The organism is Priestia sp. VA7 (genome assembly GCF_055710015.1).
Genome location: NZ_JBVQPN010000003.1, coordinates 675,591 through 733,261 on the forward strand (window position 1 = coordinate 675,591; position 57,671 = coordinate 733,261).

At 38.8% G+C, this 57,671-nt stretch carries 53 protein-coding genes, 2 pseudogenes and 2 other annotated features (2 of these 57 cut by a window edge); of the genes and pseudogenes, 46 read left to right on the forward strand and 9 right to left on the reverse strand.

Features of this window, described 5'->3' with window-relative positions:
* The 12 genes and pseudogenes from AC0C45_RS16275 to AC0C45_RS16330 all read left to right on the forward strand — a co-directional run.
* On the forward strand, nucleotides 1-724 hold the 3' portion of the coding sequence (locus AC0C45_RS16275; protein ID WP_472928259.1) for an HNH endonuclease. 251 nt of this gene lie to the left of the window's left edge; 724 of the gene's 975 nt are visible here — the last part of the coding sequence; the start codon falls outside the window, past its left edge; its stop codon occupies nucleotides 722-724.
* A gap of 132 nt (nucleotides 725-856) precedes the next feature.
* The gene (locus AC0C45_RS16280) at nucleotides 857-1,807 is read left to right on the forward strand and encodes a sugar-binding transcriptional regulator (protein WP_472928260.1); all 951 of its coding nucleotides are present in this window, start codon (nucleotides 857-859) and stop codon (nucleotides 1,805-1,807) included.
* Nucleotides 1,808-1,812: 5 nt separating this feature from the next.
* Nucleotides 1,813-2,136, forward strand: a complete 324-nt coding sequence (locus AC0C45_RS16285) for a hypothetical protein (RefSeq protein ID WP_049165133.1) — start codon at nucleotides 1,813-1,815, stop codon at nucleotides 2,134-2,136.
* Between the two features lie 182 nt (nucleotides 2,137-2,318).
* Complete coding sequence (locus AC0C45_RS16290; protein ID WP_016764541.1) at nucleotides 2,319-3,620, forward strand: pyrimidine-nucleoside phosphorylase; 1,302 nt, start codon at nucleotides 2,319-2,321, stop codon at nucleotides 3,618-3,620.
* Between the two features lie 21 nt (nucleotides 3,621-3,641).
* Nucleotides 3,642-4,316 carry a deoxyribose-phosphate aldolase gene (gene deoC, locus AC0C45_RS16295; protein ID WP_014459662.1) on the forward strand — a complete coding sequence of 225 codons (675 nt, stop codon included), beginning with the start codon at nucleotides 3,642-3,644 and terminating at the stop codon, nucleotides 4,314-4,316.
* Between the two features lie 59 nt (nucleotides 4,317-4,375).
* Nucleotides 4,376-4,774 (forward strand): cytidine deaminase, encoded by a 399-nt coding sequence (locus AC0C45_RS16300; protein ID WP_013057475.1) that lies wholly within the window; start codon nucleotides 4,376-4,378, stop codon nucleotides 4,772-4,774.
* Nucleotides 4,775-4,793: 19 nt separating this feature from the next.
* Entirely contained in the window at nucleotides 4,794-5,975 is a 1,182-nt protein-coding gene (locus tag AC0C45_RS16305) for a NupC/NupG family nucleoside CNT transporter (RefSeq protein ID WP_028412960.1), read from the forward strand.
* 148 nt (nucleotides 5,976-6,123) lie between these two features.
* Nucleotides 6,124-6,738: an AmiS/UreI family transporter gene (locus AC0C45_RS16310; protein WP_098434003.1), complete on the forward strand. Its 615-nt coding sequence runs from the start codon at nucleotides 6,124-6,126 to the stop codon at nucleotides 6,736-6,738.
* Between the two features lie 41 nt (nucleotides 6,739-6,779).
* Nucleotides 6,780-7,024: a binding site (T-box leader), on the forward strand.
* Between the two features lie 67 nt (nucleotides 7,025-7,091).
* Nucleotides 7,092-8,321, forward strand: a complete 1,230-nt coding sequence (locus AC0C45_RS16315; RefSeq protein ID WP_047931821.1) for an MFS transporter — start codon at nucleotides 7,092-7,094, stop codon at nucleotides 8,319-8,321.
* A gap of 110 nt (nucleotides 8,322-8,431) precedes the next feature.
* Nucleotides 8,432-8,820 (forward strand): annotated as a pseudogene (locus tag AC0C45_RS16320) (DUF4275 family protein).
* 274 nt (nucleotides 8,821-9,094) lie between these two features.
* Complete coding sequence (locus AC0C45_RS16325) at nucleotides 9,095-9,442, forward strand: DUF805 domain-containing protein (RefSeq protein ID WP_034651157.1); 348 nt, start codon at nucleotides 9,095-9,097, stop codon at nucleotides 9,440-9,442.
* A gap of 50 nt (nucleotides 9,443-9,492) precedes the next feature.
* On the forward strand, nucleotides 9,493-9,849 hold the full coding sequence (locus AC0C45_RS16330) for a DUF805 domain-containing protein (protein WP_016764535.1): 357 nt from the start codon (nucleotides 9,493-9,495) through the stop codon (nucleotides 9,847-9,849).
* Nucleotides 9,850-9,920: 71 nt separating this feature from the next.
* Here the strand turns inward: AC0C45_RS16330 and AC0C45_RS16335 are convergent, their stop codons facing one another.
* Nucleotides 9,921-10,979 (reverse strand): LLM class flavin-dependent oxidoreductase, encoded by a 1,059-nt coding sequence (locus tag AC0C45_RS16335; RefSeq protein ID WP_047931819.1) that lies wholly within the window; start codon nucleotides 10,977-10,979, stop codon nucleotides 9,921-9,923.
* Nucleotides 10,980-11,299: 320 nt separating this feature from the next.
* Between AC0C45_RS16335 and AC0C45_RS16340 the strand changes: the two genes are divergently transcribed.
* The 6 genes from AC0C45_RS16340 (at nucleotide 11,300) to AC0C45_RS16365 (ending at nucleotide 16,331) form a co-directional block, all read left to right on the forward strand.
* Nucleotides 11,300-12,112, forward strand: coding sequence for an amino acid ABC transporter substrate-binding protein (locus AC0C45_RS16340; protein ID WP_237892447.1), 813 nt, complete (start codon nucleotides 11,300-11,302; stop codon nucleotides 12,110-12,112).
* Between the two features lie 152 nt (nucleotides 12,113-12,264).
* Nucleotides 12,265-13,074, forward strand: coding sequence for an SRA domain-containing endonuclease (locus tag AC0C45_RS16345; RefSeq protein WP_280168536.1), 810 nt, complete (start codon nucleotides 12,265-12,267; stop codon nucleotides 13,072-13,074).
* Nucleotides 13,075-13,254: 180 nt separating this feature from the next.
* Nucleotides 13,255-14,166 carry an NAD(P)/FAD-dependent oxidoreductase gene (locus AC0C45_RS16350; RefSeq protein WP_047931817.1) on the forward strand — a complete coding sequence of 304 codons (912 nt, stop codon included), beginning with the start codon at nucleotides 13,255-13,257 and terminating at the stop codon, nucleotides 14,164-14,166.
* A 121-nt stretch (nucleotides 14,167-14,287) separates the two neighbouring features.
* Nucleotides 14,288-14,566, forward strand: coding sequence for a hypothetical protein (locus AC0C45_RS16355; RefSeq protein WP_013083544.1), 279 nt, complete (start codon nucleotides 14,288-14,290; stop codon nucleotides 14,564-14,566).
* A 255-nt stretch (nucleotides 14,567-14,821) separates the two neighbouring features.
* Complete coding sequence (locus tag AC0C45_RS16360; protein ID WP_257062263.1) at nucleotides 14,822-15,823, forward strand: DUF3231 family protein; 1,002 nt, start codon at nucleotides 14,822-14,824, stop codon at nucleotides 15,821-15,823.
* Nucleotides 15,824-15,983: 160 nt separating this feature from the next.
* On the forward strand, nucleotides 15,984-16,331 hold the full coding sequence (locus AC0C45_RS16365; RefSeq protein ID WP_016766135.1) for a DUF805 domain-containing protein: 348 nt from the start codon (nucleotides 15,984-15,986) through the stop codon (nucleotides 16,329-16,331).
* A 32-nt stretch (nucleotides 16,332-16,363) separates the two neighbouring features.
* On the opposite strand, the gene AC0C45_RS16370 is transcribed toward AC0C45_RS16365, so the two are convergent.
* Nucleotides 16,364-17,548, reverse strand: a complete 1,185-nt coding sequence (locus AC0C45_RS16370) for an iron-containing alcohol dehydrogenase (protein WP_257062267.1) — start codon at nucleotides 17,546-17,548, stop codon at nucleotides 16,364-16,366.
* A gap of 158 nt (nucleotides 17,549-17,706) precedes the next feature.
* Here AC0C45_RS16370 and AC0C45_RS16375 point away from each other — a divergent pair, with 158 nt between their 5' ends.
* From AC0C45_RS16375 to AC0C45_RS16400, 6 genes and pseudogenes are all read left to right on the forward strand, one after another.
* Complete coding sequence (locus tag AC0C45_RS16375) at nucleotides 17,707-18,807, forward strand: sugar diacid recognition domain-containing protein (protein ID WP_472928261.1); 1,101 nt, start codon at nucleotides 17,707-17,709, stop codon at nucleotides 18,805-18,807.
* A 126-nt stretch (nucleotides 18,808-18,933) separates the two neighbouring features.
* Entirely contained in the window at nucleotides 18,934-20,202 is a 1,269-nt protein-coding gene (locus AC0C45_RS16380) for a GntP family permease (protein WP_128820496.1), read from the forward strand.
* A 21-nt stretch (nucleotides 20,203-20,223) separates the two neighbouring features.
* Nucleotides 20,224-21,360, forward strand: a complete 1,137-nt coding sequence (locus AC0C45_RS16385; RefSeq protein ID WP_047931426.1) for a glycerate kinase — start codon at nucleotides 20,224-20,226, stop codon at nucleotides 21,358-21,360.
* A 172-nt stretch (nucleotides 21,361-21,532) separates the two neighbouring features.
* Nucleotides 21,533-22,203, forward strand: a pseudogene (locus tag AC0C45_RS16390) (HAD family hydrolase).
* 19 nt (nucleotides 22,204-22,222) lie between these two features.
* Nucleotides 22,223-22,684, forward strand: coding sequence for a GNAT family N-acetyltransferase (locus AC0C45_RS16395; RefSeq protein ID WP_237892424.1), 462 nt, complete (start codon nucleotides 22,223-22,225; stop codon nucleotides 22,682-22,684).
* Nucleotides 22,685-22,754: 70 nt separating this feature from the next.
* The gene (locus tag AC0C45_RS16400) at nucleotides 22,755-22,970 is read left to right on the forward strand and encodes a DUF3951 domain-containing protein (protein ID WP_237892423.1); all 216 of its coding nucleotides are present in this window, start codon (nucleotides 22,755-22,757) and stop codon (nucleotides 22,968-22,970) included.
* 9 nt (nucleotides 22,971-22,979) lie between these two features.
* Here AC0C45_RS16400 and AC0C45_RS16405 read toward each other — a convergent pair whose 3' ends face one another.
* On the reverse strand, nucleotides 22,980-23,735 hold the full coding sequence (locus AC0C45_RS16405) for a hypothetical protein (RefSeq protein WP_237892422.1): 756 nt from the start codon (nucleotides 23,733-23,735) through the stop codon (nucleotides 22,980-22,982).
* Between the two features lie 468 nt (nucleotides 23,736-24,203).
* Between AC0C45_RS16405 and abc-f the strand changes: the two genes are divergently transcribed.
* Entirely contained in the window at nucleotides 24,204-25,832 is a 1,629-nt protein-coding gene (gene abc-f / locus AC0C45_RS16410; protein ID WP_472928262.1) for a ribosomal protection-like ABC-F family protein, read from the forward strand.
* Nucleotides 25,833-26,052: 220 nt separating this feature from the next.
* On the opposite strand, the gene AC0C45_RS16415 is transcribed toward abc-f, so the two are convergent.
* Nucleotides 26,053-28,185 carry a GDYXXLXY domain-containing protein gene (locus AC0C45_RS16415; RefSeq protein ID WP_047931431.1) on the reverse strand — a complete coding sequence of 711 codons (2,133 nt, stop codon included), beginning with the start codon at nucleotides 28,183-28,185 and terminating at the stop codon, nucleotides 26,053-26,055.
* Nucleotides 28,186-28,521: 336 nt separating this feature from the next.
* Here AC0C45_RS16415 and AC0C45_RS16420 point away from each other — a divergent pair, with 336 nt between their 5' ends.
* The 10 genes from AC0C45_RS16420 to AC0C45_RS16465 all read left to right on the forward strand — a co-directional run bounded on the left by AC0C45_RS16420 (nucleotide 28,522) and on the right by AC0C45_RS16465 (nucleotide 37,421).
* Nucleotides 28,522-28,875 carry a YwqH-like family protein gene (locus tag AC0C45_RS16420; protein ID WP_016764505.1) on the forward strand — a complete coding sequence of 118 codons (354 nt, stop codon included), beginning with the start codon at nucleotides 28,522-28,524 and terminating at the stop codon, nucleotides 28,873-28,875.
* 6 nt (nucleotides 28,876-28,881) lie between these two features.
* Nucleotides 28,882-29,154, forward strand: a complete 273-nt coding sequence (locus AC0C45_RS16425) for a DUF5344 family protein (protein WP_016764504.1) — start codon at nucleotides 28,882-28,884, stop codon at nucleotides 29,152-29,154.
* A gap of 83 nt (nucleotides 29,155-29,237) precedes the next feature.
* Nucleotides 29,238-30,527: an HNH endonuclease gene (locus tag AC0C45_RS16430; protein ID WP_236691097.1), complete on the forward strand. Its 1,290-nt coding sequence runs from the start codon at nucleotides 29,238-29,240 to the stop codon at nucleotides 30,525-30,527.
* Nucleotides 30,528-30,542: 15 nt separating this feature from the next.
* Nucleotides 30,543-30,983 carry an SMI1/KNR4 family protein gene (locus AC0C45_RS16435; RefSeq protein ID WP_013057446.1) on the forward strand — a complete coding sequence of 147 codons (441 nt, stop codon included), beginning with the start codon at nucleotides 30,543-30,545 and terminating at the stop codon, nucleotides 30,981-30,983.
* Between the two features lie 1,016 nt (nucleotides 30,984-31,999).
* Nucleotides 32,000-32,518, forward strand: coding sequence for a CdiA family toxin C-terminal domain-containing protein (locus tag AC0C45_RS16440; protein ID WP_233335191.1), 519 nt, complete (start codon nucleotides 32,000-32,002; stop codon nucleotides 32,516-32,518).
* Nucleotides 32,519-32,593: 75 nt separating this feature from the next.
* Nucleotides 32,594-32,977, forward strand: a complete 384-nt coding sequence (gene cdiI, locus AC0C45_RS16445; RefSeq protein WP_047931433.1) for a ribonuclease toxin immunity protein CdiI — start codon at nucleotides 32,594-32,596, stop codon at nucleotides 32,975-32,977.
* 197 nt (nucleotides 32,978-33,174) lie between these two features.
* A complete protein-coding gene (locus tag AC0C45_RS16450) occupies nucleotides 33,175-33,915 on the forward strand; it encodes a DUF4261 domain-containing protein (protein ID WP_257062279.1) in 741 nt (246 codons plus the stop codon).
* A gap of 70 nt (nucleotides 33,916-33,985) precedes the next feature.
* Nucleotides 33,986-34,342 carry an Imm3 family immunity protein gene (locus tag AC0C45_RS16455; RefSeq protein ID WP_047931435.1) on the forward strand — a complete coding sequence of 119 codons (357 nt, stop codon included), beginning with the start codon at nucleotides 33,986-33,988 and terminating at the stop codon, nucleotides 34,340-34,342.
* Nucleotides 34,343-34,576: 234 nt separating this feature from the next.
* Entirely contained in the window at nucleotides 34,577-35,173 is a 597-nt protein-coding gene (locus AC0C45_RS16460) for a DUF4352 domain-containing protein (protein WP_047931436.1), read from the forward strand.
* Between the two features lie 745 nt (nucleotides 35,174-35,918).
* Entirely contained in the window at nucleotides 35,919-37,421 is a 1,503-nt protein-coding gene (locus AC0C45_RS16465) for a malate:quinone oxidoreductase (protein ID WP_472928264.1), read from the forward strand.
* Nucleotides 37,422-37,547: 126 nt separating this feature from the next.
* Here the strand turns inward: AC0C45_RS16465 and AC0C45_RS16470 are convergent, their stop codons facing one another.
* Both AC0C45_RS16470 and AC0C45_RS16475 read right to left on the reverse strand, forming a co-directional pair.
* A complete protein-coding gene (locus tag AC0C45_RS16470) occupies nucleotides 37,548-38,102 on the reverse strand; it encodes a DUF6434 domain-containing protein (RefSeq protein WP_257062282.1) in 555 nt (184 codons plus the stop codon).
* Nucleotides 38,103-38,148: 46 nt separating this feature from the next.
* Nucleotides 38,149-38,637 carry a DinB family protein gene (locus AC0C45_RS16475; RefSeq protein WP_014459715.1) on the reverse strand — a complete coding sequence of 163 codons (489 nt, stop codon included), beginning with the start codon at nucleotides 38,635-38,637 and terminating at the stop codon, nucleotides 38,149-38,151.
* Nucleotides 38,638-38,786: 149 nt separating this feature from the next.
* Here AC0C45_RS16475 and AC0C45_RS16480 point away from each other — a divergent pair, with 149 nt between their 5' ends.
* From AC0C45_RS16480 to AC0C45_RS16520, 9 genes are all read left to right on the forward strand, one after another.
* The gene (locus AC0C45_RS16480) at nucleotides 38,787-39,719 is read left to right on the forward strand and encodes an ADP-ribosylglycohydrolase family protein (protein WP_237892414.1); all 933 of its coding nucleotides are present in this window, start codon (nucleotides 38,787-38,789) and stop codon (nucleotides 39,717-39,719) included.
* A gap of 57 nt (nucleotides 39,720-39,776) precedes the next feature.
* The gene (locus tag AC0C45_RS16485; RefSeq protein WP_171777113.1) at nucleotides 39,777-40,259 is read left to right on the forward strand and encodes a hypothetical protein; all 483 of its coding nucleotides are present in this window, start codon (nucleotides 39,777-39,779) and stop codon (nucleotides 40,257-40,259) included.
* Between the two features lie 262 nt (nucleotides 40,260-40,521).
* A complete protein-coding gene (locus AC0C45_RS16490) occupies nucleotides 40,522-40,827 on the forward strand; it encodes a PTS sugar transporter subunit IIB (RefSeq protein WP_025751577.1) in 306 nt (101 codons plus the stop codon).
* Nucleotides 40,828-40,838: 11 nt separating this feature from the next.
* Nucleotides 40,839-42,191: a PTS cellobiose transporter subunit IIC gene (gene celB / locus AC0C45_RS16495; protein ID WP_074896728.1), complete on the forward strand. Its 1,353-nt coding sequence runs from the start codon at nucleotides 40,839-40,841 to the stop codon at nucleotides 42,189-42,191.
* 39 nt (nucleotides 42,192-42,230) lie between these two features.
* Nucleotides 42,231-43,559 (forward strand): 6-phospho-beta-glucosidase, encoded by a 1,329-nt coding sequence (locus AC0C45_RS16500; RefSeq protein WP_047931442.1) that lies wholly within the window; start codon nucleotides 42,231-42,233, stop codon nucleotides 43,557-43,559.
* 98 nt (nucleotides 43,560-43,657) lie between these two features.
* Nucleotides 43,658-44,566, forward strand: coding sequence for a phosphotransferase (locus tag AC0C45_RS16505; protein ID WP_237892413.1), 909 nt, complete (start codon nucleotides 43,658-43,660; stop codon nucleotides 44,564-44,566).
* A 79-nt stretch (nucleotides 44,567-44,645) separates the two neighbouring features.
* Entirely contained in the window at nucleotides 44,646-46,358 is a 1,713-nt protein-coding gene (locus AC0C45_RS16510; RefSeq protein WP_472928269.1) for a TcaA NTF2-like domain-containing protein, read from the forward strand.
* A gap of 607 nt (nucleotides 46,359-46,965) precedes the next feature.
* Nucleotides 46,966-49,023: a T7SS effector LXG polymorphic toxin gene (locus tag AC0C45_RS16515; protein ID WP_472928271.1), complete on the forward strand. Its 2,058-nt coding sequence runs from the start codon at nucleotides 46,966-46,968 to the stop codon at nucleotides 49,021-49,023.
* Nucleotides 49,024-49,041: 18 nt separating this feature from the next.
* Nucleotides 49,042-49,488 (forward strand): SMI1/KNR4 family protein, encoded by a 447-nt coding sequence (locus tag AC0C45_RS16520; protein ID WP_237892410.1) that lies wholly within the window; start codon nucleotides 49,042-49,044, stop codon nucleotides 49,486-49,488.
* A gap of 265 nt (nucleotides 49,489-49,753) precedes the next feature.
* Here AC0C45_RS16520 and AC0C45_RS16525 read toward each other — a convergent pair whose 3' ends face one another.
* The 3 genes from AC0C45_RS16525 to AC0C45_RS16535 all read right to left on the reverse strand — a co-directional run bounded on the left by AC0C45_RS16525 (nucleotide 49,754) and on the right by AC0C45_RS16535 (nucleotide 52,599).
* Nucleotides 49,754-50,527: a DUF6602 domain-containing protein gene (locus AC0C45_RS16525; RefSeq protein WP_237892409.1), complete on the reverse strand. Its 774-nt coding sequence runs from the start codon at nucleotides 50,525-50,527 to the stop codon at nucleotides 49,754-49,756.
* Between the two features lie 249 nt (nucleotides 50,528-50,776).
* Nucleotides 50,777-51,403, reverse strand: coding sequence for a hypothetical protein (locus AC0C45_RS16530; protein WP_237892408.1), 627 nt, complete (start codon nucleotides 51,401-51,403; stop codon nucleotides 50,777-50,779).
* A gap of 239 nt (nucleotides 51,404-51,642) precedes the next feature.
* Nucleotides 51,643-52,599 carry a patatin-like phospholipase family protein gene (locus tag AC0C45_RS16535; protein WP_472928274.1) on the reverse strand — a complete coding sequence of 319 codons (957 nt, stop codon included), beginning with the start codon at nucleotides 52,597-52,599 and terminating at the stop codon, nucleotides 51,643-51,645.
* 528 nt (nucleotides 52,600-53,127) lie between these two features.
* Between AC0C45_RS16535 and AC0C45_RS16540 the strand changes: the two genes are divergently transcribed.
* Both AC0C45_RS16540 and ileS read left to right on the forward strand, forming a co-directional pair.
* Nucleotides 53,128-54,477: an FAD-binding oxidoreductase gene (locus tag AC0C45_RS16540; protein ID WP_472928275.1), complete on the forward strand. Its 1,350-nt coding sequence runs from the start codon at nucleotides 53,128-53,130 to the stop codon at nucleotides 54,475-54,477.
* Nucleotides 54,478-54,700: 223 nt separating this feature from the next.
* Nucleotides 54,701-54,942: a binding site (T-box leader), on the forward strand.
* A 52-nt stretch (nucleotides 54,943-54,994) separates the two neighbouring features.
* Nucleotides 54,995-57,671, forward strand: partial view of an isoleucine--tRNA ligase gene (gene ileS, locus AC0C45_RS16545; protein WP_472928277.1) — the 5' portion only. The gene runs 422 nt beyond the window's last position; only the first 2,677 of its 3,099 coding nucleotides appear in the window; the start codon lies at nucleotides 54,995-54,997; its stop codon lies off the right edge, out of view.

A 57,671-nucleotide genomic window follows, 5' to 3' on the forward strand; every position in this document is an offset into this window, starting at 1 on the left:
TACACCCAATAGACAATCTGGAATTCAAAAAGAGTTAAAGGAATTTCAGTTAATGCATGGTGTCCCCAATAAAGTAGTATTTGATCGTTTACCAAGTAATTTTCAATTGCAGTTAGTAGAAAGAACTAAAAAAGTGGGGGCAAGGTATGTAGTAGGGGCGTTATACGGAGATATGGAAGCTTCTATTTATGAGTTTGACAAAAGAACAGAATACATAAAGTTTAATAGCAGTATCTATATTTTTTTACAAAAATATAGACAAATTGTTACTCATTTAATCAATTATCATTTGGCGAAATTTTTAGAAAAGCATAATGACAAAAATAAGTTAGAAGATGTCTTGTTGAAAGTAGAAAATATTTCAAAACGCGAATCGCTGCATGCATTCTATAACATACTTTGGAAATATGAAACAAAAGAATGTTTTTATTGTGGGAAAGTTCTTTCTGATAAACGCATCGCTACTCATGTAGATCATTTTATTCCATGGAGTTATATCCAATCAGATAATATGTGGAATTTGGTGTTAAGCTGTCAAAGTTGCAACACAAAAAAGAGCAATAAACTTGCTAAGAGCTTATACCTTGAGAAGATGTTTGTTCGTAATGAGAATCTTAAATTAACAGCAGTTCACAATGATTTTAACTATTATTCGGAGCGTAAGTTAGAAGCTCTTTATGAGTATGCTGGAATGAATGGATACGTAGAAAACTGGTCTCCATAGCCCCGAGTATTTCTCTTTTCATCTCAGTTACAAAATCCCCTCTTGAAATTTTGTTCACCAAACAAGTAAACTAAAGACATAAGTTTGGTAAAATTGGGATAAGAAATTCATGAGGTAAGGGAGAACAAGTCGATGGAGATGGATCAAGAGAAATTTAATAAAGTGATTGAAGCGGCAAGGATGTATTATATTCTTGATTATAATCAAAGTGAAATTGCAAAAAAGCTTGGTGTATCAAGGCCTACGGTTTCTCGATTGCTGCAAACAGCAAAAGAAGAAGGCATTGTTCAAATTAAAATTGTGGATTCATCTATCAATAGTGAAAAGTTGTCTTCTCAGCTTGAACAAAAATTCAATTTAAAAAAAGCAATCGTCACCCCGGTGCCTCAATATGAAAATCACATTATTAAAAGTCATCTAGGCGTGGCAGCAGCTGACTATCTCTATGACATCGTAAAAGATGGAGACATTATTGGGGTGACGTGGGGAACAACTCTTTATCAGGTGGCCATCGATTTAAAACAAAAGTATGTGAATGACGTGCAGGTTGTGCAGTTAAAAGGCGGAGTAAGCCATTCGGAAACGAGCACGTACGCTTCTGAAATTATGTACTTATTTGGAAAGGCATACAATACGCCTCCTATGAATCTTCCGTTGCCTGTAATTGTCGATCACGTGGTAGTCAAAAAAGCAATGGAAACGGATCGTCATATTAAGCGCATTTTAGATTTAGGCAAACAAGCCAATATTGCCGTCTTTACTACGGGGCCCATTAAAACCGATTCGCTGCTTTTTCAGCTTGGCTACTTTTCCGAACAAGATGTAGAGAGGATTTCCTCGCGAGCGGTAGGAGACATTTGTTCACGTTTTTTTGATAAAGATGGACACATTTGCAATGAAAGCCTGGATGAACGGACGCTTGGACTTGATTTGGACGAACTAAAGAAGAAAGAGTACGCCATTTTAGTAGCGGGCGGGGATCAGAAAATTGACAGCATTTACGGAGCGCTGCAAGGGAAATTTGCAAATGTGCTCGTTACTGATCAGTTCACGGCGCGCTTTTTGTTAGATAAACAAGAGTAAAGGAGATGAAGACGCTGTTTTTTCAAGAGCAAAAGCTTCATCGGATTGAAATAGTAGAAGATATTGTATCTTATTCGGCGTCATCTCTGCAGGCACAGCGAAACCGGTATCCTTTTCAAGGGGACGTTTCAAAAGACGGAGTGATTGCCAAAGGAACCACGGGCTATATCATTAAACGGTGGGGAAGAATGTATTTTTCTCCTGATGCTAATCAAAAAGGAATTGAACAATTTACACCCCCTGATCAGCCATATGTATTAATTCCTTATAAAAAGGTAAAGAATAAGTACAGAATCGTATTGTCATTTGTGATAAAAGCTGAAAAATAAGGGAAGACTTCCGAGTGCGGAAGTCTTTTTTTATTCACTAAAACAAACGCTATAAATATTTTTGAACAAATGTAAATATATCTGTTTACAATTGTTCAAAGCTATTATATAGTAAGGGTGTAAGTTGTTGAAAACGTTTTAGTGGATGCACAATATGCAGATACTTTTAGGGGGAAAACGTCATGAGAATGGTTGACTTAATTGAAAAAAAACGTAATGGACATGAATTAAATAAAGCTGAAATCGATTTTATTATCGAAGGTTATACAAAAGGGGATTTACCTGATTATCAGCTATCGGCATTTGCGATGGCGATTTACTTTCAAGGAATGACGCAGGAAGAACGCGTAAATTTAACGCAAGCAATGGTTGAATCAGGCGATCAAATTGACTTATCAAAAATTGAAGGTATTAAAGTAGACAAACACAGCACAGGCGGCGTAGGTGATACAACAACACTTGTATTAGGACCTTTAGTAGCTGCGGTTGATGTACCGGTTGCCAAAATGTCTGGCCGCGGCTTAGGACACACTGGCGGTACGATTGATAAACTAGAAGCAGTGCCTGGCTTCCACGTTGAAATTACAAACGAAGAATTCATTCGTTTAGTAAATACAAATAAAATTGCCGTTATCGGTCAAAGCGGAGACTTAACGCCAGCGGATAAAAAACTTTATGCGCTTCGTGATGTAACAGCAACGGTTGATTCGATACCGTTAATTGCAAGCTCAATTATGAGTAAGAAAATTGCAGCTGGAGCAGATGCCATTTGCTTGGACGTAAAAACGGGGAACGGCGCGTTTATGAAAAAGCTTGAAGATGCTGAAGAATTAGCAAAAGCAATGGTTGAAATCGGAAAAGGCGTAGGCCGAAACACAAAAGCAATCATCTCAGATATGAGCCAGCCTCTAGGTTTTGCGGTTGGTAATGCGCTTGAAGTGAAAGAAGCAATCGACACGTTAAAAGGCGAAGGCCCTGAAGATTTAACGGAGCTTTGCTTAACATTAGGAAGTCATATGGTTGTACTTGCTGAAAAAGCAAGCAGCTTAGACGAAGCGCGTGCAATGCTTCAAGAAGTAATTAAGAACGGAAAAGCATTAGAATCATTTAAAACATTCTTAAGCGCACAGGGCGGAGACGCTTCTGTGGCAGACGATCCGTCTAAATTACCGGATGCAGCGCACAAAATTGAAGTGCCAGCAAAAGAAGATGGCTACATTTCAGAAATCGTTGCAGAAAAAATTGGCGTAGCAGCAATGAAGCTAGGTGCAGGACGTGCAACAAAAGAATCTGAAATCGACTTAGCAGTTGGTATCATGCTTAATAAAAAAGTTGGAGACCAAGTGAAAAAAGGCGATTCTCTTGTTACAATCCACAGCAACAGCGAAGATGTACAAGAAGTGATGGATATCGTTTATGATTCTTACAGCACGGTCGCTGAAAAAGTAGAAGCTCCAACGTTAATTTATAAAGAAATTCATTAAGAGACAGAGAGGAAGAACAAAATGAGTCAAAACATTACGGGTATTATTGATCATACATTATTAAAAGCAGATGCAACAGAAGAGCAAGTTACGGTTTTAGCACAAGAAGCAAAAGAATATTCATTCGCTTCAGTTTGCGTAAATCCAACGTGGGTAAAAAAAGCAGCTGAGTTATTAAAAGATGCTCCAGAAGTAAAAGTGTGTACGGTAATCGGTTTCCCTCTTGGAGCTACGACTTCAGCAGTAAAAGCATTCGAAACAACAAATGCAATCGAAAACGGTGCAGATGAAGTAGATATGGTGATCAACATCGGCGCATTAAAAGATAAAAACTATGACTTAGTGCAAAGCGACATTCAAGCAGTAGTAGATGCTGCAAAAGGAAAAGCGCTAGTAAAAGTAATTATTGAAACAGCTCTTTTAACTGACGAAGAAAAAGCAAAAGTTTCTGAGCTAGCTGTAAAAGCTGGAGCTGATTTTGTTAAAACGTCAACGGGCTTCTCAACAGGAGGCGCAACGGTAGAAGACGTAGCGCTTATGAGAAAAACGGTTGGACCGGATGTAGGTGTAAAAGCTTCTGGCGGCGTTCGCGGCTTAGAAGATGCAAAAGCAATGATTGAAGCAGGTGCAACACGTATTGGTGCAAGCTCTGGCGTATCAATTGCAAAAGGTCAATTAAGCAACTCTGATTATTAATAAATGACAGCAGGTTAGTACTAGCTAACCTGCTGTAAACTAAGCAAAGGATGATGACGGTGGAGCCAAAACAATTAATAGATGAAGCAATCGCAGCAAGCAAACAAGCACATGTACCGTATTCTCACTTCCATGTTGGTGCAGCTCTTTTAACAACCGATGGGAAGATTTATCGTGGATGCAATATTGAAAACGCTTCCTATGGATTGACGAACTGTGCTGAGCGAACGGCTATTTTTAAAGCTGTTTCAGAAGGGGACAAGCAGTTTTCAGCTATTGCAGTTGTAGGAGATACGGACGGCCCAATTTCTCCTTGCGGCGCATGCAGACAAGTATTAGCTGAGTTCTGTGATGATCACACACAAATTATCTTAGCAAACCTAAAAGGAGATTTTGTGATTACAAACATTAACGAAATCTTACCAGGCTATTTTTCATCAAAAGACTTACAAAAATAAGTAAGCAGTGGAGGATACTATGAAATATTTAATTGGCATCTTAGGATTACTCGTTGTCTTTGGATTAGCGTATCTTGCAAGTAATAACCGTAAAGAAATCAAATATAGACCAATCGTTATTATGGTTGTGATTCAGCTTCTTTTATCAGCTTTACTTCTAAACACGAAGTTTGGCTTGATTATTATTAATGCGATTGCCAGCGTTTTTGGAAAGCTGCTTTCATACGCAAATGAAGGCGTAGAGTTCGTATTTGGCGGAATCGCGAATAAAGGATCAATGCCGTTTTTCTTAAACGTGCTGCTTCCTATCGTTTTTATCTCTGTCTTGATTGGGATTTTACAGCACTTTAAAATCCTTCCGTTCATTATGAAATGGATTGGCTTAGTTCTCAGCAAGATTAACGGAATGGGAAAATTAGAGTCTTATAACGCAGTAGCTTCTGCTATTGTAGGTCAGTCAGAAGTATTTATTACCGTTAAAAAGCAACTAGACAAACTGCCGCCAAATCGTTTATATACGCTTTGTGCATCAGCTATGTCGACGGTTTCAATGTCTATTGTCGGTGCTTATATGACAATGATTGAACCAAAATATGTAGTAACAGCGATCGTTATTAACTTATTTGGCGGATTTATTATTTCTTCTATTATTAACCCTTACACAGTAACGGATCAAGAAGATATTTTAGAAGTACAAACTGGTCATAAACAAACGTTCTTCGAAATGCTTGGCGAATACATTATGGATGGATTTAAAGTAGCGATTATCGTAGGTGCGATGCTAATTGGTTTCGTTGCGCTGATGGCTGCGATTGATAACGTGTTTGAAATGTTATTTGGTCTATCGTTCCAGCATCTGCTTGGCTATGTGTTTGCACCGTTTGCATTCATCATGGGTGTTCCTGCTTCAGAAGTTGTGGCAGCGGGTGGAATTATGGCAACAAAACTCGTAACAAATGAATTTGTGGCAATGATGAGCCTGTCGGATATGGCTTCAACATTCAGTGCTAAAACGCTTGGAATTGTATCTGTATTCTTAGTATCATTTGCTAACTTCTCATCAATTGGAATCGTGTCAGGAGCTGTTAAAGGCTTAAGCGAAAAGCAAGGAAATACAGTAGCGCGCTTTGGTCTTCGTTTACTGTACGGAGCTACGCTTGTAAGCGTACTGTCAGCAATTGTTGTCAGCTTTATTTTATAAGTGTAATAGAAACAGAAAGAAAAGCAGTTTCCTTTTTAAAAGGAATTGCTTTTTCTTTTTTACATGTAAACCACAACTCCGTACATCCTAAAGAAAAACATAGACGCAGAGGAGGACAAGAAAAGCTAGGGGCTTTTCTTACTGAAAAATGGATCAAATTGGACTGTTGCTGTCAGGAGCAGCTTTATTTTTAAACGGACTGATGCTGCTTGGAAAAGCAGATGAAAAAAACGTAGGCGTATTTAACTTATTTGTTGGAGCTTTTCAAGTTATTGTTCCGTTTTATTTAATTATTACGTCAGATCAAAGCAACTGGATTTTGTATGAAAGAACGGCGATTTTTTTATTTGGCCTTACGTATTTGTATGTAGGGGTGACGGTATTAAAAGGAATGCAGGGAACAGGACTTGGCTATTACTCTCTTTGGGTATCGATTATCGCTTTAGTGTACGTGACCGTTTCTCTTGTTCATTATCATGACGTAATTAACGCTATTACATGGATTCTTTGGTCGTTTTTATGGCTTTTATTTTATGTGCTTAATACGAGCAAAAAAGATGTATCTGCATATGTGGGGAAAGTAGCGATTGTCCAGTCGTGGGTGACGTTAACGATTCCAGCGCTGTTTTCACTAACAGGCGTATGGGGAAATAAGGATATGTACAATATGTGGGGAATCGTGCTGGTAGCTTCCATCATTTATTTTGTATATCTAGGGTATCGACTATTCTTTTCTCAGCCGCAAAAAATGATTTTAAAATAAGTATTTACAAAAAATAGATAATAATGGTAAGATGTTAGAAATTAAATGCCGTGAAGAGAAAAGTAGACAGCGTGTATTCTTAGCAGAGAGCTCCGGAAGCTGAAAAGGAGCAAGAGAAACGCTGTTGAAGCAAGCCTCTGAGCAGCGCATTGGATCTAACGTGATAGTGCGACGGCTGCTTCCGTTACAAAGCTAGAGTATAAGCGAAAGCCGTACTCGATAAGGTTTATATGGCGACATATGAACAAACTAGGGTGGCACCGCGATTCATAATCTCGCCCCTAAGACAAATGTCTTGGGGGTGGGATTTTTTTATTGATCGAAATCAATAGTGAAGCGGAGGCCTTTCTTTTATGAAAAATAAGCTGTTGTCTTGGAAATACCCGTGTTTATTGCTGTTTGGAATTGGCATTAGCAATATCGGCGACTGGATTTATTTAATTGCTTTAAATGTCATGATGCTTGATATGACGAATTCGCCGCTTGCGGTTTCAGGGCTATACATGATAAAGCCGCTTGCTGCACTATGTACAAGTATATGGTCTGGAAGCTTAATTGACCGCATAAACAAACGGAAGCTTATGATGTTTTTAGATTGGATGCGCGCGGGGATTATTGCTTGCTTTCCGTTTTTCTCATCCATACTGATCATTTATATGCTGGTATTTATCATCAGTATGGCAAGTTCAATGTTTCGGCCGGCATCGATGGTTTATATCACAAAGCTTATTCCACGTGAAAAACGAAAAAGATTTAATTCGCTGCGCAGTTTGATTGATTCAGGCAGTTTTCTTATTGGGCCAGCCGCAGCAGGTGCGCTATTTATGATTGGAACCCCTGTGTTTGCCATTTATGCTACTGCTGCAGCGCTGGTATCCTCAGGAGTGGTTACTTTGTTTATGCCGAACCTGGATACAAAAACAGAAGTTAAAGAAAATAAGCTGTCTGTAAACACCATTCGAGAAGATTGGAAAGCGGTGTTTCGTTTCAGTAGAGCCAACAGATACATTATCACCATTTATGTATTATTCAGTTTCTTAATGGTCATGGCTACGGCAATTGATTCTCTTGAAGTTTCATTTGCAACAAAAGTCATTCATTTGTCCGAAAGCGAATACGGATTTTTATTAACCATAGCAGGCGCTGGCATTATGATTGGCGCAGTTGTGAACACACTGTTTGCTAAGAAACTGTCGACCAACTTTCTCATAGGTGCCGGCAGTGTAGGAGTGTCGCTTGGCTATTTGCTGTATGCGTGTTCCTCTTCTTTTCAAACTATCGGAGCAGGATTTTTTAGCTTATCCTTTGCGTTAGCTTTTGCAAGTGCTGGTTTTCAAACCTTTTATCAAAACAGTATTCCCGTTGACATAATGGGTCGAGTAGGAAGCATATATGGACTGCTTGAGTCACTCCTGATCATTATCATGACTTTTTTATGCGGCATGGCTGCGCCCATCTTTTCGATTCAAGGAGCTGTAATTGGTGGAAGCCTGATCATGCTTTTAAGTACAATTGTATTGTTTTTGTGCACGTTAAAGCCTACGTTTTATAAAGTGAATTTGGTCAAAAAGCAAAGAATCTAACGCACGGGTATAGTGGACAAATAAGCTAAGAAGCCGATAAAAAGAAATGAATACAGGATAAAGGATGGAAAAGCACAGTGAAAATGAAAGATGCGTTAAAGAAAAAAGGAATGTTTGTTAAAAAATTACCGAATCAAGGTGAATTCTTTCGAAAGCGATGGGAAAATGAATTTGCAAGTGTTTTAAGCGCATCGCAAAAAAGAAAATTTATATGGACCAATTTTTATGGCATGCATTTAGCTATGAAAAGCTCCCTTGCTTACAAGGAGAACAAGCGATTCAAGCATTCGAACAGCAAATAATGAACGACTGTTATTTGCTGTTTGAGGATGATGAACGAGTGCTGCAGCTATCTAAATGTAAGCATCTAACAAGCGCTGATTTAAGTGAAAATACAAACATGTATTTAGAAGATTTATATGTGGTTGATAAAGATTTTACGTGGACTTATGTGATTACGCATGAAAGCTCATGTGGGCCTTACTTTTACCGAACATAAGTAAAGATAGAGCCTGCCGTGTTTATTAATACGGCAGATTTTTTGTTATAAAAAAACATTTTATTAATTAAAAGTAATTATAGTGATTAAATGGTTTTTGATCTGAATTTATTGGGTATTTATTACTAATTATTATCCATTCATTTCCTATATCTATATTATCAATTGGAATTTTTTTAAAAAATAGGATATGAAAATAATTTTTTGTATGCTAAGGTAATTACTGCTAGTAAGCTTGTCTTACAAAAAATGTTTTAAAAAAGGAGGTTTTTGTATGAAATGGTATTTACATGTACTGAAAAATTATGCAGTGTTTCAAGGGAGAGCGACGCGTAAAGAGTATTGGATGTTTGTCTTATTTAATTTTATTATATGGTGTGTGCTTTCAGCTATTGAACTTATAACAGATATGCCCCCGTTTTTGCGTATAGTTTATCTTGTTGCAGTCTTCATTCCATCTCTTGCTGTGACGGCACGCCGACTGCATGACATAGGAAGAAGCGGCTGGTGGCAGCTTATTAGTATTATTCCGATTGCCGGAAGTATTTGTCTATTCATTCTTCTTTGTCTAAGAAGTGAGTCGCAGCTAAATCGTTTTGATGTACCTAATAAAGTTGCGTAGGACTTAAATGATTAGATAGTTTAATTTAATAAACAAAGAGAGGGTTTGTCATGTACTGGTATATAAAAGCGTTAAAAAATTACGCGACGTTTCAAGGAAGAGCAACGCGTACGGAGTATTGGATGTTTACATTATTTAGTTATATCTTTGCACTTGTTCCATTTATATTTATTTTCATTGATTCACTTACAGTCTTTGCCCCTATTTTAATATGGCTATACGCAGCAGCAATGATTCTGCCTTCACTTGCCGTTACTGTTCGCCGACTGCATGATACAGGAAGAAGCGGCTGGTGGTATTTAATTAACTTTGTTCCAGTTATCGGAGGTATTTGGCTGCTCATCTTACTTTGTCAAAGAAGCGAAGTAACAGCCAATATTTACGATACAGACACGCAGGCATCTTAACCAGAGTAGTTTATTAGTTTAAAAGTTAATAAACTAATAGACAAATTATTTTTAGCTAAAGAAAACTCCTGTTAAAAAGGAGTTTTCTTTTTTTTATTTTCCCACACGCTGCTGGGAAGTTCTTTTCGAAGAACAGGTGCAATATCATCTGCAAAGCGCTCTAGCTGTTCGCGCTGTTCTGCTTCGCTTAGACCGTCTACGCTGATGCTCAGCACTTCGTTTCCATAAGCGCGGTGATAGTCTATTATTTTTTCAATGATTTGCTCCGGGCTTCCTACTAAAGCAGGACCGTGTTGAACGATGTCTTCAAGTGACGTGAACGGCGATTGATTATGTTTGGCTGCTTCTGTATTGCTAAATGCGTTATAGTACGGGCGATAGCGGCGAATCGCTTCTTCCCCTGTATTAGAAATATATAGGCTGCTCGCCCCCGAACCGACGATGGCCTTGCGTGGATCATGCCCATAATAAGCGAAGCGTTCGCGGTAGTGGTCAATCAGCGTTTTATATTTAGCTTGAGGGTGGAAGGAATTGGATGAAAATAGCGGCTCTCCGTATTTAGCCGCAAGTTCTGTAGACAGCGGGCTTGACGCGCTTCCATGCCAAACGGGAATAGAAGTCTGAAACGGTCGAGGCTGAGTCGTAACGTTAGTTAAAGGTGGACGATAACGGCCGCTCCACGTGACATTTTCTTCTGTCCAAAGCTGTTTTAAAAGAGCGTATCTTTCAGCAAGAGATTCCCATTGTTCTTCTTCTGTAATACCAAAAAGCGGATAATGACGCGGGTCATTGCCTTTTCCGATAATCAGTTCAAGGCGTCCACCCGATAGGTGATCAAGCGTTGCATAATCTTCAGCTACTCGTACAGGGTCTAAAATGCTTAGAACGGTAACGGTCGTAAGGAGACGGATGTGTGACGTTTTAGCCGCAATTGCACTTAAAACAACGGGAGGAGAAGAAGACAAAAAAGGAGCTCCGTGTCTTTCGCCGACTCCGTAAGCATCAAAACCTAACTTTTCTGCCAGCACTGCTTGATTTAACACATGCTGAAACTTTTCTTGAGCAGTGAATGTTTCTCCAGTAACCGGGTTCGGGATGTTTTGAATAAGACTAAATAAAGCAAATTTCATACGTTTTACCTCCAAAAGATAAAATGATGGATGACAATAAAAAAAGCAAATGTACACTTATTATCGTGTCCATTTGCCTCCAGTTGACTGGTAGATATGTAGTTTCAATGTTTTATTAGTTGTATCTTAAGCGGTAGACACCAAGCTGTCAAGATAATCTTTTTCTTAAAACATACTTGATTTATCGGTTAACTAGTATTATGATGTGAATAATCTTACACGAAGTAAGCCCACTGGTTAACCAGAGGCTCTTGATGAAGCAGCTGCTTCATCAAGAGCCTCTTTTTATTACATAATATAGGGATTTAGGGGAGGAAAGTATGAAAAAATATTGGCTGTTTTTACTTTCAATTGTAGTAGCTGTGAGCATGGCAGGATGTGGAACAAACGCATCTTCAAGTGCAGGAGAAAAGAAAGAAAAAGATGTTCAAACGATTGTGGTTGGAACAGGCACTCAGTTTCCTAATATTTGCTTTATCGATGATAAAGGCAAACTGACCGGCTATGATGTAGAAGTAGTAAGAGCAATCGACAAAGAGCTACAGGATTATAAATTTGAATTTAAAACGATGGAATTTTCAAATCTGCTTCTCAGCTTAGAAAGTAATAAAATTGATATGATTGCTCATAACATGGCTCAGAACGCTGAGCGAAAGAAAAAGTTTTTATTTAATGATGAAACATATAATTATTCTCCGCTTTATGTAACAGTTCCTAAAAATCGAAATGATATTCATTCATTAAAAGATTTAGAAGGTAAAAAAATGATTGTAGGAGCTACAAGCAATGCGGCTGTCTATCTAGACAAATACAATCAAAAACACGGCAATAAAATCGATGTAGTTTACGCCGGTCAAGGTGCGGATGATGCCACAACTCAATTAAAAACAGGCCGGGCAGATGCTACGCTTGCGACACCATTTTCCATCGACTTTAGCAATCAAGCGCTGAAATTTCAGCAAAAAACGGTTGGAGATATCGTGATTAATTCAAAAGTATATTTTATGTTTAACAAAAAAGACGAAAAGTTAAAGTCGGAAGTCGATCAGGCGATTAAAAAGCTGAAAAAAGACGGTACGTTAAAAAAACTCAGCACAAAATGGCTAGGAGAAGACTATACGGTGCAAAATTGACTATCGCAAAAAAAGCAGCTGCCCATACAGCTGCTTTTTTTGTATGATATAAATCTGATAGATAGAAGAAACGATCTGCAAAGAAAACAAAAATTAGTGTATAGTAGAGCTATAAGTACTATAAAAGCAGGACCGCAGTAGGAGGCAATTCATTGATTACGGATTTACAGCGCGGAGATTTCTTTCAAAAAGGACATCGTTATCGCAGAAAACAAATTCATAAGCTTTATAAAGGACAGGAACAAAGCGAAATATCAACGCCAAAAGCGCATCCATATATTTTTATTTTCACAAAAGAAAGCGGAAGTGAATATGGAACAGGACACGGGTGGAACAGAGATAAAACCGCTTTTTTCTATACGGGAGAAGGCCAAAGAGGATCGATGCAGCTCATTAAAGGCAATAAAGCGCTTCGTGAACATTTTTTATCAGGAAAAGCCGTTTACTTGTTTCACTACGTGGAGCCTGGAGTAGTAGAGTTCATTGATGAAGTGACGTATATTAATCATCAATTAGAAATCATGTGGGACTCAGACGGAGAGCTTCGTGAAGCTATTATTTTTGAACTTGAACGAAATCCTGTGATTGAGGAAAAAGCAGCAAAGCTGGATGTTTCACCTTATTCAACTGAACAGCTTCGTCATATAGCATTAGGAGAAGAAAAAAAGACAAGTGTTTACGAACAAACGGCAGCTCTTAAACAATATGTTCACAAACGCGCAGCAGGTATTTGCGAAGCCTGCGGAGAAAGCGCGCCGTTTATCGCAAAAGATGGCAGCTCCTTTTTGCAAATGTACTATCTTTCAAAGCTTTCAGAGAGCGGACTCGCTAAGCCAAAGAACGCTGCTGCATTATGTCCCAACTGTTATAGTCGTCTACGCTACGGGAAAGATAGTGAAGTGTATAAAGAAGAGCTGATTACTAAAATTAATGAAAAAGAAGCAGGAAAGAAAAGTGAGTAATATCGTCTTTTTTCATTTTATAAAAACCGTCTCTAGGCCGGGCAGCTGCCGAGGCGGTTTTTTTTGTATAGAAGGACTTCAAAAAATAAAGACAATAAAGCGTATAAAAATAATGAAAAAACAGATAATGAAAAACTGAAGCTTTCGTTTAGAAAATAGTAAAAGCTGAGGTGATGTGCTGTGACAGATAAGTATGATTGCGTTATTATAGGTGGAGGAATTGCTGGACTTCAAGCCGCTATTCAGCTTGGAAGATATAAGCGCAGTGTATTGGTTATTGATTCAAACGATGGACGTTCCAATCTTTGCAAAAATTATCAAAATATATTGGGATGGCCTGAGGGAATAAGCGGGCAAACTCTAAGAGAAACGGGAAGGAAGCAAGCAAAAAGCTACGGCATTCAATTTGCAGAAGAGCGTGTCCTTCAGTGTGAAAAAAGAATAGAAGGGTTTAACGTCATTACAAACTCTGCGAACTATGAAGCAGCTACTTTACTGTTTGCGACGGGAGTAGTAGACCGGATTCCGCCTGAACTTCAGCAAGAGCTATATCCGTGCATGGGAACAACCGTATATGTATGTCCCGACTGCGATGGGTATGAAGTAAATAATAGAAGGGTATTAGTACTAGGGTCAGGAAAAGCAGGAGCCAGTTTATCTCTTACGTTAACATATTGGACAAATGACATTACGTACATTAATCACGACAAAAAAGAAATTGGACCTTTAGCAGATACCTTGATGCAAAAGGGAATTACCTATAAAGAAGCGGCAATAAAAAAAGTCATAGCTGAAGCAGACATGTTAAAAGGAGTCATCCTCGAAAACAATGAATTTATCTATGGAGAAAAAGGTTTTTTAGCGTTCGGAGGAAATAAAGTTCGAACAGAGTTAGCGAATGAGCTCGGAGCAGAACTTCTAGAAAATCTGCACATTATCGTAAATCCGCGTACAAAAGAAACAAATGTCTCAAACGTGTGGGCAGCAGGAGATATTGTGGCTCATTCTGAACAAGTGACGGTAGCGATGGGAGAAGGTTTACAGGCAGCTATTTGGATACACAAACGCTTGTTAGAGCTTTATGAAAAATAATTGTTTTTTTATAATTATAAAAAAAGTCAAGATTTCATGTTTTGTTTCCTTTATGTTAGGGAAATGGAAATAAAAGAAAGATAAAAAATGATTAAAAATGAGGAGAAGGAGTGGCAAAAAAGTGGTATATAGTCAAGCAGTAAGAAAACCTGAGTTTCAACAAGCGGAATCGGAAGGGTTAAATGAAGCCATTCACGAGTACATAACTCGTCGTACACGTCACAATGCACCGGTTGTGGATGCACTTCGATATATTATGACCATTGAACATAAACATGAACGTATGCAGGTAGCAGCAGAACTGTTCGGATCAGCTATTCAACGTGTAAAAGATCAAGATATTATTCAATATCTAAAAAAATGCGGAAGCTACAAAAGAATTTCTGATACGATGGAATAAAAACGTTTTCTTTGAAAAAGCGCCTTTAATGAGAGGGGGCTTTTTTTGTTTCCTCCATTTAAAAGCGAGGGTAAATACATAGAATTCTTCCAATTTGTGCATAGTAAATGAAGCAGAATTAATTGAGGAAGAGACAGAGCTGTGTATCTGGCTGCGGGGAGGAATGTTAAGGTCTAGAATAAAGTCTTCATTACAGATACCCACTCTTGAACAAATGAAGATTTACGTATGTATCCCTAGCAGGAGGTTGAGTGCATGAGTCAAGAAATACCGTTAAGTTCAAGTGAAATTGCTACTCTTTGGATGACCTATCAGCAAAAGACAATGATTGGAAGAATTTTAGAATATTTTATTGCGCACGCAGAAGATGACGGGGCAAAAGAAATTATGCAAGATACGCATATGCAAGTTGTGAACTATATTGAAGATATCAAAACGATTCTAAAAAATGAAGGGGCAGCCATACCGGTAGGATACACAGAAAAAGACGTAAATGTCGGTGTTCCTAAGCTTTATGATAAAGTGTTTGATATTATGTTTCTTCGCCTTTTAAAAGAAATTAGCATGGGGCTACATACGCTTCATTTAACCATGTCCTACAGAAAAGACATGATCTCTCTATATAAAGAGCTTACCGCTTTCACGCAAAGTGGCTATGACAAATGTGTAGATTATCTTCAGGAAAAAAACGTGCTTCCAAGGCCTCCAGCTGTTTCAGTACCTAAAACAGCGAAGTTTGCTGAAGGTACAGATTATATGAATGGCCTCCATTTATTTTCCAATAAACGTGCATTAAATACTGTAGAGGTAGCGCATATTTATTACGCTATTGAAAGCAACATTCTTGGCATGCAAATGATCACAGGGTTTGCTCAAGTAGCAAGTGAGCCTGAAGTAAAGAAGTATTTTGTAAAAGGAAAAGAGCTGGCTAAGAAAATTGTAAGTGATTATAGCAAAATTCTTTTAGAGAGCGATATTCAGACGCCTGCAACGTGGGGAGCGAAAGCGACCGAGTCAAAAGTAGCACCTTTTTCAGATAAACTAATGATGTACTGCGTGAGTTTGTTCTGCAGTTTTGGGCTGGGAAGCAACGCTCTAGGCACTGCATTTAGTTTACGTGGAGATCTTCCTCTTACTCTTGTCAGTACGGCCAAAGACATTTTAACATACGGGCAAGACGGGGGAAAAATCATGGCCAAAAACGGGTGGCTTGAGGAACCGCCAAGTATGGAAGACCGAAATGATTTGATTAAATAGAAAAGCATAATACATTACGAAAACTTCTTTTTTTGAAAGAAGTTTTTTCTTTTGTATAAAAAATGTCGTTATTTGTTCGTTTAACGGTTTGTTTTTTGAATAAAAAGGATATATAAACTATAAATTTACAATTTTATACCAAAAAAGGAGGGTGTTGCATATGAAGTGGTACATAAAAGTGTTGAAAAATTACGGGACGTTTTCTGGCAGAGCAAGCCGAACTGAATACTGGATGTTTGTATTGGTCAACTTTGTTATTTCATTTATTCTTTCTTTCATTCAGTTCGTTATTGATAAGCCTCTTTTTCTGCCGGTAATCTACTCGCTATTGATTGCAGTCCCTTCGTTAGCGGTAGGAGCAAGAAGGCTCCATGATACGGGAAAAAGCGGATGGTGGCAGCTCATTACATTAGTTCCGCTTATTGGCGGTATTTGGCTAATTGTCTTATTCTGTCAGCCTAGTGACCCTAAAGAGAATCGTTTTGGTACAACGGCTAAAGCAGCATAAATAGAACTCCCCCTTAGGTAAGGGGGAGTTCTTTAGTGTAGAGGTTCTACTATAGCGCCATCATAAGCCGATTGGTAAATAGCTCGTATGTCTTTCTCATGAAGAGGCAAAGGACTGCGAGCGAGAATTCGTTTTTGCTGGACGCCATCTCCTGTCAGCTTTTGAAGGGCACTTTCTGGAATATCAAATCCGCGAAGAGTTTGAGGAATGCCCACGTCTTTGACAAGTGACTGCAGCTGTTTCACACACTGATAAGAAGCTTCTTCTTCTGATAAAGAGGTAGCGTTTCCGCCTAGTGCTTCAAAAATATCCCGCATCTTTTCCACGCAGCTGCTGCGTATGTAACCCATCACATATGGAAGCAATACGGCGTTTGATTCACCGTGTGAAATATGAAACTGTCCACCTAACGGATAGGCAAGTGCATGAACACCGGCTACGCCTGCGTTAAAAAAAGCAAGTCCCGCTAAATAGCTTCCGTAGCTCATCTGAGTTCGCGCTTCTTTATCTTTGCCGTTTTCTACAGCTGTTCTTAAAGAAGAGCTAATCATGCGTATAGCCTTTAGTGCTAAGGCATCGGTTGCTGGATTTGCATTTACTGATACATAAGCTTCAACGGCATGAGTTAATGCATCAACCCCTGTAGCCGCCGTTACTTTAGAAGGCACGCTTAGCGTAAGCTCAGGATCTACAATGGCAGCATCTGCAAGCAAATAGTCGTGGGTCACAACGTCTTTGCTGCTTTCAAGAGATAATACAGAAATATTCGTTACTTCTGAGCCCGTGCCGGAGGTCGTGGGAATTAAAATTTTTGGAAGCCCTTTTTCCGTAATTTGTTTCGTGCCAGTTAAGTTCAAATATTCTTCTACAGCTCCGTCATGAACGGCTAAAACGGCCGTAAGTTTTGCTAAATCTAATGCGCTTCCGCCGCCCACTCCAATGACTAAATCAAATTTTCGGCTTTTTGCGTAAGATACGAGTTTTTCACCAAGCGCTAAGGGCGGCTCTGGTGCCGTATCTGCGTATACATCTACTTCGTATCCATTTTGGATAAGAGGAGCACTCACTTTATCTACAAGTCTAATGTCTTTTAACACGGGATCTGTGACGATTAAAATATGAGCAGGGTCATATTTTTTTACTTCCGGAAGCAGTTGCTGAAGTGATCCCCATCCTGTGTAGCTGAGAGGGGTGAAAACTAGTTTTGACACAGTCATTCTTTTATCCTCCTATAGGCACTGTATTGTTGGCGGTTTCAAAGATGTGGTTTTGCTTCTACGTATATTATAATGAAGTATCGTAAATTTTTCATTGAATGCAAATTAGCTGTCACGAAAAAAATGAGCTTTACTTCATAGAGGCAAAGGATGGGGAAATGTTGAGATACATAACAAAAGAATTAGCTCAGAAAATTGTGTGTAGAACGATGGAGATTATTGATTGCAACATTAACGTAATGAACGAAAAAGGAGTCATTATTGGTTCGGGTGACAAAAATCGAATGAATCAAATCCACGAAGGAGCGCTAATGGTATTAAAAAACGGCAGTTCCTACGAAATCACTCAGCAGCAGGCTGACTCGCTGCGAGGGGTCAAACCGGGCGTGAATTTGCCTATTTTTTTTAACGGAGAAATTGTTGGAGTCGTGGGGTTAACAGGACTGCCAGAACAGATTCGTAATTACGGAGAGCTTGTGCGCATGGCGGCTGAAATGATTTTTCAAGAAATGATTTTAATAGAGGAAATTCAATGGGATGAACGATTAAAAGAAGAGCTGGTTCATCAGCTTCTTCAACAAGAAGATCCGTTTGACTCTTTATTTTTTGACCGGGCGAACCGCTTTGATATTAATTTATACCTTCCACGAGTGGCAGTGATTGTTACAGCTGAAAATCGTCATAAAGTCATGAAACTTGTAAAGAAATACATAGCTAATAATGACTTATACGCTATGCTTCCAGACGGGGTGGTCTTATTAAAATCTATAGAAGCCGGAAGCGCTAGCAGCTATGCGGAACAGCTAGAAAAACAGCTTCGGGCGTCTGGTATGGTGTGTAAGTTAGCGGCAGGATCTTTTCAAGCTGATTTTAAAGGCCTTCATGTATCTTATCAGCAGGCGAAAGATACGCTTGCGGTCGGTTCAAAGCTTCATCCAGAAGCTGATTTCTACTGCTATGCGGATTATCAAATTCCCGTACTGTTACGTCAACGCGCCGGTTTTCAAGAAAATCATGATCTGTTGGATCACTATAAAAAGCTAAAGGAATATGATAAGAAAAAAGAACTTATCGAAACGTTAACGGTCTACATAGAAGAAAATGGCGAAGGAAGCACGGCAGCTAAAAAGCTTTTTATACATCGAAATACGCTAAGCTACCGTCTAGATAAAATCCAAAGCATCACGGGAAAAGATCCAAGGAAAGTAAAAGACCTCCTCGAACTGTATGTAGCGCTACTGTTATCTAAAATTTCATAATTGTGCACGTGCATAAAAGATCTTGCGATAGCAAGGTCTTTTTTTGTTGAAGTGACTAATGAAAGAATTGAAGGTAGCGCTTACAATTAGCGTTGGGGATAGAAGAAACAAGAAAGGGGATGCTTTATGGACGTTCAAGTAAGCGCATTAGGCGCGATTTGTGCATTAGTAATTGCCATTATATTAATCTTAAAGAAAGTGGCTCCTGCATACGGAATGATAGCCGGAGCTTTAATTGGAGGACTGATTGGCGGAGTTAATATTGCTGATACCGTTACTTTAATGATTGAAGGGGCACAAGGCATCATTCCCGCAGTGCTGCGAATTCTTGCAGCTGGTATATTGGCCGGGGTATTAATAGAATCAGGTGCAGCAGCGGTTATAGCAGAAACCATTGTAAAAAAACTAGGGGAAACAAAAGCGCTTTTAGCTCTAGCGCTAGCCACACTCATTCTTACGACAGTAGGTGTGTTTGTTGATGTGGCTGTGATCACAGTGGCGCCTATTGCTTTAGCCATTGCTAAACGTACGGGTATGTCAAAGCCTGCTATTTTACTAGCAATGATTGGAGGAGGAAAGGCAGGAAATTTAATGTCTCCTAATCCTAACGCTATTGCTGCTTCGGACGCATTCAATATTCCACTTACATCCGTGATGGCTGCAGGAATTATTCCCGCTGTATTTGGCGTAGCGGTCACTTATCTAATAGCCAAACGATTGGTGAAAAAAGGAACAATGGTTGAAGCTGAAGAAATAGATACAGTGGATGCAAGCAGCTTGCCGCTGTTTTTAACGGCTATCATAGCACCAATTGTTACCATCGTGCTGCTGGCACTGCGACCGCTTTTTGACCTTAATATTGATCCAATGGTTGCGCTTCCCGCAGGAGGAATTGTTGGTGCCATTGTGATGAAAAAAGGAAAACAGCTTAATACATATGCTATTTCTGGATTAGGGAAAATGTCAGGTGTAGCCATTATGCTGCTTGGAACGGGGACACTAGCAGGAATTATTGCTAACTCCCAGCTAAAAGACGTTATTATTCAAGGCTTGTCTGCCATTGGATTGCCAGCTTATGTTTTAGCTCCGGTTTCAGGTATTTTTATGTCAGCGGCAACCGCTTCGACAACTGCAGGAACCGCAGTCGCAAGCCAAGTTTTTGGATCGACAATTTTAGAGCTAGGCGTTTCTGCTTTGGCCGGAGCTGCTATGGTTCATGCCGGAGCGACCGTACTTGATCACCTTCCGCACGGAAGCTTTTTTCACGCAACGGGCGGAAGTGTAAATATGAAAATAAAAGAACGCTTAAAATTAATACCGTACGAATCGCTTATTGGACTCATCATGGCAATTGTATCCACGCTTATATTTGGTGTATTAAAGCTATACGGCTAAAAATAAAAGGAGTGTTTGCGGATGAAAATTGTAATTGCGCCAGATTCATTTAAAGAAAGCTTAACGGCTCTGCACGTCTGTGAAGCCCTGGAAAAAGGAATAAAAACTCATTTTCCCAACGCGGAGATTAGTAAAGTACCTATGGCAGACGGTGGAGAAGGGACCGTTCAGTCGCTTGTGGACGCGACGGGCGGACAAATTATACAAGCTAAGGTAACCGGACCTTTAGGTAAAGAGGTGGAAGCTTTTTACGGAATTCTTGGAGACGGCAAAACGGCTGTTATTGAAATGGCAGCCGCTTCAGGTCTTCATCAAGTTCCTATGGATGAACGCAATCCGCTTATAACTACAACGCGAGGAACCGGGGAGCTCATTCTTAAAGCATTAGATCAAAAAGTAAAGCATATCATTATTGGCATCGGAGGAAGTGCTACAAATGATGGAGGAGCTGGTATGGCAAAAGCTTTAGGGGCAAAGCTTATTAATACTAACGGAGCAGAAATAAAAGAAGGGGGCGGCAGTTTAAACCAGTTAGCTGCTATTGATCTTACAAACTTCGATTCTCGGCTTGCTGAAGTCAAAGTAGAAGTTGCGTGCGACGTAGACAATCCGTTAACGGGTGAAACCGGAGCATCTGCGGTATTTGGCCCTCAAAAAGGTGCAACTCCTGATATGGTTAAACAGCTTGACCGTAATCTAGCTCATTACGCAGCGATTATTGAAAAAGAAATGGATATTCATATTCAGAACGTTCCTGGTGCCGGAGCGGCAGGAGGGCTTGGCGGCGGCCTGCTGGCATTTTTATCTGCGGAGTTAAAGCCAGGTGTAGACATTGTCATTGAAGCAACTCAGTTAGAAAGCTATATTAAAAATGCCGATCTTGTCATTACCGGTGAAGGAAGAATAGATGGTCAAACCATTTACGGAAAAACACCCATCGGCGTAGCCAAAACAGCAAAAAAGCATAGCGTTCCCGTGATCGCAATAGCAGGAAGCATTGGAGCGGGAAGCGAAGCTGTGTATGAACACGGTATTTCTGCTTTATTCAGCGTCGTGCCCGGGGCGGTCGACCTGTCAGAAGCACTGGCAAAAGCTGTTGAAAACATTGAAAGAACCGCTAAAAACGTGGCGTCAGTTATACGCTTAGGCATCAAGTGAAGAAGTTACAGTTTTTATTGTTCTCTTTTTAATAAATAGTAAAAGGTCTCTTTCATCAGAAGAGACCTTTTTTTTGTATAGGGAAGAATTCAATATAGTTTATTAGTTTTATAGTTAAAAATGTTATAATTAACCAATCGTTGAATCAAGTTACAGATAAAGGAGGCAAATCATGATTAAAGCCGTTATTTTTGATTTAGATGGGACATTATTAGATCGAGAAAGTTCGTTAAAATGTTTTATTCAAGATCAATACGAGCGATATAGTAAAGAACTAGCACACATACCAAAGCAAGAGTACATATCTAAATTTATTGAGTTAGATCAAAAAGGCTACGTATGGAAAGATAAAGTATACCAGCAGCTTTTGAACGAATATGATCTTTCGAATCTAACATGGGAAGGAATGCTAGCTGATTATCTTCACTATTTTCCAGCTCACTGCGTTCCGTTTTTACATATGGAGGATGTACTAAAAGAGCTAAAGAAAAAGGGCTGTTGCTAGGCATGATCACAAACGGTTTTACGGACTTTCAGTGGATGAATATTAAAGTGCTTGGGATTGATCACTATTTTGATACCATACTTGTTTCCGAACAGGAAGGCATTAAAAAGCCGCATAAAGATATCTTTTTGAGAGCATTAAAAGCGCTTGATGTGTCGGCTGAAGAAAGTGTATATATCGGGGATCATCCAGGAAATGATGTACTTGGCGCAAGGGGGGCGGGCATGCATGCTGTATGGAAAAAAGACGCTTTCTTTGACGGGAATTTTACAGATTCATATGTAATAGAGGATTTAAAAGAGCTGTTGAATGTAATTAATGAGTTTCAAGAGAACTGATGCGAAAAGGAGAAACACAATGAAAACCGAAGTTCGTCTATTGACTGACGAAGATCTTAAAGAAGCAGCAATCATCTATACAAGTGTTTTTAGTGGATCACCGTGGAATGAGCCTTGGAGTATAAACACTGCTTATGCTCGTTTATACGATATCAGTAAAACTCCAGGTTACATAGGGATAGGTTACTTCCACAGTAAAAATAATAAACTCATAGGATTTATAGTAGGAAATGAAGAACAGTGGGCGAACTATAAGACGTTTTATGTAAATGAAATTTGTGTGTTAAGCAACACTCAGCAAACTGGCATAGGAACGAGTCTTTTATCTTTCCTTAACGAGTTACTTATACAAAAAGAAGTGAAAGAAGTCTACGTGTCTACTGAAAGAGGCCAAGGCAAACCAGAACGTTTTTTTGAAAAGAACGGTTTTGTTACTCATGAATCCCGTATACTGATGACAGTGAATGTAGATGAAATATAAGTGGATGGGTGTAGGGGATCCGCTTTGTTATTTCAGGAGGCACGGTTCATAAAGCAGGAGGAAATAATTTATGATTTTTTCGCTACTAGTTTTAGTCGCTATTTTAACGGTGAGTATTCCGCTGATGATTATTATTATTAAAACAGTTTGGCACCGAAAGCTTCCTCGTAATTACTATACGCCGTTTGACTATCTTGCTGCACAAACAGAAGAAGAGTTTCATGAAGAGCAAAATGAACGAGAACTAGAAGAAAAAGAAGGAGATGTTGCACACAGAAAGAGCTAAAGGTCGTTTTCAACTCCTTCTGTTTACAGCCCACTCCTCCACAATTTCCGTAAATTCCCTTAGGTGTTCTTCAAATATTCGTTTTCGATGTCCGTTTGCTCCTGATGGATGTGGAAAGCCAAATAAATACGTATGCTGAGAAAGCGAAGATTCACTTGAAAGTTTTCTTAAAACATTTTCAACTGCTTTTCCTAGCGGAACGATTAAGCACGGATTCTTTATTTCGTTCAATTCCTGTGGAAACACTTCAAAAGCATAGTGTGAAAGAAGTGCTGATCGTTCAATTGGCGGCTGATGACCCGTATAGTTTTTTCCTTTGTAAAACACAGGATACTTTAATACGGACGTTGTATGCAGCATATCTCGCTGTGAAGCAAATAACTCAGAGGCACTGTCCATACCTATCGCTTTTTGAACGCCGCACCTGTCTAACATGTCTATTAAATTTACTCTCATCGTTCCGCTAAAGCTAGCGGCTTTTTTTGTTTCGTACAGTACTTGTTCAAGCGGATGATGATGGGACAGGCTGGAAACGCATTGTTTAAAAGCGGTTTTCATTTGAAACCAGCCTGGTGTGATGCCGGCAATAATAATATGAGCTTCTGGATTTATGTAATCGTTATGGGGTGAGTAGTACATGCTTAGTTCCTTTTCTTGACCGATTAAAAAGTCTTTTTGCAACAGCTGTTCTTTCGTGAAATTCATATTATGTAATTGTTGAAGGGCAGGCAGACATTGTTGAAAATAAGAATGTTGGCTAATCATAGGCTCTCTCTTTCTACAGTATTATTTCTTTTCTAGCTTCTCCACTGCTGAACTATTATATTAAAACGGGTTAAACTGTTATTCATCTCTTTTATCAAATAATAGTAAAGGTGTTGGCGTTCAGCAGTCAAATATTTGTGCGGAGACAGAAGGAAATATCATCCAAATGGATATTGACATTTAAAAAACTTCATCATACACTGTAAGAAGCAAGTCATTTTATACTAAGAAAGGAAAGGTACCGTAGACAATGGATAAGTAATCCTATTTTTTTAGACATTCTTTTAAAACTTTATTTTAAATGAACATTTGTCTAGATAGGATTAGTCTGTACATTTTTAGGTGCCATTTCTATATGTCTTATATGAAGTGATTTCTCCCTTTTTTTACTCTATAAAAAGGGTGCATATTTGCGTATGCCTAATTATGACCTCTAATCCTCTCTAGAAATCCTAGGGAGGTTTTTTTATGTTATTGTTAGAAGCTATAAATATTGAAAAAAGTTATGGAGATCGCCTGCTTTTTCAAGCAGAAATGCTTCAAGTACATCGCGGAGAGCGAATTGGAATTGTTGGGAAAAACGGAGAAGGCAAATCGACGTTGCTTCATATTTTAATGAAAAAAATGAGTCCAGATCAAGGAATTGTTCAAACATATGGCCGTTCCTCACTGATTCCTCAGCTTGATGTTCAACCTACATCGGCCGTTTCTCCTGAGATGAAAAGTCAGTGGAACGTGCCAACTGAAGCGGACTTTCTTAGCGGAGGAGAAGAAACAAGAAAGAAAATTGCAGCTGCTCTTTCATCCGGCGCAGAACTGCTTGCAGCCGATGAGCCGACGAGCCACTTAGATGTAAAAGGCGTAGAAAAATTTGAAGAAGAAATGAAATCTTTTACAGGGAGTCTGCTGCTGATTTCACATGACCGAGAATTATTAAACCGCCTTTGTACGTCTATTTGGGAAGTAGAAGACGGCAAAATTCACTGCTATGAAGGCAATTATCAAGAATATGTGACGCAAAAAAAACACGCGGTTGAAAGACAGCAGTTTGAATATGAACAGTATGTAAAAGAAAAGCAGCGGCTTGAACTCGCCTCTGAAGAAAAAAGCCAAAAATCAAAGTCTCTTAAAAAAGCGCCGAGCCGCATGGGCAATTCTGAAGCGAGACTTCATAAGCGAGCGGTCGGAAAACAAAAAGCGAAGCTAGACAGAAGCGCAAAAGCGATTGAAACAAGAATTGAAAAGCTGGAGAAAAAAGAAAAGCCAAAAGAAATGGAAGAAATTCATTTTGACCTGTCGCAGTTTCACCAAGTACACAGCAAGCAGGTACTGAGCTTTGACAAAGTATCCGCATTAGCTGGTAATCATATCTTGTTTCAAAATCTAAAAGGCGGTGTGAAGCCAGGAGCGAAAGTAGCGATTGTCGGCAAAAACGGTGCCGGAAAATCTACGCTGCTGAATATGATTAAGCAGCGAACAGAAGGTATCACGGTTGCGAAGCCTGTAAAACTCGGCTTTTTCCATCAGCGCCTTGAAAATCTAGATCCCGCTAAAAGCATTTTAGAAAACATTAAAGAAGACAGTCCGTACACCGAACAATTTATTCGTACGGTACTATCACGTTTGCTTTTCAAACGTGAAGACGTGTATAAAAAAGTAGAGATGCTAAGCGGAGGAGAACGAGTGAAAACGGCATTAGCAAAAGTCTTTTTAGGAAATTATAACGTTCTTCTTTTAGATGAACCGACCAACTATCTTGATCTTCATACAAAAGAAGCGCTTCAAGAAGTGTTAAAAGCTTATCCAGGGACGATTTTATTTGTGACGCACGACCGCTATTTTGTTAAAAAGCTTGCGACGCATGTTTTGACGTTAAAACAGTCCAAAGCGGAGCTCGCGGCGATTGAAGACACGGGTAAAAGCAAAAAAGCGTCACAGCAGCAAAGTGAAGCGGAGAAACTTGCGCTTCAATTAGAATTAACAAAAGTGATTAGCGAGCTTTCTATCACGCCAGAAGGAAAAGAAAAGCAGCAGCTTGAAAAAAGATATGAAGAGCTGTTAGAAAAAAGAAAACGATTAAATGGAAAAGAAGGATAATATCACTTCGCCTAACAATGAATAAATGATGTTACTGAACATCAAAAGCGTATTGAAGGAAGAATAACGGATATGAATGTAAACGGAACGCCCAAAAGAATAAAATGGATTGGCTATGGAATCATTATTTTCTTTGTGATTCTTATTTTAACGATGACCATCGGCGTATTTATCAATTAAAACAAAAAACAGCCGCTTCAATGTTGAAGCGACTGCTTTTTTATTTGCCTACTTTTGTAACGATCGCATCTCCATTTTTTCCAACGCGTACAGTAGCAAAACGAGCTTCGCTTTCCACTTTGCTGCCGGTTCCTTCTGGAATAAAGTAATGCTCAATTCCGTACTGAATTCCCCAGTCGTGATAGCTGCCCGTAATCACAACGTCTTTTTCTTTAGAAACATACGGCTTATTCCAGTCATCATCCTCTTGGTAGATTTTTGCGTATTCATACACACCTTGTTTGTTAGGGCGAAGAACGAGCTTCACTTTTTCTCCGTCTTTCACATGAGGTAAGGTAACGTGCGCAATGTCGTAATTTAGCTCAACGTAATCGCCTTGCAGCAGCGAGCGCGGATCGATCGGCTGTAAAGCGAGCTTAATTTCTTTTCCGTTTTGAAGAAGCACTTCGTTTTTAGTGAAAATGCCGCCCAGCATAATAAGCTGAACAAGAATGATGATCCATACAGCGGTTCGGCTGCGGTCAAGAAACGACGGCTGTGGCTGATCAGGCGTTGACAGGTCCCATTTTCTGCTTAGGAAAAGAAAGATCAGACCTAAAATAACGAGCACAAGTGATTTATTAAATAAATCCCACACAAAGTCGTAATATTTCATCGCTAAAAAAACAAACCAGAAAATCATGCCGACAATAAAATCATATTTTGGCTCTTTTCGTACCGTCACAAATAAAAGGACAGTTGAAATTACAAAAAACACCGTGCAGTAAATAATATTTAAAAAAGACGGTTCGCTTAATTCAGTCAGCGACAGTAAAAAGATAAAAGCAAGAAGCAGCGCTGCTTTTTTAAACGCGTGGTGTACGTTTATCGCGTACACAGCGGCATTTAATAGAAACAAAGCGAGCAGCACATAATCTATTTTGATAGTGTCATAGTAAGCAGTCGGAACCTTTATTAACAGAAGCCCTTGCACTAGCACAAAAAGCAGCATGCGAACGGGCGTATGCTTTGTGAATACTAAAAGCGCTACAAGTGCGATGACGTAGATAAAAAACAGAATGTCGTTCACAAAAAAAGAAGCGCCGCCGCTAATTAATACGCCCATCATTAAAAGCGTATATTTTACCGTTGGAATATCTGCTTTAATTAAATAACATGCCACAATCAGCAAAACGCCAATCACAAGCATTCCGTTTGTTGGGTACGTTCCTGTAATAAGTGTGACAAGTCCTCCTAAAGAGCTGCTGCCGATCACCGATGCAATGGCCGTAATCCCAATCACTGCTATTCGTTTGATTACGCGGAGCGAGGTTTTTTGTGCTGATGTGTTAGCAGTGAGCCATTTGACAAACCACACGCTTGCACCAATAAATAAAATCACGAATCCTAAAGCTAAGAACAGTGACCATTCAGCATAGTGTTTAAAAATAAAAGAGAAAAACTGTTCAATAACAAATAAAGCAAATGCCACAATGGAAATCCCTAAAAACGGCCTTTGCGGCTCCACTTTTGAAAAATAAAAAAAGGAGCTTAGTAAGAACAGCAAATAAAAAATAATAAGACCAATCCGTAAGCTAGAGCTACCTATGAAATCCGGCAGGGAAACAGTTAAAAAAATGTAGTGAAACAAACAAAACGCCGCATACATGATCACAGGAGACGAGCGCTGTTTCTTTTTTATGATCCAAAAGATGAGTAAGTTCACAAACGCCATTCCTGCGTAAAGTAAAAGCGTCTCATGTTCGCCTCGCTGTGAAACTGCGCCGGTTGGTGAAATAAAAAAAGCCATGGTGAATTGAAATAAAACAAACGATAACACGTAAAACGGCTGATACTTTGTAAAAAAGCTAAACAAAATAACCGGCACAAGCCAAATTAAAAACAGCCAGTACGATTCAGCGTGCGTGTTGTAAATTTGAGAAAGAAGCGCGATGCTTAATCCAAATGAAAGAGCGCCGGCCAAAAGCGTCCAGTGACTTAAAAACGCCTGCTGAGGAAGCAGCTTTCGCACCGCAAACGCACTTCCGTAAAACAGCAGCATCAGCCCCACGCTCAGCGCAATTTTAGTGTAACGGTCAAAGCCTTGCCAGTTCGATGCAAAGAAATATAAAATGCCGGACAAAACAAGAGCCAACCCCAGTAAATAACCGAGTCTTACGAGCTTTTCTCTCATACTCAACCTCCTCTTTATATTATGTATATACTAGCGCATGTTTAAATATTTGGAAATAGAAAGAATGAATGCGTTTTAACAAAAAAATTGTGTAAAAAGGCCTTTTAGTGGCATGGAAATAACACACGAAGTAGTCCAAAAATCTTGATAAATTGTCAATGGTAAGATAGTTTTGGTTATTTTATCCTGAAGAGTGGGTATTGAACTAAAAACCTACATTATTCCCAAAAAATATAAGAAAACGTGCCGATGTGCTCTCTTTCGTTATTTGATAAGCTATAAAAGGGGATTACTGTAAGAAGATCCAAGAGATAGATATAAAGGAAGTGTCATCATATGAATGAGATGTTTGTTGCTCATCTGTATACCCAAGTGAAGCAGGCACATGAAGATATCCAGCAGCTTACGGCTAGTAAAAACACGTTAACGGAAGTCAAAGGCGAGCTTGAACGTGCAAAGGAAAAGGTAAAAGAACCAGAGCTCACTTCCGCCACTTGGTCAGGCAGCCTTGCTGTTGGGTTTGAAGACATCCGCACTGCTATGTTAGATGAATACGATGATTTGCTGACCCGTCAGCTGACGGATGCCCTTACGACAATTGAAGCAAAAATTACGGCGCTTCAATCGGATATACAAGGGATGGAACGCGCCATTAAAATGCAAGAAGACGAAGCAAAAGATAAGGTGTGATGCAATATGGCAGACGAAATTAAAGTAATAGATGGTGAAATTAATAGAACGCTTAGTGACCTAAGCGCTGCTGCGCAGCAGTTTCAGCCGCTTTTTCCGTTTCACGTAGGAAGCGGACAAGAACTAGCGGTGCTCGATGAATTAAACCAGTTGAACCAGCAGCTTCAAACGTTAATTGTGGACTACAAGCAAACGCTCCTCGATGATTTGAACGCCACCAAAAAATCCGTGCAGTCCATAAAAGAAGCAGATGAAAAAGCTGCAAACGCCGCTAAATAATGTTCATATTTTATATAAAGCTATCAAAAACAACCTTTCAACCAGCATAGATTTGGCATTCAAATAAAGTTGAGGGAATGCTTATGCAGTCGGTGATGAGTCAGGGTCAGGTTAGAGATGTGACACCTGAAAAAACTGCTGAATCCTTTGACTTTACAGAAATCTGCGAGAACCCTGCGGCTAAAAAAGAAGAAACCGGTATAAAAGCTGTAGTCAAGGACGTAGGAGAAGGTGCTATAACTTTAGCAAAAGGTACAGTTACGGGTACTAAAGGCGTAGCACAAGACATTTGGGCCGGTATGGGAGAGAGAGCAGATAAACGGTACAACTCCTTGTATGACTTTGGAAACTATATAACGATGGGCGGATTTGATGGCGCTGTTTCCTTCAAAGAGGGGTTGAATGAACGAGGAGAAAAATCGTTTGATTCACCGTATGACTTTGTCAATCACGCAACGATGGGACTCTTAGATGTAGGGCAGCAGGCACTTAATCCGGACAAACCTCTTTCAAAAGAGCACTGGGAAAACAGCATGTTTCTGTTTGCGAGTGTCATTGGAGGAGCGAAACCCGCAGGAGCGGTAAAATCCGTTCCAAAAGTAACAAACGTTCCGCGTGTACCTGCACATAAAGCAACCAAAACATTAAGCGATATGCGAAATGCCGTCAGCCCAAAAGCAGCAAGCAATTGGTCGAAGAAGGTGTATGAACCTGTTCAGAAGCAGCTTCAACCTTTACTAGATGCTGAGATACCGACTTTACGTCCTCAACCTCAACTGGTAGGGATAGGAGAGGCGTTACCTGGAAAGACCTTTGGTGAAGCGTTACATGGGTTAACGACGTATAAGATTGGACGTGTTTCAAAAGGGCAGTCGAATGCGTTGGAGAAAGTGGAAAAGCCTGGTGGTAAGGCGAATGTTGAAGGGGCTTATGATCAGGAGGCTGTTGCTAGGGGTACGGGTAAAAATTCAGAAATAGTGAAGTTTACAGAGGAACAATTATCTACTAAACCCCTATATTCTAGAGATCCTGAAAAATGGCAGAAAAAAGGTGGGAAAATCGAAATTGGCGAGGAAGGAATATGGACTTATATTGATTGGGATATTCCTCCAAATCAAGTTTCTTATCCTGGAGGTTTTCCGGACTTTAAATCTGCTGGGTTGGTAAGACAAGAAGTTCCGATAGGTGAATTTAATAGATATGACATTGATTTTGCTAAGGCTGATGAATTAGCTCCAAATGGACCGAAATTAGATGAAAACACGTGGCACCATCATCAAGATTTAACAACAATGCAAGAAGTTAATAAAGAGATGCACAGAAGATTTCGACATATGGGTGGAATGTCATTAGCTAAGAAGTTAAAAGATTAAATGGGAGTGAAATAAATGAATTTAAATGCTTTTGGTAAAGCAACTGAAGAATCGATTGAAGAATTAGAAGAGTTTTTGGGATTTTTACTTCCGGAAGATTATAAAAAATTTTTAAGTGAATATAACGGGGGGACTTCGAAAGTTAGGTATAGTAAATTTTTTGTTAAAGAATTAAATCAGGAAATCCCTTTAGATGTCTTGTATGGTATAGGTGTAAAAAGAACTTTTGATTTAAGTGAATGCTATGAAGAGTTTGAAGAAGATATGTTACCGAATAGTTTAATAATAGGAGATGATCCAGGTTCAGGATTAATTGTACTTATTACAGATACTGAAAACCATGGTGTATATTATTGGGATCACTCTTTTTATTTTCCGCAGTCTAGTGAAGAAGAAAATACGTATAAAATAGCTGATAGCTTTAAGGGTTTTATTAATGGATTGAAGAATCCTTAGTTACCAAATTTTATATGTTGTAATTAATAATTTAAGAGATTAAGCAAATATACGAAATGGATTACAGTGACTTTATAAATGCTAAAACTATAATTTACATAGGAGAACGCCAAAAAATGTGGTTTGTAGTCAAAGATAACAAATATAGGTGGGTGAGTAGAAAATAAAGTGTATTTGCAGTCGAAAGAAAAAGAGTAGACTATTAAAAAGTGCATACTCCATGATGGTTGTACCATCATGGAGTATGATGTGCAATGATAGAATAGAAAAAGAAGTACGAGATTAGGCGAGATGACGTTTTACGGGGTGATGAATATAAACAAACACATAGAATGGGCATGAAATTAATGAACTCGTACAAACTAGTAAGTTTTGATGTAATACTGTTACTATAACACTTACAAATTTATGCTACTTAAAAACATATGAACTTAAAGCACTTGATTGTCTACGGTAGGCAACACGTGCTTTTATTATTAGATTACATACAATATAGGATATAGGTAAGATTGCTAATTTTTAAAGAAAATAGAAGAAAATGATAAGTATTACCTTGATTTATTAGTAGATTGGAAATTTAACGAATATATTATTTATTCCTTGATTGGCTAAACCCTTTCAAGGTTTTTTTATAAAGTTGGATTTGATAAAAAGGTATCCGAAGAAGAATAGATATAGTGATCAAGAAGTAATGAGAGTAGCTAACTAGGAGTAAGTCTGGATTTAACTAACCTTGACAAGAAAAGAAAAACAAGGGAACGTGATAAAGGAAGTAGGTCTTGAACAAATGATTTAGCCCAAAAGCAGCAAGCAATTAGTCAGAAAAGGTATATGAACCGTTTCAAAAGCAGATCAAACCTTTACTAGATGCGGAGATATCGACTTTACGTCCTCAACCTCAACTGGTAGGGATAGGAAAGGCTTTACCTGGAAAGACCTTTGGTGAAGCGTTAAATGGGTTAACGACGTATAAGATAGGGAATGTTTCGAAAGGTCAGTCCAAAGCGTTGGAGAAAGTGGAGGAGTCGGGTAGTAAGGGGAATGTTAAGTGGGCCAATGATCAGGGGGCTGTCGCTAAGGGTACGGGTAATCTTAAATTTAAAGAAGGCTACTATGTTGAACATACAATAGGACCAGTTGAAAAGTTTACTGAACGTAATGGTATTAGTGGTGGACATAATTATGATGAGTTTAAAAATTATTTTAATAGTAATTCTAACAAATATGAGTTAGGACCTGTTGTTAAAAAGGAACATCCAGATATAGATGGAATTTTTGATATAGAATATAAAGTAAAATATGAAAAAATGGATTATACAGGAAAAAACGGGACTGGTGAATACAAAGTAATACCTAATAGAGATAAAATGTATAAAAAGACAGTGTATGATCCAAAAATTATTTCAAATGATGAAATAATAGATTTTAGCAAAAAGGCAATGGAAGAGGGTTTAAACAATAAAAGAGAAATTCCACTATTAAAACAAAAGAAGATAAAAATACAAGGACAAACAGACTATAATGGAAAAAATTGAAATTTGAAGGTATTATGAATTCAGAAACTGGAGAAATAGAGAATGCTTATCCAGTAGTAGAATGGGTGGATTAGTATGAACGTATATAAAGAATTTATTGAGATAATGAAACAGAACAATTTAAATAAAGAGGCAGTTATTGATGTTTTGAATATATATGTAAATGGACGTAACTTTTTACAACACTTAGAAGATTTTAAAAATAAAGAGGGAGAGCGTCGGGAATATAATGGAGTTATTTATTCAGATGAATATGAACAAGATGATGAGGAGTATTTTGGACAAAATAAAGTTTTATTTTATTCTGGTGATGGTGATGATGACTATGATATTGTGAATTATGACGAACTGTATCAGTATTTAAGTGCTGCATGTGAATTTTATATAGGGAAAAATTCTGAAAAGAAAGAGATTATTGAAGAGTTGTTGATGAAAATTAAAGGCAAATATGCTTATTAAATAAATGAGAGTAAAAGCACTTCTGAATAAATCCAGAAGTGCTTTTTTCTTGAAAACTATAAAAATCATTAGACAAATTACAAAAGAGCCTCGAAAAACTAAAAGAAGAATCTATGCATGCTATTCAAATTAAGCAAATTGAGCTATTGTTGAAGAACAGCTAGCAATAAATTAATTTATTATAAGTGGGTGAGAGCGTGGAAAATAACTCGAAAATTATTTTGGGAATACCGGGCATATGGCAGGATAGACAAGCATTTAAAGAAAAATTTAATGAAAGTCAACAAGAGTTTGTATACCTAGGGGAACATCATATAGGTAAATTACAGACACCTAAATATTTGTATCAAATAGAATTTGTTGACGAACATATTCCTTATGTAGCTGAAGCGTTTGAGCTTGGTGGAAATGGATCGTTTACAAAGGGTGATATTGAAACTCTTCAAAGTCACCGTAGTATGGTGTATATTCTTGCAGAAGGTGGATCACTTGAGCAAGTTATTGAAATTATGAGTGTCGCAAAGGCAGTTCTTCAATCGGGCGGTTTAGCAGTGAACGTTGAGTCATCTGGAAAGGCCACTACCAAAGATAATTGGATAGAATACGTTAACAATGGTACAGAGAACAGAGCATTTGCTGCTTTCGTTCAAATGTCCAGAGAAGAAGATGTGTTTTACACCTGTGGTATGCATAATTTCGGCTATAAAGATTTACTAACATCTACATCTAATACCAATCCAGCTGAAACAGTAGAGTTATTTCAAACCTTTTGCCTATATACGTTGATCGACAATCCCATATTTAATAGTGGAGAAACATTTAGTGTCGACCCTAAAGCTCCTGTTTTTCAATTAAGGGCAGAATCGTGTGTGCTGTTTGAAAGTGATGATCCTTTTTATAACCCTTATGGGGTTTGGCGGTTAAATAAAATAAGCTAGTCATTTAAAGGACAAGGTTGAAAAACTTTGTCCTTTAAGCGTTAATCGGAGATAAAGGAGGAGTAATACTATGAAAGATTGGGAGTATAATGAAATATTTGATGCAATTCAGGAGACGTATGAAGAGTTGTTAGATGAAGGCAGAGGGTATAGATATGCTATAGCAAAACTAGCGGATGAATTTGATAACTTAGGCAAGGTAGAAGATTTTATTGCGGACACTGCTATTGGAGAAATTGCAATCACCCATGAGCAAGTTTTCGTTGGGCACATTAGAGGTATAACAGGAAGGTTAGGGAAATTTAACCCAAAAGAAGCGCAAAACGAGCTAACATTAGACGAAATAAAAGATTTATTGCCACGAATGAATAAAGTAATAGAAGGACTAAAGCATGTAAAAGCCGATCATAACCCTTCAGTGGAATAATAACATTACTTAAGTACGTGATGATGAATGGCAATTTGCTAAGGTATATGAGTACTGCTATTGTCTAATGAATGAGTTTTGAGCAGAAGGTCCTTATTTAATGCATAGAACAGTTGTAATATATTTACTTTTGACAGATTGTTAGTATTTGGTATATCTTATTTTTGGATCAAGAGTTACGTAGATTTAACTCTTTATACATAAAATACTAATTGAAAGAAGGAAGAACCCATAATGAGTAAGGAAAAATGGTTAATAGGAGCAAGTACATGCTTCCTAGTATTAGGGCTTGCGGCTTGTTCGAGCGGAGAATCAGAAAAGGCCAGTGGAAATGAGAAACACTCAGCTGAGTCATCAGAAAAGAAATCGGACGATAAAGAGCTAAATGTTGATGCGAAGTTTGATAAAGAAAAAACGGATAAATTATACAATACGGTCACCAAAAAATTAGGTGAAACTGCTAATGTTGATGATTTTACGATTACAGTAGACTCTCCACAAGTCGTACCGGATGATGATTTATCTAAAAACAAAAACGGACAGTTTATCAAAATGAATATTACGATTGAGAATAAAGGAAAGAAAAATCATAAAATAAGTGAGCTACTTCATTTTGATATTCAAAAAGGAGACACTCAATACTTTTCTACGGTTGTTTCTGGTGCCACAGAGAATCATTTGAACGGAAACATTTCACCAGGAGAAAAACAAAGCGGTATTGCAACGTTTGATATACCAAAAGAAGGAGATTTTAAGTTTGAATTTAGCGGTTTTAGTAAAAATCGTGGTATTTGGACGTTTACACAAGATGATATTCAACCAGCTCAATAAGAAACAAAACAAGTCACGTGCTAATCGTGGCTTGTTTTGATTAAACTCAGCAACAACCATGGCTCATAAATAAAGTAATTAAACAAATTTAAAATGAAAGGAGCATGTAAATTACTGTTAAGTATGTTCTATGTAAAAGTCAACATACATGTTAGGTTTTATAACATAAATTTCTGAATAATCATTTACTTATTCACTTATTTCATGGTATGTTATATGACATAGATGTTGTAACTTGCAATATGGGCTGAAAATTAGGCATTGCAATATATACTTATTTTTCTAAAAATGCACCAGGACGAGCTGGTGCTCTATACATATATACGTCTACGTATAACTAGTCAAAAAGAATGAAGGCTTTTCTATTTCTAGTGCTGTTTGTTCGTTCGAGTGAGTATAGTTATAGTAGGTGAAATTTTCAAGGCAGTTATTTTGGTTTTTAAGCTGAATTTTTGGAATAGTTTGTTATTTTATTAATCAATGCTTTGCCACTTAGAAGTAGGTATAAAAGTTTCCTAATAAAAGAAAATGCAGAGGGAATTTAATAAGTTTTTTAGAATTTGTGGGCGATTTTCTCACTTTTTTATCATTTTTGAATAGTTTATAATCATCAGACAATTATACTGTGATATAGTTATAAGTGAGACAGAAAAAGGTGTGTTCTTAGGTCGCACCTGAATTTTTTTACTACGTAAGCAGGAGCGCCTACATCTTTTTACAAATATAGGGGATGAGGAAGGTTATAATGAGCAACGTACAGAAAAAAACAGACGTTATCTTAATTGGTGCCGGAGTCATGAGCGCAACTTTGGGATCATTACTCAAAGAGTTAGCACCTGAATGGGACATTAAAGTATTTGAAAAACTCGCAGACGCAGGGGAAGAAAGCTCAAACGAATGGAATAATGCAGGGACGGGCCATTCTGCGCTGTGCGAACTAAACTATACATCAGAAAAAGCTGATGGATCTATAGATATAACAAAAGCGATCCGAATTAACGAGCAGTTTCAGCTATCAAGACAGTTTTGGTCTTATCTGGTAAGCAGCAAGTTGATTCGCAATCCGCAAGATTTTATCATGCCAATTCCGCATATGAGTTTGGTACAAGGGGAAAAAAATGTATCGTTTCTGAAAAAGCGTTTTGAAGCGCTGTCAAACAATCCGTTGTTTCAAGGAATGGAGTATTCCGACAGTCCTGACAAACTAAAAGAATGGATTCCGTTAATCATGAAGGGGCGCACGTCAAATGAACCGATTGCCGCAACTAAAATTGATTCGGGAACAGACGTAAACTTTGGTGCTTTAACACGCATGTTGTTTGACCACCTGAAGAATAAAGGGGTTCACGTTCATTACAAACGAAGTGTAAAAGATATTAAACGTAAAAGTGACGGTATGTGGGAAGTAAAAGTCGCAGATGTAGACAGCGGCAAAGTTGAGTACCACACGGCAAAGTTCATCTTTATCGGTGGTGGAGGCGGAAGCTTGCCTTTACTTCAAAAAACAGGTATTCCTGAATCCAAGCATATTGGAGGCTTCCCGGTAAGCGGATTATTTATGGTATGCAATAACCCTGAAGTGATTGCGCAGCACCACGGGAAAGTATACGGAAAAGCCAAAGTCGGAGCTCCGCCAATGTCAGTTCCGCACCTTGATACACGCTATATTGACAACAAAAAGACGCTGTTTTTTGGCCCGTTTGCCGGCTTTTCACCGAAATTCTTAAAAACTGGTTCAAACTTGGACTTAATCAGTTCTGTAAAGCCGAATAATATTTTAACCATGCTAGCAGCAGGCGTCAAAGAAATGGCGTTAACAAAATATTTAATTCAGCAAGTGCTGTTATCAAATGAAAAACGTGTAGAAGAACTGCGTGAGTTTATCCCGAACGCGAAAAGCGAAGACTGGGATATCGTGGTAGCAGGCCAGCGTGTGCAGGTAATCAAAGACACGGAAGCCGGTGGGAAAGGAACGCTTCAGTTTGGTACAGAAGTTGTAAGTGCCGCTGATGGTTCTGTTGCTGCACTTCTTGGCGCTTCTCCTGGTGCGTCAACGGCCGTTCACGTTATGCTAGAAGTATTGGAAAAATGCTTCCCAGAAAACATGAACAAGTGGGAGCCAAAAATAAAAGAAATGATTCCTTCTTATGGCATGTCGTTAGTTGATCATCCAGACTTCTTTAACGAAATTCATGCGTCTACTTCACAGACGCTTGGTTTAATTAAAAAAGAGTCCGTTTATAGCTAAAGATTTTACGCCGTAACAAACAGTACATGTGTATGTGAAGAAATCTACAGGCGTGCACAAACACCACCTTTTCTTGAGGTGGTGTTTTAATGGTCTTTATATGTAGAGTTTGAGTTAAGAGCGGTATTAATTGCTTCCAGGCTGAACTTTTAAATGCTTCCACGCCGCAATTGCATCATCGCGGCTTTTTCCTTTGTTTTTCGAATCGTTAAAAAAATCGCGAATAAAGCGGTTGTACTCAAACTGAGGCGCAATTTCTTTTTGATAAGAAGGCTGCTTTTTACGTTTTTCTTCTTCATGCCACGCTTTTACCACATCTAGATAGGTTTTCCCTACATTTTCTTTAAAGTAGTTTTGAATATACGTGGAAAAATGAAACGTAGGATGAATGGCTTTCTTAAAAAAAGCCCGTACTTCTTGACTGCAGCGGTGATTTTCCCCAATGACGGTATCTAATGTTAGCGGCGCTTGTGTTTTAGAGGACGAGCGTCTTTTAGAAGGTGCTCCTAAGTGTTGAGTGTCACTGGTGGTTAAAAACACTTCAATTCTTTTTGAAAGTTCCATTTTAGATCTAGACGGGCTCATGTTGTTTTCTCGGCAAAATTGCTGCAGCTCGGTTTTGAGCCAGTAAAAATCGGTAAAGTCTTTGATAAGTAAATCTTTTGTAAGTTCAGGTCGCATCGTTTTCACCTCCATATATTCACTATAGAACGTTTGTTCTTGTTGGTCAATTGTTTTTAGAGAAGTACGAAGGAATGTCTTTTATGTTTCTTCCTACATAGTGAGAAGAAATAGGCTGTTTATTCACCTCTCTTGCCCAAATAGAAAGCTGGCCGATGTGATGGATTTCATGAATGATGATGTGATGCAAAATGTCAGCTTCCGTGTAAGAAGTAGAATCCCAAGGGACTGTTACGTACCTTTTGTTGGAAAAATTCAAATGACTTAGAAAGTCGGCAATTTCGGGTCTATGTGCGGAAGAGAGTGCTTGAAGCTTTTCGAGCGTATCGTGTTCTTCAAAAGAAAGAACGATATCTGGTTTACCTTGGATGGCGCGTATCCAACTGTCTTCCACATCAATAATATGAAACAGAGTTTGTAAAATGCTGCCCGTTCCTCCAGTCCGCTTCTTCAACAGTTCTTCTCTAGAAAGTTGATAACACCAGCTAAACCATTCATCTCTCACTTGCCAATTATATTCAAAAAAATGAATCATCTACCACACCTCACATGTTTTTTTACCTCTTACTAAATTAGATTAAGGCTTGTAAATTCCTTTGTAAAAAGAAGAAAAAACGTCTAGGCAAGAGATCTCTTGCAAATTCCAAAATCAAACAATTACAATAATAGAAAGGAGTTGATTGCATGAAGCTACATAAAAAAGTCCTTTCTACGATTCTAGGAGGAGCTGTCGGAGACGCTTTAGGCGTTCCAGTTGAGTTTAAAAAACGCGATTCATTTCGGATTACGGATATGACCGGCTACGGTACATACAACCAGCCTAAAGGAACGTGGTCAGATGATACATCTCTGACGATGTGCTTGATTGATAATCTACTAGAAAAACAAGATGAATATGATTTAATGCAAAAGTTTGCGAACTATTGGTCGGACGGCTACTGGACGCCGTACGGAGAAATGTTTGATATTGGCATCGCAACAAGCGAAGCGATTCGCCGCTATAAAAGCGGGCTTCCTAAAGAAGAGTGGGGAGGAAAAGGTGAGTATGACAACGGAAACGGAGCGCTTATGCGTATTGCCCCGCTTGCGTTTACACTATGTGATGAACCTAGCTTTACAAAAAGAAAAGAAGAAATAGAAAGAATTGCGCACGTCACGCACCGCCACTTGCGCTCTACGCTTGGCTGCATTATATACGTGGAGCTGCTTATTCGTCTTCTTGACGGCGACGAGCCTTTTGAAGCATATGAAAACGCGGTAAATCTCTGTCAAAAGCAGTTAACAAATACGGAGTATGAAGCAGAGTTTTCTGCGTATGAACGAGTGTTAAACCTAAGCTTGCCGCACGCAGCGAGAAAGGAAATCGGGTCAACCGGATACGTCGTCAGCTCGCTAGAAGCATCTCTTTGGTCTTTTCTGCAAAGTGATGACTACAAAGAAGCTGTACTTACCGCTGTGAATTTAGGAGAAGACACAGATACAATTGGCTTTATTACGGGTACTATGGCAGGAGCATATTATCAGCTGGATGGCATTCCTAAAGAGTGGATTTGTCAGCTTGCTAAAAAAGAAGAGTTGATAGGAGCTTGTAAGAAATTTGCAGATGCGTGTGTATGAAAAAGACAATGAACAGAAGCTGTATTTCATGAAAAATTCAGGGAAGGAGTGTTTTTTTTGAAGAAGATTTTTCTTATAGCCAGTATCTTGATTATCGTATTTGTTGGAGTATATACATTTGTAAAGATGAGTGCATCGTTGGAGGCTAAAGCCGCTGGCTTTGCCAAGAACAAAAAAGTTCAGCTGATTTCTATAGGTAATAAGGGCTCTCTAGGAGATATTCAAATAGAACAAATCCGTATCAACGGAAACAAAACACCCGAATATGCAAAAATACAAGTAAGCAATGATAAAAAAGGGTTCCTTCTTGGAGACTTTACTAGCGAAGAAACAAAAGGCTATAAATTTAAGAACTTGCAAAGTGTGAAGTTGCAGCCGCATACAGGCCCTGACGAACAGCTAGAAAGATCGCACAAAGGAAAAGAAAGTGATCAGATATATGCGCTTTCTCTTGCAGATAATATAAGTATACAGGAAGTAACCATCTCATACCGCCACCTAGGAATCTCACATCAGGAGACAATTTCTACGGGGTTATAATAAAGTGCGCTAAGCAGCTTACCTAGATGGGTGAGCTGCTTATTATTTTTTGAAAAGCTACCACAATTCAGTTTGATTTACAATCTCTTTTTCTTTAAATTAAAAGAATATTCAAATAATATTTTTCCTTTGGTAACGGAAAAATATTGCGTTTAATTGAAAGCGTTTTCAATATATAGTGAAGGTAACAAGAAAACATCTTAGCAAGATACTTATCTCACTTATGGATGTTAATCAATCACTGATCAAGGGGGAATTGGAAATGAATATTTTACTATGCTGCGCAGCAGGTATGTCTACAAGTTTGTTAGTGACTAAAATGGAAAAAAGCGCAAAAGAAAAAGAGACAACGTGCAAAATCTGGGCAGTGCCAGGAGACGCGGTTAGAAATCATATTGATGATGCAGACATTTTACTTTTAGGTCCGCAAGTGCGCTACTTGCTTCCTCAAATGAAAAAGTTAGGAGAGGAAAAAGGAATTCCAGTAGAGGTTATTAATCCGGTTCATTACGGAATGTGTAACGGAGAAGAAGTGCTAAAATCTGCTGAGCAGTTAGTTTCGAAATAGGAGGGAATCAATTGAGCAAAATGAATCGTGTACTTGAAACATATATTATGCCGCTTGCTGGCAAAGCTGCTCAGCAGCGTCATCTTCAAGCATTACGAGACGGTATGGTCCTGACGATGCCCCTTATTATTATCGGTTCACTTTTCTTAATTTTAGCCAATTTGCCTTTTCAAGCCTACACAGATTTTTTAACAGAACATCCTAAGCTAAAAGCAAGCATTTTATATCCGTACAGAGGAACGTTTGAAATTATGGCTTTAGTAGCTACGTTCGGGATTGCCTATCGCTTAGCAGAATCGTATAAAGTGGATGCACTTGCTTCAGGTGCAGTATCTCTAGCTGCTTTCTTTGTCGGTACACCTTTTGTTTCGTATACGATTGGAGAAAACGCAGATGGAACGGCTATGGTCGAAACAGCTTACCAAACGGCGATGTTTACAAGTAAAGGTCTTTTTGTGGGGATGGTCATAGCGGTTATCGCCACAGAAGTCTACCGGAAGATTATTCAAAAAAATATTGTGATTAAGCTCCCGGAAACCGTTCCACCAGCTGTCGCTCGTTCATTTTCAGCTTTAATACCAGGATTTGGCGCTGTAATGGTTATATGGATGCTGCGTTTGCTTGTAGAAAACGTCGGAGACTTCGGGAATTTACATAATGTCGTGACGGTTTTACTGCAGCAGCCTTTAACTCATATTGGTACAAGCTTAGTCGGTACGATTCTGATTTTTATCTTAATTACTCTTATGTGGAGTACGGGGCTACACGGTGCGACGATTGTTGGTTCTGTCATGACGCCTGTATGGCTTACGCTAACAACGGAAAACGCAACCGCTCTTGCTTCTGGTGAGCCAGTGAAGCATATTGTAACGAATGAGTTTAACGATATTGTGTTTGTAGGAGGATCCGGCACTACGCTTTCTCTTGTACTGGCCATGGTGCTGTTTGCGAAAAGCCAGCAAATGAAGCAGCTAGGAAGATTAAGTATAGGACCGGGCTTCTTTAATATTAACGAACCTGTTATTTTTGGAATGCCTATCGTATTAAATCCGATTATGATTATTCCGTTTATTTTAGCGCCGCTTCTATCGGTCATCATTACATATGTATCGATGGATATCGGCCTCGTTGCAAAGCCGATAGGAATTGTAACGCCGTTTACAATGCCGCCGGTGATTAGCGGCTACTTAATTACAGGAAGTGTGTCAGGGGCTGTTCTGCAACTTGTGCTAATGGTGGTATCGTTTGGTGTCTATTTTCCATTCTTTAAAATGTGGGACAAACAAAAGCTTATAGAAGAAACTGGAGCTTCTATAGATCGTGATCGTTCACCGGTAAAAGAAGAACAGCAAAGTATTGTATAACGTATTTTTTAAATCATTCATTATAGCGGAGGGATTCAAATGACAAAAGGAATTAAAATTGTAACCATTGGCGGAGGTTCAAGCTACACGCCGGAGCTTGTCGAAGGATTTATTAAGCGTTATGACGAGCTGCCTGTACGAGAGCTTTGGCTAGTAGATGTAGAAGAAGGAAAAGAAAAGCTAGAGATTGTTGGAAACCTGGCAAAACGAATGGTCGAAAAAGCAGGAGTCCCAATTGATATTCATCTTACGTTGGATCGAAGAAAAGCGTTAAAAGATGCCGACTTTGTCACCACACAATTTCGCGTAGGATTGTTAGACGCCAGAATGAAAGATGAACGAATTCCGTTAAAATACGGCGTGATTGGGCAAGAAACAAATGGACCGGGCGGCTTATTTAAAGGGCTGCGCACAATTCCTGTGATTTTAAGTATTGTGAAAGATATAGAAGAACTATGTCCAAATGCGTGGCTTGTAAACTTTACCAATCCAGCTGGTATGGTGACAGAAGCCATTTTACGCTATAGCAATCATAAAAAAGTAGTGGGCTTATGCAACGTGCCAATCGGTATTCGCATGGGGATTGCTAAAGCACTAGAAGTAGACGAAAGCCGCGTACAGGTGAGCTTTGCCGGGTTAAATCATATGGTCTTTGGATTAGATGTCTTTTTAGACGGAGTGAGCGTGAAAGATCAAGTGATTGACGCCATGGCAGACCCGACGAATGCGATGTCTATGCGAAATATCAAAGGAGTTTCATGGGATCCTGACTTTATTAAAGGCCTAGGAGTTATTCCATGCGGGTATCACCGCTATTACTATAAAACAAACGAGATGCTGCAAGAGGAACAAAATGCAGCTGAGCTCGAAGGCACACGAGCTGAAGTAGTGCGCGCGTTAGAAAAAGACTTATTTGAGCTCTATAAAGATCCTAATCTTGCAATTAAACCGCCTCAGCTTCAAAAGCGAGGAGGCGCGTACTACAGCGATGCAGCCTGCAGCTTAATTTCATCTATCTATAATGATAAAGGCGATATTCAGCCTGTAAATACCATTAATAATGGGGCAATTGCCAGCATTCCAAATGATTCTGCTGTTGAAGTGAGCTGTGTGATTACAAAAGAAGGGCCAAAGCCAATTGCAGTCGGTGATTTACCTGTAGCTGTTCGAGGACTTGTTCAGCAAATCAAATCTTTTGAACGAGTGGCGGCCGAAGCAGCCGTTACGGGAGATTACAATACCGCGCTTGTTGCAATGACAATCAATCCGTTAGTCCCATCTGATACTATTGCCAAGCAGCTCTTGGACGAAATGCTAGACGCGCATAAATCTCATTTACCGCAGTTTTTTAACTCGGTGAATGTCTAATACGTATAGTGAAAAAACCTTTGACAACGAGTCAGAGGTTTTTTCATTTTTATAGTATACTTTAGATACAAAATCAACATCAAAGAAAGGTGATCACAGTGCCAAACGCATGGGATGCAGAACAAATCGTATCAGCACCGTTTGCCAAAACACTAATCGAAACGCAGTTTCCAGAACTTGCGCCCGCTGCGATTTCACTGCTTGGCTACGGCTTTGACAATACGGTTTATCAAGTAAACGACCGGTTTGTTTTCAGGTTTCCTAGACGAGAACTCGCAGTAGGACTATTAAAAACAGAAAATCAGCTTTTACCAAGTCTTGCTTCTCAATTGCCGATATCCATTGCAGAGCCTATTTTTTTCGGTAAGCCGAATGCAGGCTATCCTTGGCCGTTTACGGGCTATCACTACGTGCAAGGAACTCCGCCTGCAAGATTAACAGAAGAAGAACGTATACAATCCGCTTCTGTATTAGCAAGATTTCTTCGCATGCTGCATCACTATCCTCATTTAAAAGTCCAAAAGCTCGGCGTGCCGTTTGATGAGTTGAATCGACTTGATATGATGAAGCGAAAGCCGTCGTTAGAAAAGTATGTCAAGCAAATGAAAGAGCGTAGTCTTTATTCAAAACAAGAGATTCTTGAAGACTATGTAAATGACATACAAGAAATTCACTATCAAGAAAAACATGTACTAGTTCACGGAGATCTTCATATTAAAAACATGATTGTTGATCAAACCAATATGGTTTCAGGCATTATTGACTGGGGAGACGTTCATATTGGTCATTCGGCAGTTGACCTAGCGATTGCCTACAGCTTTTTACCTCCTAAAGGAAGAGCACGTTTTTTTAAAGAATACGGAGAAGTAGATGAAGAAACGCACAGGCTGGCAAAATGGAAAGCAGTGTTTACAACTGTAGTCTTAGTGGCACACAGCTACGATCAAGGAGACAAACAAACGTTAGAAGCGGCTCTAGAAAGCTTAAACCTCATTTTTCAAGAGTAATAAAACTGTAATAGAATTTCTGTTCAATTCCTGTATAGTTAAGAAAGAATAAAAATAAAAACAACAGGTGAAGCAAACGATGAATACAAGCCATTGGAATGAATCAGCAGCACATTTACTAGAAAGGTGGATACAGCTATATAAAGAAAAAACATTTCTTATTGGAGAAACGGAATCTTTAAACATGCTAAAAGAAGAAGTAGACGGGATGGATAAAGAAAAATTTCTCTCCATAGTAGAACGTCAGCTGCAGAAAGTGTATGACGAACTGGAAAAAGAACGTACAGAGTATAATATGAGCAACAGTGAATATACAATGGTGACGTTTCTTTCAAGCGACTATCCGGAGTATATAAAAAAGCGTCAAAGCAATATGAGACAGATTGAACAGTTAACAAGCATACATAAGAATGTGACAGAGCTTTTCGGCAAAGAACTCATTTCTGAAGCCGATATGGTAGCGTTTAGAAACGACTGTTTTCAACTAACAGAAAAACACGCTAACACGTCATTCCTAAAAGAAATCAAGGAAAGCTGGAATGCTTATTTACCCGCGTTCGTTGACTTTCAAAAAAAGCATGAACATGTAAAACAAGCGATAGCCGCAGTACTTGAAGAAGACAAGAGCTTAAAGCAGGAGTGGAAGCAGCTAAGCAAAAATAAAGTAGTGACCAAACAAAAAGCGACCATCTTTCGCACAAAGCAGCATGAGCTAAATGAAAACATTCGAAAAGCCACGACTGCACAAAAACAGTTACTCGAACTTCACTGGCCTGATATTCGCAGTCAGTTTGATGCCTTGCAAGAAAAAATGAGTAAGAATCTTTCTACTGTGCTGAAAGAAACGCAACGCAGTATGGAAGTCATTAGCCAAAACGATGCAAATGAACACGCCAAGTTAAAGCAATCACTTAACGACCTAAATGCAGTCCAAAAAGTTGACGTTCATCAAAGGTGGTTAGCGGCTTTTATTAAAAAATCACGACCATTTTTTAACGAACTGAGTGAAGATATCAAGGATACTCGGTGTCAGGAACTGTGGAATCGAATTTACGGCATGTATAAAGGAATAGCAGTAAACGAGTTTATTGTTGCATATGAAGAATTCTTAGCACTTCAGCCGCTTGCCAGTGTAAAAAGCACGGAAATACCAGGGGCATTATCTCGGTTGAAGCTAAGTATAAACCCTGTTACGCTGCCAGCCTACGCAGATTTTCCCGTGCTCAAAAAGCAGCAATCATCACGACGCACTTTTCCTATTTTAATAGGAGGCGCTATCGCCTTTGTCTTATTGCTGACGATTGTATACATGAATCGTGACAATCAAACGTTAGAAACAGACTCAGACGTAAAAGCTACGGCCAGCACGAAACCGTTAAAAAATGAAGAGGTCAAACCAGCTACTGTAAGCAAAACGGATCTTGAAAACTTTTTTATTTCTTATAAAGCTGCTTACTTTTCAAGCTTAAACAGCGGAGACTTTAGTGGGATGGCGCCTTATATTGACTCGGGTCAGCCAGTTTATAAACAGCTAAAAAGCTATATCACATCACTCGCCGGAAAAAACGTATCGTTTGCTAACGATCAGTTTCTAGTGAAAAAGACAGAATCACATGACGACGGAACCTACGACATTTATACAAACGAAGTATACACGTTCACCGACTCATATGATGCAAGCACGCAGTTTAAAAAAGAAAGAATTTATCATGTGAAAGCTGCTAGCAAAGACAAACTTCAAATTACTAAAATTGATACGTTAACAGATGAGCAGACGCCGGTGGAAGAGTGAATGGTTTCTGAGAGATTATGAATAACCGCTAGTTCCTTTTTGGGGCTAGCGGTTGTTGTGGTTGGTTGGTGTGATTGAGGTTAGGGTGATCTCTACGCTGCCAGCGTGGAAAATGAAATTTCCTGTAGTTTTCTACTATATTCAGAAATGCCTCTATGTCAAGGATTTAAGGGGGATTTTGAGATTTAAATGAACTATAGTTGCCGTTGATTTTCTATAGTGTATGACCAAAATATGACCAGAGTGTGACCAGTATTTTTGAGATGAATGTAGCTTTTCTTTTGTAGAATGATATGATTTTGAGATGTGATAGTATGCCGTAAATAAACTTTACACTTTAGTAGAATTGCGACAAGGAAAGCAATTAGGAATAATGTAATCTAATCATGAAGCATAGTGTTTTTATACATGATATAAACTAGAGATAAATATTTATACCTATGACTATTCTCTTTTATTTTGAAGTTATATCCTTTTTAATGAATCAACAAGCTTATAAAAGGGATTATTATCCTATTTAGATAGTGTATTAGCAGTTTTATAATGGATAATAGAGGAAAATATCAAACCAGAGATGCATTAACTATAAGATAAAAGAGGGTATGTAATGGGAAAAGTATATGAAGCCAGTACGCTTTTAGCTTATGCCAAAGACAGGGTACAAGCGTACAAAGCATTTGATGAGCAGCTAGAAGCATTAAAAAAAGCTCTTCATGCCGTGGCTACACTAGATCATGAATTTCAAGGAAAAGGTGCCGACAGCATCAAAGGCTTTTATAAATCACAAGTAGATATCGTCACGCATTGGAAAAGCCTAGTGTCTTCACATCAATTTTATTTTAATAGTATTGCAGATTATGCGGAACAAGCTAAATTAAAAGGTAATACGGTTGTAGACGTATCGTTTTTAGAGCAAGAGCTGGCTGTTGCTAATGATCGCTCTAAACAAATGGTCGAACAGCAGCACACTGAACTTGAAGCGATTTTAAGCAATATTGAAGATATTATACATATTACACCGTTTTCCACAGAGGCCTTTGAAGATGAGCTAAGCGCTGCTGAGAAAAAAAGAACAGAAACTATTACCGCAGTAGAAGAACTAGATAATCAACTTTCAAGTGAATATGAAATGTTGAATTCTTTCTATGAATCCGTTCAATTTAGCGTAAATGGTTTGGAACAGCTGACTTCTCAAGGCGGTAGCGCTTATCAGCTCACTTTTGATGCCAAAGCTTACAAAAATAGCGAAGCATACGAAACACAGCAGCAAATTGATAAAGTTGCTACGGGGTATGTAGAGGGGAAAGTAGAACAAAAACAAGAAGCTAAAGAAAGAAAAGCAGCCATTGAAGCTGAGAGACAAAGACAAATCCAAGCCAATAAGCCGTGGTATGAAAAAGGCCTGGATATTGCAGGAGAACTTACTGGATACTATGATTTTAAACGAGCCGCAGACGGAGTCGATCCGGTTACGCATAAGAAACTGTCTGCTACCCAGCGAGTCACGGCTGGAGCAATGGCAGCAGCTGGATTTATCCCGTTCGTAGGCTGGGCAGGACGAGCGGTAAAAGGCGGAAGCGTTGTCTACAAAACGGCAAAAGGCATGAGTGCTGCGCATCGTGCAATGGCTCTTTACCAAACACCTAAAGCGTTTAAAGTGCTTGAACAAACAGAAAAAGGATTGTATGGACTTGTCTTAACAAATGGCATGTATGAGTATACAATGGGGAAGGACTTACTAGGAAATAAGCTTACTAAAGAAGAGCAGCAGGCTAGTTTGTTTCAATCCTTTGGGATTGCGGCAGGCGGTTTACTTGCTTCAAAAGCATCCACTCAGCTTGTCGAAAAAGGTGCACAGGCAGTCACGAAAAAGTTCAATGATATGCGCAACGTAGTTCATACAAGTAAAGTGACTCAATATGGAAAAGACATTCAGCAGGCGATGAGAAAAATGCCAGCAGCTGGTATTGATAAAGCCAAAAAGATGTATGAAGCGGTATTAGATGCGAAAGTACCGAGATTCTTACCGCAGGAAGCACCAGTGGGTGTGAGTGTAGACTTTGCGCAGCAAACTGTGCGGGATGTATTGAAGAGTACGGCTAAAGATACGATGCGTTTTATGGAAAAAGGGTACTTTGACGGAAAACGTTGGCGTGATTTGGATGGAAGGTTTATAAAGAATCCTAACCCTGTACATAAAGTTGATAAACCAGTGGAAATGCAGGAAGATGTGAATAAGAAAAAAGATTTTGATAAAGATGTAATTAATAATTATACGGCTGTGCAATATGAAGGAACGACCAAAGTTGACGGAGAAGTTAGAGATATAAGCAGACGAGTTTACCAAAGAAGCGATATTAATTGGAATCAGGTGGATTCAGAGTCTGGTTTAACTAACCTAGAATTAATGAGGAAAGGTAGACCTCCGTACTGGAAAGATGGCACAAAGATTGAATTACACCATTCTATCCAATTAGAACCTGGACCAATGATTGAATTACCTGCTAGTTTGCACGACGAATATAGTAGAATTTTGCACGGGCTAGTTGAAAATGGTGGAAGTTTTAGAAATAATCCAAGTTTAGAAAAACAATACAATAATTTCAGAACGAAATATTGGCGTTGGAGAGCTAAGCAGGTGGATCATAATTTATATAGCACATAATTAAAGGAGAGGGCTAACTTGAACAAAAATGAAATTAGCGAGTTTATTCAAGCAAATTCGGATAGTAACGATTTTACTGGAGGAGTCTCAGACGAAACTATTAAAGAAGTTGAAAAAGCACTTAAAGTGAAATTTCCGGATAGTTATATCTGGTTTCTTGAAAATTATGGTTCTGGAGGGCTGTTTGGAGTAGATATACTTGGCTGTGGAAAATCCGCAACTCCATCTGTAATAACAAACACTGAAAGATTTCGGAACATTGGATTGCCAACTCAATACGTAGTTGTTGAAAACTGTGAAGAGTTTGTATATTGTTTAGATACTGAAAACCTAATTGACGCTGAATGTGTAGTTGTGTCGTGGGACAGAATTGATGGATATAGTGGCAAAAGAGCAGATAACTTTTATGAGTTTCTAACAAATAGACTTCTTGATGCCAAAGAAAACTGGGACGAAGACTTTTAAAATTAATTTATATGGTTGTTAAATTATTTAACCTTGATTGGCTCTATACCTTTCAAGGCTTTTTATTGTGCTTACGAGTAGAAAAGAGAACTGTATCACAACTAGGAAAATTTTGAACAAGCCAATATATACAATCTTGTATATATTGGCTTGTTTACTATAGAAATATATACTACCACAAACGCTTCTCTTCTAGATGTTAAAAAGACTATAGTTGAGAGCTGATATATTACACTTTTAAATTAGATATCAGCAATTTTAATGATTAAGTAACTGAAGATAATTTTATTTCTAGATTCCTAAGTCTTTTTGTTTCCTTACCTTCTCTAATAGGATATAGAAACTCTTCTAACTCTTCATTCAGGGATACATTTCTAGTCTCTAGATTTGCTAATTCAATTAGGTTTGAGATGAAGTAACCAAATGATAAATGTTCAATGCTATAGAATGAAAAACATCTTAATTCGTCTTCATCCTGAGGATTACCTTCTGCCCAGTATTTCATGAATATATCTTCCCCAAATGAAATATGGTTTATATATCCATTATTATGTAAGAGAGTTTGAAGAATGCCATTTGATAAATTACTATTTACTGAAAAATTTATAGAATTCTCATATGAAAAAATTCCATTAAAAATATTCTGTTTACCAATAATTTTTCCGTTTTCATTTGCCTTTTTTATAGCATCAAATAATTTGTTATCTGCTCTAACTTTTGATTTAACTTCAATAATTCCTATTACACTTTCAGGATGTACTATAACAAAATCTCCTTCCGAAAAATATGCCGGAATACTGCTATCATAGATAATTATATCAATTTGAGTTGTGATTTCCTCTTTATTTCTAACAAAACCAGTTCCAACAGATACATTGGAAGGTAACACTTTCTTTAAGTGATTCATTAATAATATCTCTTTAAACCTACCATCTTCTCCCCAATGGGAACCATTAATAAAATATCTGACTCTATTTTGAATAGCCTTAAATTCATCTGTAATGGACTTGTGATATGCTAAATAATTGAAGTCTCTCATTTGAATTCCACTCCATATTCATTCCTTTTATTTTGTCTTTTTAATTTTATTTTACAATAGATTTTTTAATTTTAGTAAACTAAAAAGAAATCGACAAATTTAAGTGTATTTTCAGGCACCTTACCATTCCATTCATTTGGTAGAGCATTACCATGGAATAGATATATAACTTCTTATTTGGATATATTTATGGCTATAGTGATATTAAGGGTTTGGTTTGGGATAGCTTATTCTATTATCTTTTGACTATCACTCTTTTTTTGTAAGTGATTTTATGGTGTATTGTTCACGAAATGTAACTGCTTTGTATAAGGGTAATAACTCTTTTGTTTTTCGAAGAACCAACTTTGCAATTTCCTTTTTATCTTTTAAAACAGCGTTGTCGGGTTTAATCGAAAACTGACAAACGGATGTATAGCCTTCTTTATCATATTTTTTATAAAAGGAAAGAAAGTCTATAGGGTTCTCCTCATCTATTTTAAATTTAGCCACTAGTTTTCTTTGGTCTGGATCCGAAATATACCAAGTAAATCCTTTCCCTTTTAAATTATTAATAGCCTTTATAATTCTTTTGAGCTCCATTTTTTTGTTTTCATCAATCAGATCATGCATGTAACCTCTATCAATTGCTTCGCTAGCAACAGCGTGAAATAATATAACTTCAAATCCATTTGGAACAATACAAAACTGAATACAAGAATGTTTTTGAAACCCTAATTGCGCGTTCTTGCTTTTACTGTTTCCATATCTATCCCAGTTTCTTGGTGAATCTGCATTTAGTAGTTTCACTTCATGCTCTGTTTTTCCATAACGAACCCCTATCCATGAAACTCGATGGCGATTAAAAATATTTGGTTCAATACCAGATGAAATCATTAAATGATCACGTTTATGACCAAATTATGACCAATAGAGCATCTTTGCAGAAATAAACGTTTAAGGTCATATTAGATAAAAAGAAGAAACCTTGATAAATCAAGGTTTCTCTCGCTTTTTTGTTAATAGAAAAGAGGGGATCGAACCTCTGACCGCTACGCTGCCAGCGTGGAGATCTTATCATAAAAAGTCCAAATAGGTGCAATAAAAACAAAAAGTTCATTTATAGTACAATTGTATTAATTCCAGTTTTTCTCGATAAAATGAAACGCAGGCCATAAATTTGTTTTATTAGCAATTGAAATAAGAGCGGGTACCACTGAAGGATCCGTTTTAGAGAAATTAGGAATCCTCGGATTTAACCGGAAAAACTGATCGCCTAAAAGCTCAGAGCTAATCATTGATTCATAATAGCTCGATCCACCAGAGATAATCTGAAGAAACGGCAGCAATGGCTCATTTGGAGACCGGTCTAAAAGTACTCCCCAATTTGGCGGAAGGTCTTCCATATCTTCGGAACGTATGTTATCGGCACTCACCATTCCCCATCCCTTTGTATCTCTTCTTAATTGAGTTGGCTGTTCACCTGTTCCAATGGATAATACGGCAATTTGATCTAACGGCTGCTTTGCTTTTCCCACTGCAAAGGCGATACTAGCTGTACTGGTGTTAGTTGCTACTGTATACCCATCCACGTAGTTTTGATAAGCTCTTTGCGTCGCGGGAGCACCGCTGCTCCGCAGGATTACGTCACTCGCTTTTTCATTAAGATAAGGGGAACCAGGAAAGTTGTGAAATAACACAGGATTCCAACGATTCAGCTCTGGTGAAAATAAGTGAAAGGCAGGCACAACAATTCGTTTCTTTAAGTCTCTAAGGCGAAGGTCTCGGGGGAAAAACGTTCGTATGGCTTTAATAAAACCAGAATAGGGTAGTTGCTGGTTAAAAACAGGTCCGCCCGGTCGGGAAACGCTGAACGCCGGTAAGATGTGATCTTTGAAAAACTGAAACGTCTCTTCTGGTGATCTTCCGCTTGCTAGTGCAAGGGCAGTGAATGAACCAATGGAATTTCCTGAAAAAACATTGGTTTCACTAATTAACTTTGGATTTTGATGAGCCAATCTATTCAAAAGTTGTAAACTTAAAGCACCTAAAGTACCGCCTCCATCAAAGGTCATAATCCGATATTTTGTCAAAGGTGATTTCTCCTTTCGAATCTCATGAGAGGTATTATTCTGTATATGTTTATTTGATGTGTTGGAGAGGTATGAGTATCTCTTTTACTGATTATGTAGGAGTGGGGTCATGTAGGTAAGCATACGAGGAAAGGCTCCATTAAGTATATAAAAATATAACGAGAAGAGGATACGTTTGATTAGCAGTGTGGGCATTTAATATGCACATACTCTGTTTATAATGGGTGATAAGAAAGTTGGAAAGTACAAACTTCAAAAAGGCTTGAAGCAAAAGGCGTTAATCTTAATTAAAGATACATAGGGTTAAAAAGTAATAATTTAATAGTTAATATACTTGTTATGGTACTGCAAAGAAGCAGGCTAATCTACAACACGAAAGTTATCACGTCAAAAATAAATTAGCACACTTATCCTGAACCCCTCCAGTAAGTTTTCTACTCTCTATTTCTCCCCTTTAAACTGTGTGTCTTTTCTGAAGAAAATTCATAGGATATAGCATCTTATCTGTATTAAGAAAGGGGTTATATCGTGGAGGAAACAAAGCTTACTGGACGAATCGTTACACCTGATGATGCGGACTATGATCAGGCTAGAACAAATAATAATTTAGGTGTACCTAAATTTCCAAGAATAATTGTATTTTGTCAGAATACAAACGATGTAGTAAATGCATTGAAGTGGGTAAAGGAAAATCATGTCCCATTTCGAATAAGGAGCGGCAGGCATAGCTATGAAAATTTTTCATTATTGAACGGTGGATTAGTGATTGATGTCAGTGAAATGGATAGAATCACGTTCAACTCTAAAGACATGACAGCGAAAATAGAAGCAGGAGCTAATCTAGGGAAAGTATATAATGAATTATGGAAAAAGGGAACGACTATCCCTGCAGGAACGGAAAGCAGTGTTGGTCTTGTAGGCCTTGTGCTTGGCGGAGGAATTGGGATGTTATCAAGGCCGTTTGGGCTTACCTGTGATAATTTGGTTGAAGTTGAAATGGCGATCGTAAATGAACAGAGAGAAGTTGAACTCATTAAGGCAAATAAAAATCACAACAGTGATCTCTTTTGGGCGTGTTGCGACGGTGGGGGCGGAAACTTTGGTATTGTTACGTCCCTTACATTTAAGGTGCAGCCTATCTCGAAGGTGTCAATCTTCTCCATTACATGGGAATGGGAAGATTTTGAAGCTGCTTTTGATGCATGGCAGCACTGGGCCACCAATACCGATAAGCGCTTAACTTCGGAGATTGAGTTAAAATCGAAAGAAGCAAATCAGATTATCGCTCAAGGTGAATTTGTTGGTTCATCATTCAAGTTAAAGGAACTTTTGCAGCCTTTAATAGATGTTGGTTGTCCTAAAAAAGTAGTAATAAAGGAAGTTTCATATATTGAAGCTGTACAGTTTTTTGACGATTCGAGCGGAAATCAACCCGCTCCTCGAAAAAGGTCAGGTTCTTTTCTTAATAAAACTTTTCCAAAAGAGGCAATTCTAACAATGAAGCATTTTTTAGAAAATGCCCCAAATGAAAAATCTAGTATTTGGCACCAGTCTCTTGGGGGAGCAGTGGAGGAAGTTGGCTCTAATGAAACGGCCTTCTATTATAGAGATGCTATTATCGCACAGGAGTACCTTGCTACATGGAGCCATCCTTCAGAAGAGCGATCAAACATTCGATGGATCGAAGACTTAAGAAATGCTTTATCGAGATATACAACTGGAGATTATGTGAACTGGCCGGACCGGTTCATCAGAGATTGGCCAACGGCTTATTATGGAGAGAATTTTAAAAAGCTTCGAGAAGTGAAACGAGCATATGATCCGTGCAATCTATTTCATTTCCCTCAAAGCATCCCGCCGTTTATTAACTGGTTTTAAAGATCATCTTTCAAGTCAGAGAAGCAAATAAACCCCACCTTAAATAAGGTGGGTATTTATGTATATTGCCTTTTTCTCTCCTGAAAGCGTGAAAAAGGCAGCAAACAGTGGTAAGTAGTTATTTTATCAATAGACGACTGCATTATAAGAAAAAACATATATAAATTTCATAAACATTGACATTCCCTTCCAAACCGCATACAATAGCTACTAATAAAAGCACACAAATTCGTTGAAGAGAATCAGTACCCTGCAAGTTTGTTCCACAGAGAGCTGGTGATAGCTGAAAGCCGGTGTTCAAGCTGCAGGGGAATATCCTCTCTGAGAAGTCAAACTGAACTGTAAGTAAGTTTGAACGGTAGTCTACCGTTAAAAAGAACGCGTATGATTGTACGTTGCTGAGTGCTATTGATGAACGGATCAATAGAAGCCAGGGTGGTACCGCGGTTAAAACCCGTCCCTAGTCATAGGGACGGGTTTCTTTGTGTGCTTTTAACTTTAAAAGGAGTGGTATCACATGAAAGAAGTGAATGTAAGGGAGTCTTCGCAAGAGCGCGAACAGCGTATCCAGCAGCAGTGGCAAAAAGGAAATGTGTTTCAGCAGTCGGTTCAAAATCGAGAAGGGTATCCTTCGTTTGTATTTTATGAAGGGCCTCCAACAGCAAACGGTTTGCCTCACGTTGGGCACGCGCTAGGCCGGACGATTAAAGACGTGGTGGCTCGTTATAAGACGATGACAGGGCATCAAGTGATTCGAAAAGCAGGCTGGGATACGCACGGACTTCCGGTTGAGCTCGGTGTTGAAAAGCAGCTCGGAATTTCAGGAAAGCATGATATTGAAAAATACGGCGTAGAAGCTTTTATCAACAAGTGTAAGGAAAGTGTGTTTGTGTATGAAAAGCAGTGGCGCACGTTCACAGAGCAGCTTGGCTATTGGGTTGATATGGAAGACCCTTACATCACCTTGGAGAATTCATACATTGAAAGTGTATGGAACGTGCTTGGCACGATTCATGATAAAGGACTTCTTTATAAAGGCCACCGCGTATCACCTTACTGCCCGAGCTGTCAAACGTCGCTGAGTTCGCATGAAGTGGCGCAAGGGTATAAAGATGTAAAAGATTTAACGGTAACGGTCAAATTTAAAGTGAAAAACCGCGATAATGAGTATTTTTTGGGCTGGACGACAACGCCTTGGACGCTTCCATCAAACGTGGCGCTTGCGGTGCATGAAGAGATGAGCTACGTTCGCGCCGAGCAAGGCGACAGCGTGTATATAGTGGCAGAAGCGCTCGCAGACAAAGTGTTAAAAGGAGAATATAGCGTTTTATCTCATCATAAAGGAAATCAGTTAAAAGGAATGTCGTATGAGCCGCCGTTTAATTTTGTGAAAGTGGAAAAAGGGCATGAAGTGGTAACGGCTGATTATGTAACGGACCAAAGCGGAACGGGCGTTGTTCATTTAGCACCTGCTTACGGGGAAGATGATTACAGAGTTGTAAAAGAAAACGGCTTTTCATTTGTGAACGTTGTGGATGAAAAAGGACAGTACACATCTGAAGTGCCGCCGTTTCAAGGACGTTTCGTGAAAGACTGCGACGTTGATATCGTACGTTATTTAGCGAATCAAGACGTGCTGTATCATAAAGAAAAGCATGAGCACAGCTATCCGTTTTGCTGGAGATGTGACTCGCCGCTTCTTTATTACGCAAATGAAAGCTGGTTTATCCAAACGACGGCGTTAAAAGAACAATTTTTGAAAAATAATGAAAGCGTGAAGTGGTACCCGGATCATATCAAGCACGGTCGCTTTGGCAACTTTTTGGAAAATATGGTGGACTGGAACATCAGCAGAAAGCGCTACTGGGGAACGCCGCTGAACGTATGGGAATGCGGAGAATGTCAGCATCAAGTAGCTCCAAAAAGCATCAAAGAGCTTCAGAAACATGCGTCTCATTCCGTGGATGACAGCATTGAACTTCATAAGCCATATGTAGATGACGTGCAGCTAACGTGTCCGGTCTGCAGCGGAGAAATGAAGCGAACGCCGGAAGTGATTGACGTTTGGTTTGACAGCGGGTCGATGCCGTTTGCACAGTATCACTATCCGTTTGAAAACAGCGAACTGTTTCAAAAGCAGTTTCCAGCAGACGTTATCGCAGAAGGAATTGATCAAACGCGCGGCTGGTTTTACAGCTTGATGGCAGTTTCAACGCTCTTTACAGGAAAAGCACCGTATAAGCGCGTTTTGTCTCTTGGTCACGTCTTAGATGAAAACGGTCAAAAGATGTCTAAAAGTAAAGGAAATGCGCTAGACCCTGTTGATCTTATTCATACATTTGGTGCTGATGCGCTTAGATGGGCGCTTTTAGCAGACAGTGCACCTTGGAATCCGAAGAAATTTTCAGAACGTGTCGTGCAAGAAGCAAAGTCAAAAGTCATTGATACACTTGTGAACGTGTACGGCTTTTACGTGCTGTACGCTAAGCTTGACGGCTATGATCCGGAGCAAACGTATGAATTAAAAAAAACAAAATTGGATGAGTGGATTCTTTCGCGTTTGCACAGCACGGTCAAGCGCGCAACAGTACATCTTGAAGATTACGGATTTACAAGCGCGGCTCGTGAAATCGCTGTATTCATTGAAGAGCTAAGCAACTGGTATGTGCGACGTTCTCGCGATCGTTTTTGGTCAGAAGGAATGGACGGAGAAAAAGCAGCAGCTTACGATACGCTTCATGAAGTACTAGTGACATTAAGTCAACTATTAGCCCCGTTTACGCCGTTTGTTGCGGATGATGTTCATGAAAATCTAACAGGGAAAAGCGTTCATTTAGCAGACTATCCTGCATGTGATCAAACGAAAGTGAACGAAAAGCTGGAAAAAGAAATGGCAGCGGTGCTTCAAGTAGTGGAACTAGGCCGAAGCATCCGAAATACGCATTCGTTAAAAGTAAAGCAGCCTTTGCAGAGTCTTTCACTTGTGGTAACGGAAGAAGATGTAGAGTGGAAAGCATATCGTGATGTCATCAAAGATGAGCTTAATGTAAAGAACTTTAACGTGGAGCAAGACGACGACAAACTGGTTTCATACGTATTAAAACTGGATTTTAAACAGGCTGGACCAAAGTTTGGAAAACAAGTGAATGAGGTCAACCAAGCGCTGAAAAACCTTTCAGAAGAGAAAGGGAAAG

Coding starts and splice junctions, on each gene's coding strand:
- AC0C45_RS16400 (WP_237892423.1), top strand. CDS start 22,755: ATGATTTTTTCGCTACTAGTTTTAGTCGCTATTTTAACGGTGAGTATT.
- AC0C45_RS16420 (WP_016764505.1), top strand. CDS start 28,522: ATGAATGAGATGTTTGTTGCTCATCTGTATACCCAAGTGAAGCAGGCA.
- cdiI (WP_047931433.1), top strand. CDS start 32,594: ATGAACGTATATAAAGAATTTATTGAGATAATGAAACAGAACAATTTA.
- AC0C45_RS16515 (WP_472928271.1), top strand. CDS start 46,966: ATGGGAAAAGTATATGAAGCCAGTACGCTTTTAGCTTATGCCAAAGAC.
- AC0C45_RS16375 (WP_472928261.1), top strand. CDS start 17,707: ATGTTGAGATACATAACAAAAGAATTAGCTCAGAAAATTGTGTGTAGA.
- AC0C45_RS16315 (WP_047931821.1), top strand. CDS start 7,092: ATGAAAAATAAGCTGTTGTCTTGGAAATACCCGTGTTTATTGCTGTTT.
- AC0C45_RS16470 (WP_257062282.1), bottom strand. CDS start 38,102: ATGCGACCTGAACTTACAAAAGATTTACTTATCAAAGACTTTACCGAT.
- AC0C45_RS16510 (WP_472928269.1), top strand. CDS start 44,646: ATGAATACAAGCCATTGGAATGAATCAGCAGCACATTTACTAGAAAGG.
- AC0C45_RS16530 (WP_237892408.1), bottom strand. CDS start 51,403: ATGATTTCATCTGGTATTGAACCAAATATTTTTAATCGCCATCGAGTT.
- AC0C45_RS16380 (WP_128820496.1), top strand. CDS start 18,934: ATGGACGTTCAAGTAAGCGCATTAGGCGCGATTTGTGCATTAGTAATT.
- AC0C45_RS16285 (WP_049165133.1), top strand. CDS start 1,813: ATGAAGACGCTGTTTTTTCAAGAGCAAAAGCTTCATCGGATTGAAATA.
- AC0C45_RS16525 (WP_237892409.1), bottom strand. CDS start 50,527: ATGAGAGACTTCAATTATTTAGCATATCACAAGTCCATTACAGATGAA.
- AC0C45_RS16405 (WP_237892422.1), bottom strand. CDS start 23,735: ATGATTAGCCAACATTCTTATTTTCAACAATGTCTGCCTGCCCTTCAA.
- AC0C45_RS16360 (WP_257062263.1), top strand. CDS start 14,822: ATGAGTCAAGAAATACCGTTAAGTTCAAGTGAAATTGCTACTCTTTGG.
- AC0C45_RS16310 (WP_098434003.1), top strand. CDS start 6,124: ATGGATCAAATTGGACTGTTGCTGTCAGGAGCAGCTTTATTTTTAAAC.
- AC0C45_RS16435 (WP_013057446.1), top strand. CDS start 30,543: ATGAATTTAAATGCTTTTGGTAAAGCAACTGAAGAATCGATTGAAGAA.
- AC0C45_RS16465 (WP_472928264.1), top strand. CDS start 35,919: ATGAGCAACGTACAGAAAAAAACAGACGTTATCTTAATTGGTGCCGGA.
- AC0C45_RS16370 (WP_257062267.1), bottom strand. CDS start 17,548: ATGACTGTGTCAAAACTAGTTTTCACCCCTCTCAGCTACACAGGATGG.
- AC0C45_RS16460 (WP_047931436.1), top strand. CDS start 34,577: ATGAGTAAGGAAAAATGGTTAATAGGAGCAAGTACATGCTTCCTAGTA.
- deoC (WP_014459662.1), top strand. CDS start 3,642: ATGAGTCAAAACATTACGGGTATTATTGATCATACATTATTAAAAGCA.
- AC0C45_RS16305 (WP_028412960.1), top strand. CDS start 4,794: ATGAAATATTTAATTGGCATCTTAGGATTACTCGTTGTCTTTGGATTA.
- AC0C45_RS16475 (WP_014459715.1), bottom strand. CDS start 38,637: ATGATTCATTTTTTTGAATATAATTGGCAAGTGAGAGATGAATGGTTT.
- AC0C45_RS16280 (WP_472928260.1), top strand. CDS start 857: ATGGAGATGGATCAAGAGAAATTTAATAAAGTGATTGAAGCGGCAAGG.
- AC0C45_RS16335 (WP_047931819.1), bottom strand. CDS start 10,979: ATGAAATTTGCTTTATTTAGTCTTATTCAAAACATCCCGAACCCGGTT.
- AC0C45_RS16290 (WP_016764541.1), top strand. CDS start 2,319: ATGAGAATGGTTGACTTAATTGAAAAAAAACGTAATGGACATGAATTA.
- AC0C45_RS16330 (WP_016764535.1), top strand. CDS start 9,493: ATGTACTGGTATATAAAAGCGTTAAAAAATTACGCGACGTTTCAAGGA.
- AC0C45_RS16325 (WP_034651157.1), top strand. CDS start 9,095: ATGAAATGGTATTTACATGTACTGAAAAATTATGCAGTGTTTCAAGGG.
- AC0C45_RS16385 (WP_047931426.1), top strand. CDS start 20,224: ATGAAAATTGTAATTGCGCCAGATTCATTTAAAGAAAGCTTAACGGCT.
- AC0C45_RS16480 (WP_237892414.1), top strand. CDS start 38,787: ATGAAGCTACATAAAAAAGTCCTTTCTACGATTCTAGGAGGAGCTGTC.
- AC0C45_RS16490 (WP_025751577.1), top strand. CDS start 40,522: ATGAATATTTTACTATGCTGCGCAGCAGGTATGTCTACAAGTTTGTTA.
- AC0C45_RS16395 (WP_237892424.1), top strand. CDS start 22,223: ATGAAAACCGAAGTTCGTCTATTGACTGACGAAGATCTTAAAGAAGCA.
- AC0C45_RS16500 (WP_047931442.1), top strand. CDS start 42,231: ATGACAAAAGGAATTAAAATTGTAACCATTGGCGGAGGTTCAAGCTAC.
- abc-f (WP_472928262.1), top strand. CDS start 24,204: ATGTTATTGTTAGAAGCTATAAATATTGAAAAAAGTTATGGAGATCGC.
- AC0C45_RS16340 (WP_237892447.1), top strand. CDS start 11,300: ATGAAAAAATATTGGCTGTTTTTACTTTCAATTGTAGTAGCTGTGAGC.
- AC0C45_RS16365 (WP_016766135.1), top strand. CDS start 15,984: ATGAAGTGGTACATAAAAGTGTTGAAAAATTACGGGACGTTTTCTGGC.
- AC0C45_RS16455 (WP_047931435.1), top strand. CDS start 33,986: ATGAAAGATTGGGAGTATAATGAAATATTTGATGCAATTCAGGAGACG.
- AC0C45_RS16415 (WP_047931431.1), bottom strand. CDS start 28,185: ATGAGAGAAAAGCTCGTAAGACTCGGTTATTTACTGGGGTTGGCTCTT.
- AC0C45_RS16425 (WP_016764504.1), top strand. CDS start 28,882: ATGGCAGACGAAATTAAAGTAATAGATGGTGAAATTAATAGAACGCTT.
- AC0C45_RS16430 (WP_236691097.1), top strand. CDS start 29,238: ATGCAGTCGGTGATGAGTCAGGGTCAGGTTAGAGATGTGACACCTGAA.